Origin of the sequence: Neglectibacter sp. X4 (assembly GCF_009917365.1) — a bacterium.
Taxonomy (GTDB): domain Bacteria; phylum Bacillota; class Clostridia; order Oscillospirales; family Acutalibacteraceae; genus Acutalibacter.
The window spans coordinates 1-42,617 of the sequence record NZ_QWLE01000027.1 but is presented as its reverse complement, the minus strand read 5'-3'; the positions used below and the strand labels follow the sequence as shown (position 1 = coordinate 42,617).

Genomic DNA, 42,617 nt, shown 5'->3' with positions numbered 1-42,617 from the left:
GATTACAAGGCTTTTTCATAGGCAAAATTAAAAAGTCCTCAGCCGATTGTATCATCGACTGAGGACTTTCGTGGTGCCGGTGGCCGGACTCGAACCGGCACGGTATCGCTACCAATGGATTTTGAGTCCATCACGTCTGCCAATTCCATCACACCGGCATCTATTAAGTCCCAACCCCTGATTAAATTGCCAAAAGCCTCATAAAATCAAGGGTTTATGCTAAAGCAATAATGAAACAGAAATACTGTATTATATTGCCGCCATCAAGCAGCTTCTATTATACCTGACACACGAAAGAAAATCAAGGCCTTTTTGCAAAAATAGTTACTCTGCAAGCATTACAATAATACGCGCAGAACGCATGGTTTGCACAGCCCTAAAAGGGCATAGTGCCAGTTGCCTCTCAAGAGGTACTAAAAAGATTCGCCAGTGCAACGACTGCTATCCGTAAATGGGCCAAGCCCTGTTTCTCTATTGACTGCATCTATGTCCTGCACATGTTATCTGTCAACTCGCTTCGCTCAATGCTTTATGCTATAGTAAACACACTTTTAAATTGGTATTTACCGATTTTAAAGTCAGGCGGCTTTACCGCCTGGTTCAAAAGAGGTCACCTCTTTTGAACTGTGTTAACTATAAAGCTTTTTATCCCCCCGGCTTAGCCGATAATTCTTTGCGCTAAAGAGATAGACGAAAAGCCCGGGGCGGAAAAAATCCGCCTCAGGCTTTTTTGCATTTCCGGTGTTCTTTTGCGCTGCCTGCCGTTCTATTTCTTGTCCTTCCCGGCCTTCTCTTTCTTTTGAAAAATCCAGCGGGAAACCGGTCCGGAAACATACAGCAGGACAAGGAAAGCTGCCAGCGCCAGGGTGTACGCAAGGGATCTGTCCTGGTTTTCCACCAGTATTTCCGGCAGGGCGGCCTCCTGCCCTTCCTCTCCTTCTACAGGCACCGGCACGCTGGTGGGGTATGGGCCATCCTCACCCTCCCGGGGCGGGGACGGGGAGGGTGCCGGGCTTTGCCCAGGGGAGGGAGAAAGCTTTCCTGAAGCGCTGCTGCTTTCCCTTTCTTCCCTGTGTACAGTAACGCTATATACCTGCTTAGTTTTTCCGTCTGCCGCCGTTACGGTAAAGAGGAACTCCGTGTCACTGCCTCCGGCCCCTAAATTCTTCCGGTTTACCCGGCAGGAAGCCCCTGGGGCAGGCTGGGTCTGGAAGGTGACCGCTGTAACGGAAAAGGGCACTGTCATGGTGTAACGGAGCTTGTCAGAGGAAAAGGCCTGATCCAACTGCCCTGTTTCCGGGACAAGGGACAGCAGCAGCGCTTCCCCTGTCCCGCTTTCCAGATTGTCCTCCTTTTCCTGCCGGTAGACAGTAACCCGGTACACCTGCTTTGTTTTCCCGTCTGCCGCTGTCACCGTAATTTGAAACTCCGTTTCGCTGCCCCCAGCCCCCAGGTTTTTCCGGTTCACCCGGCAGGAAGCCCCTTCTGCCGGGGTTGCCGTAAAAGTGAGGGTTTTCACCTCATAGGGCACTGTCATGGTATAGAAGAGCCTGTCCGGGGAAAAAGCCTGTTCCAGCTTCCCTGTGTCAGGGGCAAGCTCCAAGAGGGACGCTTCCCCGCTTAAAGGCTCCTTTTCCTGCCGGTAGGCAGTAACCCGGTACACCTGCTTTGTTTTCCCGTCTGCCGCTGTCACCGTAATTTGAAACTCTGTTTCGCTGCCCCCGGCCCCCAGGTTTTTCCGGTTCACCCGGCAGGAAGCCCCTTCCGCCGGGGTTGCCGTAAAAGTGAGGGTTTTTACCTCATAGGGCACTGTCATGGTATAGGAGAGCCTGTCCGGGGAAAAGGTCTGCTCCAGCTTCCCTGTGTCAGGGGCAAGCTCCAAGAGGGACGCTTCCCCGCTTAAAGGCTCCTTTTCCTGCCGGTAGACTGTAACCCGGTACACCTGCTTTGTTTTCCCGTCTGCCGCTGTCACCGTAATTTGAAACTCTGTTTCGCTGCCCCCGGCCCCCAGGTTTTTCCGGTTCACCCGGCAGGAAGCCCCCTCCGCCGGAGTTGCCGTAAAAGTGAGGGTTTTCACCTCATAGGGCACTGTCATGGTATAAAAAAACTGTTCTGGGGAAAAGGGCTGATCCAAAGCCCCCTGGGAAGGGGCCAAATCCAACAAAGCGGCTGTGGAACTGACAGGCCCCAGGACAGCAAAGGGCAAAGCCTCCTCCCTGTCCGGGCATAGAGGCTCTCCCTGAGGGGAATAGACCTGGGCTGTCCGCAGCCGGAAATCCCCGTCCCCCTCCGGCGCGCCCTCCCGCACCTGGAAACGGCACTTCAGAACCTCTCCGGCATCCCCGTAGGCTGTGTCCGCCGTTTTCTGGGTGTAGACTGCGGCTGCCTGCCCATCCCCCACTGTATCATCAAGGGTGTAATGCCCCCGCAGCCCCTCGCCCAGGCTCACTTTCTGGCAGGCCAGACGCTGGGAATCAAAATCTACCCAAAAAACAAAAGACCCTAAAGGGCCTAAGCTTCCATCATAGTATACTGTTAGATCAACCGTACTGCCGCCCCGGCCCTCTTTTGCAGAGAGCGTCCCGCGAAAGGCACACTCCTCCTGGGCAGCGGCAGGCAGGGAAAAGAGCAACAGGAGCAAAGCCAAAAACAGGCCGGGTAACCAGCGTCTCATATAGCCGCGCCCCTTTCCCCTCAATTTGTACTGTAATAATATGATAAATTATACCATTCTTCCCGAAGGAAAGCAATTAAGTCTGCCGGAATGTGAAATTTCTTCCCAAAGATGGCCATCTGCCAGGACTGAACCTGAGAAATCCGCAGTCTCTCTTGTGGAAACCCTTTGAAAATGCTATACTTTTCTTACTTCCCGGGCACTGCGCCCTATACCCAAAATAGGATTGAGAAGGAGGCTCTTTATGCCTATCACTATCCGGTTTGCCCAGCCAAAAGATGCGCCCCAGCTTTTGCGCCTGAATGAGGCCTTCAACGGCCCTGGGGATCAGACGCCAGAGGGCATCCGGGCTGCCCTGGAGGCTCCCGGCCCTGAACAGGTTTTCGTGGCAGAAGCAGAAGAAAGCGGGGCTTTAATCGGCTTTTGCTGCTGTCTGCTCAAGCGTTCCTTCTGCTACCAGGAGCCTTCTGGGGAGATCACGGAATTTTTTGTGGATCCCGCCTGGCGCAGGCAGGGGGCAGGCCGCGCCCTGCTGGAATCCGCCGTCAAGTTCTGTGAGGGCCAACGCGCTTCCGAGCTTACCCTCCTCACCGGGGACGATAATTTCACAGCCCAGGCCTTTTATAAAAGCCTGGGCTTCAGCCCTACCGGAGAGCTGCACATGGCTTTATAAGCAGCGCGCTTTTGTTCTTACGGCCCCGCTCAAGAAGCGCCAGTCAAATCCCACGAAGAGGACGGGAGCCTTTTCCCGCCAATGATAGGGCAAGGTTTTATATATCTGCTCTCAAAAACGGTGTTCTATTGCAGAACAGAAAAGCAGAGAACACATCACTAATGAAAGCGATGTGTTCTCTGCTTTTGTCTGCACTCTGTTTATCAGCGTTGATAATAAGTTGCCGCGAATACTTCCTTATCACAGTAAAGCCATAACGTATTGCTATTTGCCGGGATTATGAAAAGATAGTTCAGAAATTTGCTCAAGGTTTTATCATACATATAACAGAGGATAGCCAAGATTTTTGCTGGATTTTTTAGAATAAAAACGTGATGGCACAGACCAAAAGGTTCAGCAGGCCCGCACCAACGCAGACAAGGGGAGCGGTACGCACTTCCTTTGCATCTCTTGTTTGCTTGGGTTCCTTTTCCCCAGCGAGGCTGGGATTGATAGAATTCTGGACAGCATTCTGATTGGGATGGCCAAAGGCAGGTACATATTTTGTGCCTTTCCCGCCCCGGGTAATCATCAGCAGGCCCAGAAGGAATAAAACCAGCCCAAGAAAGAAGCTGCTGTCCTGCAGGCTCAGTCCGATAATATGGGCAACGTCGCCTAACAGCCAGAAAATCAGTAAAAGTCCTGCGCCTCCTGCAGCGCCAATGCCTATGCGTTTTAGCCGGGGTTTCATGGCTGTGCCTCCTTGCGGGAAATCTGATTTATAATAAAATCATGATACCAAATTTTCAAAAAGATGTCAAGAACTGTGCCAGAAGGGGAATGTCCGGCGCGGTATATCATTAAGCTACCAAAGAACAGATTGGCTCTTTGGGCTGTGCCCTTTCTCGGGTTTGCATTCCAGTAGTTTTATAATTTCGGGACAAATCTTGAAATCTCTCGAATGGCAGCCAAGAACACTTGGTTGCCATCTTCCTCCTCCCACTTTGTCAGCCTTTCAGCCGGCTCATGGCCTGGAACATTTTCCGGAGATCCACCGGCTTTGCCAGGTGCTCATCCATCCCGGCGTCCTTTGCCATTGCAATATCCTCGTCGAAAGCGTTGGCGGACAGCGCTATGATGGGCACAGTTTCCGCATCGCTCCTGCCCAGGCTGCGGATCACCCGCGCCGCCTCATATCCGCTCATGACCGGCATCATCAAATCCATGAGCACGCAGTCGAAGGCCTCCGGCTCAGACCCTGCAAACGCGTCCACAGCGGCTTTTCCGTTGTTGGCAGTTACAACCTCCACGCCTGCGTCCCGGAGAATATACTCCACAATCTCACAGTTGATCTCATTGTCCTCCACCAGAAGCACACGCATCCCGGCAATATTCTCCGGCATACTCCAGTTCTCGTCTGCGGACGCTCCATTTCCCGCCTCGTCGGCCCGGACAGGAAGCGTGATCTGAACCACGCTCCCCTTGCCAACCTGGCTGTCTATCTTCACCGTCCCCTTCATCTGATCGACCAGCTTCTTTACGATAGACATGCCAAGCCCTACGCCGTTATAGTTGGTTCTCGCGCCCTGATGCTCCTGTGTGAACGGCTCAAAAATATGCTTCTTGAAATCTTCTCCAATGCCGATTCCAGTGTCCTCAATAACAAACCGGCAGTTTGCCGTCCCGTCGTGGAAGGAGGTTTCCTCAGCCCGGACGAAAACAGAGCCATAGGGCCGGTTATACCGCAGCGCATTGTCGATAACATTGGTCATAATTTGTTTCAAATGCAGCGGATTTCCGATGACCCTGCTGTGCCGCAGCCCGGAATCCTCCAGCTCCAGCCGGATTTCCCGCTCCTCTGCCAGGGGAGACAGAATCATAATGCAGTCTTCCAGCGCCTCGTGAAGGTCAAAAGGCTCTTCCACTGCCGCTGGCCTTCCGCTCTCCAGCTTGCTGACCTGCAAAACGTCGTTCACCAGGGACAGCAAATGCTCTGTTGACACGCGGATCTTCTTCCGGCATTCCTGCTGCTTTTGGGCATCGTGCTGGCTTTTTTCCAGAATAGCCAGCATGCCCAGAATCCCGTTGATAGGCGTGCGGAGATCATGGGACATGTGGGAGAGGAATTCGCTTTTTGCCGAGTTCGCCTGCCTCACCCGCTCCAGAAGCTCCATGATGGACTGCTCCTGCTTCTTCCTCGTCACCATAGTCTCCGTGATGTCCTGGTGGTATCCGTTCAGGCTGACGCCGGGCTTTTTGAAGGTTTTGTCCGGCACGCCGCCGCAGCGGACATAGATCTTCCCAAGCTTTGGATGGTTCCAGGGATAAACCACTTCAGAACGCCCGCTTTTCAGCATCTCCCGCACCGCTTCCTCCACCATCTCTACATAATCCGGATCAACGCCTTCAAACCAGTGCCGGTAGCACGCCTCCGGCTCAATTTCCTCTGGCACGCCCAGGAGAATCCGCATGGTTCTGTCCGCATACATTCTGGGCGGGCAGCCGTCTTCCAGCTCTATAGTCCAGATGCCCGTCCGTGCTCCTTCCAGAATGTCCTCCAGGCTCTGCCTTGCCTCCAGCTTGTACTTCTCCTCCTGCTCTACAAGGGCATTCACATCCCGCTGGGCGAAAATGGCGCAGTTTTCCGCCGTTGTGTCCTCAGTGGCGGAAAAATGAATCTCCAGGTGCTTCAGCCCGGAAGAACAGTCCTCTACCTGGTATCGAACCGAAAACTTTTTCTTGGCCTTAAGCCGGGCCAGCACATAGCCTTTGTCTGTCACAGCGCGAAGCCGGTCCCGATCCCGGGGAACCACATAGGTGGAAATATACCGCTCCATTGCCGCCGCATAGCCGTCCTGGAAATTAACCGCCCAATCCACTTCCAGTTGCCCGCTGTTGCGGTAAACCTCGCATTCGCCTGTGTCGAAATTCACCTTATATATGCCAAGATAGTCCATGCTAAGGGCGTGAAACACGTTATAGCTCCGCTTTTGCAGCTCCCGAACCAGATTCCGCCGTTTCAGGGAGGATACGATAAAGTATGCCGCGGTCTGGAGCATATTCGACGCATACTCCAGCGACCTTACAGGAGGGTTGTCCACGCCGTAAAAGCCAATGAGTTTTTTGCCGTCATACAGGGGAACCACCACAAGGGAATGTACGCCCTGCCTCTTCAGGTTTTCATACTGAAGCGATTCTGTCTCCCGGATATCCTCCAGGCTTCCAATGACAATGTGCTTGCCAACGCGGAACTTCCGGTACCAGCTTGCGCACACCTCCGGAGGGACGTTTTGGAGGCTGTCTTTTTCTGGCTCCACCCCCTCGGCCACCCATTCATAAGTATTATCATCGCAGCCAGACTCGTTCTGCTCGAATATATAGGTCCGTTCCCCGCTCAGCGCATTCCCCAGATGCTCCAGCAACACCTGCAGCGACTGATCCGGCGTCTCCTCCAGCAGGGCCACGCGCAGGCCCTCGTTGATAACAGCTTCCAAATTCTGAACGCTTCGCATGCCGCTGTGCTGCTCGTGAGCCTCCAAAGCCCGTTCCAACAGCTCCCCTGAATAATCCATATATGCCTGCCCTCCGTATTAAACGATTCCCAGTCCGCGCTTCCCCAGCACATTTCCAAAAATATGCCGAAACGCTTTTCCCAAAAATAAATTGCTATCTCACAATGCTGGTATCGTTTTCTGTTGTCCTCACAAATCCACCGAAAAATCTATGTTATAATACCATGTTCCGCCTGACCATGTCAATAATATGCAGCAGAAAACAGCCTTCAGCAGCTCTAATAATCCAGTATAGAGGCAGTATAAAATTCAGCTTACGGCGGACAAACGGTGCTGCTGCCAAAAGCAGGATAACAAAAAGCAAGGAGAACTGTTTTCACAAGTTTTTCTGCATAGTCACTACATGAGTCTCCTGAAAGGCAGGCGTAAAACCACACGAAGGTTCAAAACACAGCCAGGCTTATACGGGAGGGGCTTCTATACCCCAATGCCGCAGCAATAAACATACTTAGGCAAATCTTCAGCGAATGCCAGTCCAAAGCCAAGGGATAATTTTTCTTTTATCCATCCGTTCAATGCCACGGTTATGGGGTTGCCTAAAAGCCTGTGGGGCGCAGACATATCATGCTTTTGTCCGCCTGGCGTTCTCTGGACAGTGCTCCTGATAAAATGTGCTCATTCAGATACGGACTTACAACTATTCCTTACTGATTCACTATCTATACCCGTTTCCTCTGGCCCCTTTTCAATTTGGCCGCTGCATTCCCAAACGGTTGTGGGATGTTTACAATTTGCTATAGCTTATGCTATAATACACGATGCAAGAGTTTGAACAGATAAGGGGAACCGCGCTATGGTGATTTCTGAAGTTGTTAAAAATATTCGATCCCAACTGAGTTTATCCCAGGAAGGATTAGCCAGAGAATTACATATGGGATTCACTTCGGTTAATAGATGGGAGAATAATAAATCGAAACCAAATCAGATTGCAAGACACGCTTTGGTTGAACTTTGTAAAAAGAACAATTTGGATCAAGAACTGATAGAGGCATTAGAAGCAGCCAGCCAGGTGAAAGGTGTCGCAATATGAAGAATGAGAAACAAATTGAATTGAGTTTTATTGAAAAACTTAAAGAGTTAAAGTATATATATCGAGAAGATATTAAAGACAAAGCCTCTTTGGAGGAAAACTTCAGGAAGCATTTTCAGGCACTTAATAGAGTGAGATTAAGCGACGTTGAATTTGCCAGGTTAAAAGAAAATATTATTACACCTGATGTGTTTTCAGCGGCAAAAATCTTGAGAGAAACGAACACATTTAAAAGAGATGATGATACACCCTTACAGTACACCCTTGTAAATACAAATAATTGGTGCAAAAACGAGTATGAGGTGATTAATCAGCTTCGTATTAACACTGAAAATAGTTACCATAGATACGATGTTATTATTCTTATCAATGGCATTCCTGTTGTACAAGTTGAATTAAAGTCGCTGCAAATTACTCCCAAAAAGGCGATGGAACAGATTGTCGATTATAAAAATGATCCCGGGAATGGATATACAAATTCTTTGCTCTGTTTCATGCAGCTTTTTATTGTCAGCAATGAGAGCAATACCTATTATTTTGCCAACAACAACAAAGAACATTTTGCTTTTGATGCTGATGAGCGATTTTTACCGATATATCAATTTGCCGATAAGGATAATAAGAAAATTACCCATTTGCACAATTTTTCTGAGGCTGTGCTACGCAAATGTGCTTTGGGTGAACTAATTAGCAAATATATAGTCTTAGTAGCAAGTGAACAGAAAATGATAATTATGAGGCCATATCAAATTTATGCGGTTAAAGCCATTATAGACTGCATTGAGCAAAACAGAGGAAATGGCTATATTTGGCATACAACAGGAAGCGGTAAAACTCTCACATCTTTTAAAGCATCTACTTTATTAAAAGATAATCGCAACATAGCAAAATGTCTTTTTGTGGTGGACAGAAAAGATCTTGACCGACAGACCAGAGAGGAATTCAATAAGTTCCAAGAGGGATGTGTGGAAGAAAACACCAATACGGAAACTTTGGTAAAAAGGCTTGTTTCAGAGGACTATCGGGATAAGGTCATTGTAACGACTATTCAAAAGTTGGGTTTGGCGCTTGACGACGATAATAAACGAAGTAAGGGCAAAAAGAAAAAAGGTGAGCTGACATATAAAGAAAGATTAGCGCCTTTGAGAGATAGTAGGATCGTCATCATCTTTGATGAATGCCATCGTTCGCAGTTCGGAGAGAACCACAAAGCAATCAGAGACTTCTTCCCAAAGGCTCAGCTTTTTGGGTTTACTGGCACGCCTATTTTTGAAGAAAATGCAACTTACAAGCAAATTGATGGAACAATAGGCTCTTATACAACCACGAAGGATATTTTTGAAAAAGAGCTGCATGCTTATACGATTACTCATGCCATCGACGACAGAAATGTATTGCGATTCCATATTGACTACTTCAAGCCGGAAAATGACAGAGATGCTTCAAGAATCAATGAGGAACAACAAAAAAAGGCTGTGGTACAAACTATTTTGTCAAAACATGATGCTGTAACAAGCTACAGAAGATACAATGCTATTTTAGCCACATCATCCATCAATGACGCCATTGAATATTATAACTTGTTCAAAGAAGCACAACAAAATTGTATTGATGCTGCTGAAAGTAAATTTACGCCATTGAATATCGCCTGCGTATTTTCGCCACCGGCGGAAGGTAATAAGGATGTTCAGCAAATTCAAGAGGATCTTCCACAGGAAAAAGAAGATAACAAAAAAGAACCTGATAAAAAGAAGCAAGCATTGACAGGTATTATCAAAGACTATAATGAACAGTATGGAGCCAGTCATGACATTATCAATTTTGATGTGTATTATCAGGATGTACAGCAAAGAATTAAAGATCAAAAATATACCAACGCAGATTATCCCCATAAAAACAAGATTGATATCACCATTGTCGTGGACATGCTTCTGACTGGTTTTGATTCTAAGTATCTGAACACTTTGTATGTAGATAAGAACTTAAAATATCATGGGCTAATTCAGGCATTTTCCAGAACAAATCGGGTTTTAAACGATACAAAACCTTATGGTAATATTCTTGATTTCAGAAGCCAGTCAGATGAAGTAGATAAAGCAATTGCTCTGTTTTCCGGTGAAGATAATAACAATCGGGCAAAAGAAATCTGGCTTGTTGACCCAGCGCCAAAGGTTGTTGAGAAGTTGGATAAGGCAGTAAGTGAATTGGAAAAGTTTATGGAATCTCAGGGCCTGGAGTGCAGGCCTGAAGAAGTGAGCAATCTGAAAGGTGACGCCGCAAGATGTGAATTTATCAATAAATTCAAGGAAGTGCAGCGTTTAAAAACACAGTTGGAGCAGTACACGGAAATTGAAGAAAAAGACGCAGAAAAAATTGAGGAGCTGTTGCCGGAGGATACCCTGCGTGCGTTCCGTGGCGCTTATATTGATGTGGCACAAAGGCTGAAAGCGGAACAAGGAAAAGAGAACGAGGATAAAAATTCTGAAGTTGAACAGCTTGATTTCGAGTTTGTTCTGTTTTCGTCTGCCATTATTGATTATGACTATATCATGGCGTTGATTTCTAAGTATACTCAGCTCGAGTCAAAAAAGAAAAAAATGAGCAAAGAACAACTCATCGGTAAGCTTTCTGCTACCTCCAATTTGCTTGATGAAAGAGAAGACATTATTGAATATATCGACTCGCTTCAAGTTGGTGTGGCTTTGGATGAAAAGGAAATTAAAGCAGGGTATCAGAAATTCAGAGAACGGAAAAACAATCAAGAAATCACTGCCATTGCAGAAAAGCACGGAATTGAAATCCAAAGTTTGCAGGCATTCATTCAGGAAATCATCGACCGGATGATTTTTGACGGAGAAAAACTTAGCGATCTTCTGGCTCCGCTTGACTTAAGCTGGAGAGAAAGAACGCAAAAAGAACTTGATTTGATGGATGACCTGATTCCCTTGTTAAAGAAATTAGCAGAGGGCCGTAAAATTGTGGGGTTGAACGCGTATGAATAAGAAAAAAGGAATAGTGCCTAAATTATTAAGGTTTCCAGAATATACCGGGAATGGGTTGAGGATTACGAAATTGGGGAAAATATCGTCTATCATAAAAGAAAAAGCTGGAGAAAATAAATACACTCTTATGAGTGTGACATCTGGAGTTGGTTTAGTACCACAAGCAGAAAAGTTCGGGAGAGAAATAGCTGGGGACTCTTATAAAAATTATATTGTTATAAAGAAATATGATTTTGCATATAACAAAAGCGCAACAAAGCAATTCCCAGAAGGCTATATTTCTATGCTTGGAGAAAACGATATAGCTGCTGTCCCCAACAGTATTTTTACTTGCTTTAGAATTACTGATAATGGCTCATATCCTCCATTTTTTGATTATCTGTGGCACAATAACTATCACGGACATTGGCTGAGGAAATATATTGAGGTAGGCGCAAGAGCGCACGGGGCTTTAAGTGTTGATACAAAATATTTATGGAGTATGCCACTTGCGTTACCTGATTTCGATGAACAACAAAAGATTGCTGATTGTTTATCCTCCATTGATGAGCTGATTGACGCAGAAAGCAGCAAACTGAAAGCATTAGAAAAACACAAAAAAGGCTTGATGCAAAAGCTGTTCCCTGTGGAGGGAAAAGCTCTGCCTGAATGGAGATTTCCTGAGTTTAAGGGATGTGGAGAGTGGAAACATGAAGAAATAGGAAAACTTGGCGATATAGCAACTGGAAAAACTCCATCTACTTCAGATGCTGCTTTGTGGGATGGTGATATACAATTTGTTACACCAACAGATATTACAGAAAACAAGTATCAGTACCACACTCAAAGAACTGTTGTAGGAACTCCTAAAATAAAGATTTTGCCTAAGCACACTATAATGTTTACATGCATAGCATCTATCGGAAAGATGGCGTTATCCGTATATCATTGTGTTACAAACCAACAGATTAATTCTATTATCCCTAAACCTTGCTACGATAATGAATTTATTTATTACTCTTTGCTTCAAAAAAGCTTTTCTATAAAAACTAAAATTCCAAAGTCCACTTTACCTATTATTAATAAAACTGATTTTTTAAAAATAAAAATTCCGGTAGTTTCAGATAAAAATGAACAACAAAAAATTGCCAACTGCTTGTCAGAGATAGATACCATGATTACAGAGCAGTCAAACAAAGTGAAGCAGTTAAAAAAACACAAGAAAGGATTAATGCAGGGATTGTTTCCTTCTCTTGAGGAGGCAGATGTATGAGTAGTACAAAACGATTTACAAACCTAAAAAGACTAGCGCGCAATATTCGTGATACGCTGGGAACTGAAGATACACCCGACACAAAAAGCTACTATCTTCTGTTTGCCTATAATGGAACCGGAAAAACAAGGCTCTCTATTGAATTTAAAAATTTGGGAAAGAAAAAAATTCGAGGCAGTGATGAAAGAATACAAGATACTCTATATTATAATGCATTTACTGAAGATCTTTTCACTTGGAACAATGATTTGGAAGGAGATATAGACAGAAAGTTACTTTTAACACAAATTCTCACTTCTTTGATGGCTTGAGAGATCTTGAAATGGACACCCGCATACGGGGGTTTTTGCGGATTCACGCGGATTTCGACTTTACAATTTATTATGATGAAGGATATGTCAGTTTTTCACGAGACGTGCAAAGCAGAACTGGAGAGGAAACGGTAACTGGAATAAAAATTTCCCGTGGCGAAGAGAATCTGTTTATTTGGTGTTTCTTTCTTGCTATTGTTCAACTTGTAAATGACGAAGCTTTATCTTATGACTGGGTTAAATATATTTATATTGACGATCCAATTTCTTCCCTTGACGACAATAATGTTGTAGCGTTAGCATGTCAGCTTTCAGCATTGCTTAAAGATTGTAAAATTAAAACTGCTATTTCCACCCACCACACACTGTTTTTTAATGTAATGTATAATGAATTGAGAAAAGAAAGCACAGCAAGCCGCTTTTTGAGTTTTGATAAGGAGACAAGCAAATACATAGTAAAAGCCACCGGAGATACTCCGTTTTTTCACCATGTTGCTTTGTTAAAGGAACTAAAAAAAGTGGCTGATAATGGAAAGATCTATACGTATCATTTTAATGTTTTAAGAAATGTCCTTGAGAAAACAGCGGCTTTTCATGGGTTCGATAATTTTTCCGACTGCATAAAGCGGGAAGATGACGATTTAGACGATGTGCTTTTTGCCCGAATGGTAAACCTGCTAAGCCATGGAAATCATTCGATATTTAACCCTCTCGAAATGGTTGAGGATAATAAGGAAATTTTTAGAAATATACTGAATAGATTTCTGGAAAATTACAAGTTTAACGATAAGCTGTTTACAGAAAGATAGAGGTAGCAAATTATGAATGACACACAACAAAAACAGTTAGGCTCAACATTATGGGCGATTGCTGATAAACTGCGCGGCGCAATGAATGCTGATGATTTTAGAGATTATATGCTGTCTTTTCTCTTTTTGCGCTACCTGTCCGATAATTATGAAGAGGCAGTAAAAAAGGAATTGGGTAGTGATTATCAGAAAAGTGCGCTAGAAATCAAAAAGAACGAAGAGAATCTGGATGCCTATATTGGCGAGCTTAAATCCGTTATTGCCAAATACAGCAGATCTCTTTCACCAGAGAAATTAGGGTTACAAGAAGACGAAGAAGACAATCAAAAAATTGAAAAAGCAAAACAAGATTTTGTGAATGGTAATAATAAGATGCTCTATAGCCACAACGTAATCCCTCTTGCAGTCTGGTATATTCGCAATTTAGATCAAGTTGATATGTTTGAAAAACAAATGCGTCGTAAAATTCATTATGTGATAAAACCGGCATATTTGTGGAGCAATATATATGAATTGGCAAGAACACAAAACAGTCAATTGCTGAAAACTTTACAAAGTGGGTTTAAATATATTGAGAATGAGTCGTTTGAAAGCAGATTTCGTGGTTTATTCTCAGAAGTAAATCTTGACTCTGATAAATTGGGAAAGAATTATGGCGAACGAAATATTATGCTTTGTTCGATTATAACTGAAATCGCACAAGGACTTTCAAAATTCCCAAATGAAACAGATCTTCTGGGCGACGCCTACGAATATTTGATTGGTCAGTTTGCTGCTGGTTCTGGTAAAAAAGCGGGCGAATTCTATACCCCACAGCAGGTTTCAACCATCCTTTCCCAAATTGTATCCCTTGACAGTCAAGATCCCAGCACCGGGAAAAAGAGCAAACTGAAAAATGTACTTGATTTTGCTTGTGGTTCAGGTTCTTTGTTAATCAATGTGCGGAAACAATTTGGGGCGAATGGTATCGGGCAGATTTATGGGCAGGAAAAAATATTACTACTTATAACCTTGCTCGTATGAATATGCTGCTTCACGGTGTAAAGGATTCTGAATTTCAGATTCATCACGGAGATTCCTTATTAAATGATTGGAATATCTTAAACGAGATGAATCCAGCAAAAAAAATGCAGTTTGAAGCAGTTGTTGCCAATCCACCCTTTAGCTATAGGTGGCAGCCAAAAGAAGAAATGACAAAAGATTTCCGCTTCAAAAACTATGGACTTGCGCCAAAGTCAGCAGCAGATTTTGCTTTTTTATTGCACGGATTCCATTTTTTAAGCGATGATGGGACAATGGCAATTATTTTACCCCATGGAGTACTATTCCGTGGCGGCGCTGAGGAAAAAATCAGAACAAAACTTCTTGAAGACGGCAATATTGACGCTATCATTGGCTTGCCTGCAAACCTGTTTTTCTCTACGGGTATTCCAGTTTGCATTTTAGTTCTCAAAAAGTGTAAAAAATACGAGGATGTATTGATTATCAATGCAAGTGAGTATTTTAAAAAAGGAAAACGACAAAATGAACTTGATCCAGAGAATCCGGATCATATTGATAAGATTATTGAAACATATCAATATCGAAAAGAAGATGACAAAAAATATTCCCGCCGAGTTTCTATGGAAGAAATCAAGAAAAACGGATATAATCTAAATATTTCTCGCTATGTCAGCACTGCACCTGAAGAAGAAATTGTTGATATTGAAGAAGTACGGCAGGAGCTTGAAAAAATTGAGAATGATATTAAAGATGCAAAGGCCCGGCATAATGAGTTTTTGAAGGAATTGGGATTAAGATTATTGCCATGACGCTGTGGTATTCTGTAACTGATGATACGCTGTAAAGTCCTGTGAAAGCAGAATGCGGCAAAGGCAAGGCGCTGTGGATCCGCTTTCTGCTTCATGGAGGGCATCAAGGTGAGGCATCCCGAATATTACAGAAATTTATCTGCACCTAAGCAGCATACCAGCCACACAAAGGAAATCAATTCAAGCTAAAGTAAAGCCAAGAAAGGGAAAAAATTCAGGAATACATCCGGCACTAGTTAGAGGAGGGCAAGGCCGGGAAACAACTGACGATGGAAAACTTCTAGAGAACAGCCTGCTTACGGGCTGCAGATAAAGACAGTATCCAGGTGTCAGACCAGGCTAACATGACACGCAGCTTAACAGCACAGGGTCTGCCCGCATTAGAAAGACCCCCGGCAAAGCCGGGGGCCTGTTACAACAGATTTCATTGCCTGCATAGTGTCCAGCCTGTCCTCATCCAGGACACCAGCGGAAAAGCTATCCCTTCTGGGACAGCATCAGCTTTACAATTTCCCTGTCTGTTTCGCGCATGCCGACCTTGCCAATATATCCCACGCAGCTAATGGTTTCCTCGCACTCCTCTTTCAATATCCCTGTAAACGCCTCATATTCTTTGCCGTTCATGGCCAGGAAATGGGCCATCATGCCTGCGTCGATACTGGTGGCAATTTTGGCGGCACAGGAGATCTTGGCGCCATCGCAGAGGATGCCGGGGATGTTGGCAAGGGTGTTGTCGATGGTGGCCTTAATCTGCTCCACAGAGCCGTCCACCATATAGGTCACCGCCGCACATGCCGCGCAGGAAGCGGAAACCGCCCCGCAAAAGGCGGAAAGCTTGCCAATGTGGTCTTTCTGATGGATGGTCAGCAGCGCCGAGAAAACCAGGGCGCGGTACAGCCGTTCCTGGGAGATATCTTTTTCCCTGGCGTAGATGATAACAGGAACGGAAGAGGCAATGCCCTGGTTCCCGCTGCCAGAGTTGATGATAACCGGCATATCGCAGCCGCTCATACGGGCCTCCGAGGCAGCAGCGGCATAGGCTTTCATCCGGGTTACCACGCCGTCCGCATAAGACGCCCGTATGGTGCGGCCGATGGAAAGCCCGTAATCGCCGGATATGCCCTCGTAGGCAATATTCATGTTGCACCGAATCTGCCGGTCTATCAGCGGCTTTATTTTCTCCAGGGGCACTGTGTCCGCAAATTGTTTAATGCTCTCAATGTCCAGGCAGGAGCGGTCTGCTCCAGGCTTTTCCCCGGACACGCTGCCGCCCTGATAGATGCTTTCCCCGTTTTTTGCCGCAGAAACTATGTTCATATGGGAATGCTGAACCTCTACCTCCACAGTATCTGTCCCATCTGTCATTTTCACCACAAAGTGGAGGGGAATTTCCGAATTTAAGTACTCCACCCGGCAGCGGCCTTCCTGCAAAAAGGCGGCAGTTTGGGCCTGGGCTTCCGTAGTGACGGCTTCCAGCACCTCCATGCCCCGGCTGGCTGCGCCGCCGAAGGCTCCCAGGGCCACAGCGGCTTCAATGCCGATAAGCCCGCCGGAATTGGGGATGGAAACGCACCGCACGTTTTTAATCATATTGCCGCTGCAATATGCTGTGATGTCTGTAGGCGCTTTGCCCAGTTCCTTCCTGGCCCGGCTGGCTGCGTAAGCCAGGGCAATCGGCTCTGTACATCCCATGGCAGGGATCAGCTCTTCAGATAAAATAGCGAGGAAAGTTTTTTCCATTTCTTTCACGTTCATTATAACGCCTCCTGTTTTTCCCTTATCCTCCTGCCAATGCCCGCACCGGCAGCCTGCCCTTCCCACTGTCCCGCAAGGTGAGAAATGTCATTTTTCACCTTATATGACTATATCATAGCAAATTAGCGGAAAAATTTCAAGGGCATACCGCCTTGCTGGAGTGACGGCGGCTTCATCTGCCGCTGTTTGTGCATCTCTCCTGGCAGGGAGGAAAGGCACTGCACCAGCAAGACGAGGCCTTCCGGCAAATTCTCCAGGCTTTTAAAAAGAAATCCTGTTTCAGCCTGTTAAAAGGTTTCCGGGTGCTTGACTTTTTCCAGTTTGCGCCGTATGATTAAGGAGTACCAAATTTTATGATGAGGAGCGTACATAACTATGAAATATGGCTTGCAGATGTTCAGCGTCCGGGACATTACCAAGGAGGATATGGAAGGCGCCCTGCGGGAAGTGGCGGCTATGGGCTATGCCGCAGTGGAGTTTGCCGGGTTTATGGGCCATCCGGCAGAACAGATTAAGGCCTGGCTTGACCAGTATGGACTGCGTGTAAGCGGCACCCACACGGGCCTTGCCGGGCTTACGGATGACGTGCTGGAAGAAACCATTGCATACCACAAGGCAATCGGCTGCGAAAACATTATCATCCCCTTTGAGAAGCTGGAGAATAAGGCGGCGGTAGACGCCTTTATTGACCGGGTAAACGTTTTGCAGCCCCGGCTGGCAAAGGAAGGCATCACCCTCCATTACCACAACCACGACCACGAGTTCAAGCCCAACGAGGACGGCCTTATCCCTGAGGAGGAAATCCTCAGCCGCACAAGCATTAACCTGGAGGTGGATACATACTGGGTCTTTGCTGCTGATAAGGATCCCGTGGCCTTCCTCAAAGAGCACAAGGATCGCATCAGCGTCATCCATCTCAAGGACGGCATCGGCGGCCATGAAGGCAAGTCCCTGGGGCTGGGCAAAGCCCCTGTGCTCCAGGTGCGGGAAACCGCCATTGCCCTTGGCATGGAGATGGTGGTGGAAAGCGAAGGGCTGGAGCCTACCGGCCTGGAGGAGGTTAAGCGCTGCATTGACTTCCTGAAAGAGGTTGACGCGAAAATATAGTGAGCGCGGCAAAGCTGCCTGGCTTGGGAATTTTTCCCAAGCCAGGCCGTCAAAAAACCGGGAGGCCCCCAGCAAAGGGCCTCCCGGTTCCTTTATTTTTCCTGGGCCTCCAGCACAGCCCGGACAGTCTGTTCCAATACGCCCATGTCAATGGGCTTTGCCACATGGGCATTCATGCCGGCCTCCAGGGCGTCCCGGATGTCCTCGGCAAAGGCGTTTGCCGTCATGGCGATAATGGGGATGCGCACCGCCAGGGGATGGCTCATGCCCCGGATTTTCCGGGTGGCATCATAGCCGTTTAAAATCGGCATCTGTACGTCCATCAGGATTAGCTGGTACTGGCCCGGGGCAGAGGCGGCAAATGCCTCTGCCACCAATTGGCCGTTTTCGCAGATATGGCAGGAGGCCCCCGCCATATCCAGCAGCTCACTCAGTATCTCCGCGTTGATTTCATTGTCCTCCGCCACCAGGATGTGCATTCCCTCCAGGATTCCCTTCCCTTCAGGCTCTGCCGGGGCGGGTTCTGTGCCTCCTTTTCCCAGCACCCCTTCCACCTTTTGGCGAAAGCTGGTAAGGAAGAAGGGTTTGGGCAGGAAGGCGTCTATCCCGGCAGCCCGGCCTTCCTCCTCTATCTCAGGCCAGTCGGAGCTGGTAAGCAGCAGGATAGGGGGCTGCGCTGTCTCCTGGCAGATGCGCTGGGCTGTTTCCACGCCGTCCATGCCGGGCATCTTCCAGTCCAGCAGCACAATGTGGAATGGTTCTCCCGCTTCCTCCGCCTGCTTTACCTGCTCCAGGGCGCTGCGCCCGTCCAGGGCATAGGACACCGCCACGCCGGTGCCCTCCATGGTCATCTGGATATTCTGGCAGATAACCTCCTCGTCGTCTGCTGCCAGCAGCCGGGTAATGTTGTGCTTCTGCCAGAAATCCCGGTCCATGGCCTGCTCGCTGATGTGCAGTTCCAAATCTACCGTAAAGGTGGAGCCTTTCCCCTTCTGGCTTTCCACTGAAATTTTACCGCCCATCAGATCCAGCAGGTTCTTGGTGATAGCCATGCCCAGGCCTGTACCCTGGATTTTATTGGTAACGCTGTCCTCCTCCCGGGTGAAGGCGTGGAAAATTTTCTGCTGGTATTCCTCGCTCATGCCGTAGCCATTGTCTGCCACAATAAACCTGTAATGGGCCAGGTGCTTGGCAAGCTGGGGCAGCTCCTGCACAGTAAGGGTGACGTGCCCGCCGTCCGGGGTGTATTTCACCGCGTTTGACAGAAGGTTCAGAAGAATCTGGTTCAGCCGCAGCTTATCCATAACCACCCGTTCATGCTTTAACTCCCGGCTGTACACCTCAAAGGTGTGGCCCTTGGCCTTCATCTGGGGCCGGATAATGGAGTCAATATTCTCAATCAGATCCACCACGCTTTCATCTGAAAGGTTCAGGGTGGTCTTGCCGGCCTCTATCTTGCTGATGTCCAGGATATCGTTAATCAGCCCCAGCAAATGCTGGCTGGAGGCAGTGATTTTCTTGGTGTATTCCAGCACCTTTTCCGGGTTTCCCGCATCCCGGGCCAGGAGGGCGGCAAAGCCCACTATAGCGTTCATAGGCGTGCGGATATCATGGCTCATGTTGGACAGGAAAGAGCTTTTGGCCCGGTTTGCCTCCTCCGCAATCTGGAAGGCCTGCTCTGCCGACTCCTTGGCCCTTTGCAGCATGGTGTTGGATTCCTCCAGCCGCCTGTTCATTTCTTCCTGGCGGCGCAGGTTTTCCTGCTCCCGCTTAAACAGCCGGGCGCTGCTGTGCTGCCGGGCCATAGACACAGCCGCCAGCGCCAGCATAATGAACAGCACCACAATGAGGATAAGCAGCGTGCGCAGCACCATGCCCACCATTTCCACGGTCCCGGAGGCCACAAACTCTGCCGGGATTAAAAAGAGCAGCAGGGTGTCATATGCCGAAAGGGAGGTCAGGCAGTAGTAATATTCCTTGCCGTCCATCATGAAATTGGTGCTGACGGCGTCCTGCCCCTGCAGGGCAGCCCGGATATCCGGGATCTTCTGGCCCTCCATCCCCTCCAGCACAGTCAGCACATTGTAGGCCTGGATGGTGTTGCCGTCTGATACCTTGTCGTGCATCCTGGTGCCGTTGCTTTTCAGGATATATGTCTCGTTCTGGCTGCCATAGGCAGCGCTGCTATAGTATTGGGCCAGGGTGTTGACATCCTTAAGCAGGACGGCATGGGTAAAGGCCGGGCCTCCCTCCCCTGTTTCCAGGGGCGTATCCAGCTTTTCCACAAAGGCCCAGTAGCTGCCCTCATAGATGAAGCTGTCAGAGATAAAGGTATACCGTTCCTCCCCGGTGGAAATGCGGTCCAGGTCTGACCAAACCCCATGCTTGCCCTCCCGGTCATAGCAGTTGCCCTGGCTGTCCACCAGCATCAGGATGGCGCTGTAGCTCTCCGTTTCCAGCAGCTCCTCCAGCTTGCCCAGGGTTGCCACCGCCTCATCCCCCGCGGCATATTCCCCTTCTTCCAGAAGGTTTACCGCCGCAGTCAGATAAATCCAGTGGGCGTCCAGGGCGTTGTTCAGGTTTATGCGCACCTGATCCGTAATTTCATTGAGCTGGGTAGAGCGCTCCCTGAAAATCTGTTCCTGCAAATACCCGCTGAAATATCCGCCCCCTACCAGCAGGAACAGGATAAGGCCTGCCGCCAGCACAGCCGGCAATACTATATTCTGCTTTGTTTTCATCCATTTCATACCAGCCACGTTCCCTCTGTCATAGTTGTGATAAGCAGCGCAGTCCAAAGGAAACAGGGCGCCTCCTTCAAACGCGTTTGCCTGATATATAATGGGGCCGGGGCCGCACAAAAAAGCCTTTCCTGCACCCCGCGCCGCTCCTTATTTTCTGTTTTCATTCTAGAGCGTGTTCACATAAGTTGAATATGCAGATTTTCGAGGGGATTTAGTGGGGTTCAAGGCAGGAACCGCAAGAAAGGCTGTCGCCTTTCGAGGATTCCTAACACAAGAAGCCCATAAAATAACCCGAAAAGATGCGTGTGATTGCTTTGTGTGTACACGCTCTAGTAGTTGCCTTGGAAAAGCCTTATTCCAGGGTGATATAGTCTGTAGGGGCGCAAAGCTGCCTGCCTTCTGCCAGAAAGCCTGCAATGGCCAGCTTGAAGGTTGTCTCCACCTGGAGGTACTCCTCCACGCCTGCGGCCGCCAGGGCTTCCCGCTGCATCTCATTTTCATCCCCTACCAGGAAAAGCTCGTAAAGGCGCCCCTTATCGAAGGCCTGCCCTTCATCGTAATGCCCCTCCAGCTCCCTGCCCTGTATGGTAAGCTTCCGGAGGGCATAGCCTTTGCCCTCCCGCTTAACCTCCATTTCAAAGCCGCTGGAGACGTACAGGGTGGAGTCGTTGCACACAGAGCCGCGCTTGCCCGGGGTGGTAAGCAGATATTCCACATACCGGTATAGCTGCTCCCCTGTAAGCCGGCAGGAAAAAATGCCCAGGGAGGATTCCCCCATGGTCAGGTATCCCAGCTCCTCCAGGGTGTAGTCCCCAGCGGCTATGTCTCCCGCCACATTGGAGGCCTGCCCGATGAGCAGGTCGGCCCCCAGGATTTCCCGCAGGGAATTGAAAAGTGCCGAAGCCGCCGGGCTGCCCCCCTGGGGGTTAAAAGCATAGGGGTAGGCTGTTTCAATGCGGGCGGCAGGAGGTTTTTCCTCTTTTGGGGCGGACATGGCCTGGTTAAAGGCGTCAAAGGCTGACTGGGCGTCGGGGTAATCCCCCTTTATCATGCCCTGCACCACCTGTTGGGAAATGGAAAACATATCGGAAGAGGCAAGGCGGATATACAGCCGGTTCTTGTCGGCGTAGGGCTGTAAATGGGAAAGCCCTTCTGAAAGCGGCAGCTCCACCGATTTGCTGTAGGGGATCATGTTATGCCCGCCGGCAATGTGCTTTTGCCCCTCCCCGTTCAGCATAGTTTCCAGGATTTCCAGAATCAGCGCCCTGCGCTCCGGGCTTTCCTCTGCCCGGGCGCTGGCGGCAACCTGAAAGGCCGGATATGTCAGATACCAGTTATCCTCCTGGGTATCCCCGAAATAAGGCATCAAAAGAACGTCTCCGGCCTGGCTGTCCCGGATAGCCTCCTCGTTGCCTGTTCCCCGTATCATGGCCGCTTCCCCGTTCCTGAAGGCCTCCAGCACCTGCTGGTGCTCCAGCCCCACATCCGACGGGACAGCCCCGGTGTAGTCCAGGAACTCCTCCATGCGCTGGAAAACAGGAAGCCAGACCTCCTCGCTGAGCCTGCTTGTCTGCCCGCTTTCATAAAGCTGCCGCCATTCCCGCCCCTCCTGGGAGGTAAGCTGGGAAGCGGAAAGCCCCTGCAGCAGCTCCATGCAGGTAAAGTCCGCGCTGTAATTGGACAGGAAAGGCCGCACCCCTTTTTTCTCCAGCGCCCTGCACACCGCCACAAACTCCTCATAGTTTTCCGGAACGGAAAGGCCGTGCTTTTCCAGCAGGGGCTGGTTTATCACAATGCTGTCTACCTCCGCGCAGGTGGGAAGCCAGTTTACCGCCCCGTCGCTGTAAGTATAGCTGCGCAGGTAGGACTGGTGGATGGAGGCGGCAATTTCCGTCCCGCTGAGGTCCATCAGGGAATCCCGCCAGCCCTCCACGTCGCTGAGGGAAAAGCGGCGGACAGTCAGGATATCCGGCAGGCTGCCGTTTTCCTCCTTGAAGCGGTAGAAGTCTGTGGAATTTGTAGCCACGTAAAACTCGAAGTCCACTTCCGGAAAGGACTCCTGCAGATACGGCCCATATCGCTCTGTAAGCTGATCGCTCCAGAAGGCCACCGTCACTTTCTCCTTTTCCCTGTTGCCGCAGCCCGCCAGGGCCGCCAGCAGCAGGCACGCTGCCAGCATAAAAGGCAGCCATCTTTTCCCGCACATCTTCCCCACAGCTGCACACTCCTCCCGCAAAGGCGTTTATTTATAGTATAGCACCTTGGGCAAAAAATGGCAACTGGAAAGACGTTTGGGGGATGTCCTTTCAAAAAAGTTTCATCATATAACCCTGCCCAGCTTGCCGCTGTCCCGGCAGACGGGGGCTGTGCTGGAAAATAAAGCTTGACATAAACCTCACTCCAAGTATTATAATCATCCCGTACCATTACGGAGTGTGTTCGCCCCGCGCAGCTTCTGAAATCCGCCCAGCAAACCCTTGTACATATTCCCTGCCCGACCGGGCACATGGCAACATGCGCGTTTGACCGCTCCCCCCATTATCAAGAAGGAGGGACCTTTATGAAATCCATCTCAAAAAATCTTGTCTTGCCCGCCCTGTTTCTGGCGATTGGCCTGGTGCTTCCCTTTTTCACCGGGCAAATTCCCCAAATCGGCCAGATGCTCCTGCCCATGCATATCCCGGTGCTGCTCTGCGGCCTGATTTGCGGCTGGCAGCAGGGCGCTGTGGTGGGGCTTGTCCTGCCCCTGCTGCGCTCGGCGCTGTTCGGCGCGCCGGCGTTTTACCCCATGGCAACCGGCATGGCCTTTGAGCTGATGACCTACGGCTTGGTCGCGGGCCTGCTTTACAGCCTTTCCAAGTGGCACTGCCTGCTGGCGCTTTACCGCAGCCTGGTGCTGGCTATGCTGGCAGGCCGGGTAGTCTGGGGGATTGTCCAGACCATCCAAATGGGCGTGTTTGGAAACGGCTTTACCTTGCAGATGTTCCTGGCAGGGGCCTTCATCAACGCCATTCCCGGCATTCTGGCCCAGCTCATCTTAATCCCCACCATCATGCTGGCTTTGGGCCGCACCGGGCTGGTGCCTTTTAAAGCGCACAAGGACAAGACCCATGAACATACAGAAGCTTAACGCGGCTGCCGCTTCCGCTAAAGTCGCCGGGGTACCCCGGACAGGGTCTCCCTTCCTGGTGGCCATAGACGGCCGCTGCGCCGCCGGGAAAACCACCTTGGCCCAGGCGCTCCGCCAGGAGACAGGCTGGGGCGTTGTGCATATGGATCACTTCTTTCTGCGCCCAGCCCAGCGGACGGAGGCCCGACTGGCAGAACCGGGAGGCAATGTGGATAGGGAGCGCTTTTTAGAGGAAGTGCTCCTCCCCCTCCAGGCAGGCCGGGATGCGGTTTACCGCCCCTATGACTGCCACAGCCAAAGCTTTTCCCCGCCTGTCCGGATAGAGGCAGGCCCTGCCGTCATTATAGAAGGTTCCTATAGCTGCCATCCTGCCCTGTGGGACGCATACCACCTGCGGGTGTTCCTGCATGTCAGCCCCCAAAAGCAGCTTGCCCGCATTGAAGCCCGCAATGGCTCCCAGGCGCTCTCCCAGTTCCGGGACAAATGGATCCCCCTGGAGGAGCGGTATTTTGAAGCCTTTGGGATAGGGGAGCGGTGCGCGCTGTGCTTTGAGCTGGAAGGATATCGTTAATGCAGTCCAAAAGAGGCAGAATGCCTCTTTTGAACCAGGCGGTAAAGCCGCCTGGTTTGAAAATCGGTACATCCCGATTTTCAAGTGCGTTTACTATAGGGCACGCGCTTTTGGAGAGTTAAGAAAACAAAACCGCCCGGCAAAAAGGGGGGGCATAAGGGCTAAAAGCCCCGGTTACCGGCCAGCGCCTAAAGGCGCTGGCTTTTCTTACAGCCTTATAGGCCGCAAATGAAAGAGCCGCTGCAAAAGCGGCCCTTGAAGGTAATGCGCTGGTGCCCCTTTAGGGGCTGAGTCCTTAGAATGTATTCACAACCTGCAGCCATCATCTAAGCGGTCTTATGGGAGACGCTCTTTGTTAAATTTCCTTGCCCCCAAAATTCCCGCTCATCCAGCAGTTTCGATTATGAATACAGGTTCTTAGTTCTCCCTCATAGGTGGTGGAACCCTTAATCTGCGGGAGGCTTCTGCGCCTCTGCTTTCTTTAAAATCCGGTACACCGCCAGCAGCGCCGCCCCGTACAGGAAGAGGAACACCACTGTGGCGGGCACGCCCACATCCAGGGGGTACGGCGTAAGCAGCCTGAAGAAGATGTACCCCGTCGCCATGGAACAGGGCATAAACAGCCCCAAAGCCCAGTCCAGCATTTTAATGAAAAAGGGGGCCTCCTGGTGGGAGACGATTTTACCCGCGAAGTACCAAACCACCCCGGCCACCTGTATAATCATGCTGCTCCATATAACGGAATCCTCCTGGCTGTCATACCAGCCCCTAAAGGCCAGCAGCAGCCCAATAGCCATAAGCCCTGCCGATACCACATACTGCACCTGTCCGATGCTTTTCCGGTCCCAGCCGCTTTTAGGGACGGCCTTTGTTTCGCTGCCTTTTAAAAGGTAGTCCGTAGTCACGCCGAAAAACTCGCTGAGGGCCACCACCTTGCCCAGTTCCGGAACCGATTCCCCCAGCTCCCACTTGCTCACCGCCTGCCGGGACACCCCTGCCTGTTCCGCAAGCTGCTCCTGGGAAAGCCCCCGGGACTTCCGCAGGGCCTGGAGCCTTTCCCCCAGTGCCATGTTGTTTTCCATTACGTTTCTTTCCATTGCCTGTTCGCCTGCCTTTCTGCTTGGATAGCGTCCCCAGCATAGCATTTTTCCCGGTTGCGGGCCACCATGCGGGCTTGGAAATGCCGCAACCGGCAGTTGCGCGGCAAAAAACGCCGGCGCCGTCTTTTTCAAAGGCCCTGCTGGCTTCCGGGCGGCCCAAGCGCGGGGCTTCCCGGAAGCCCCGCGGCCTGCGCCTTTTCCAGGCGCGGCCCGCCTGCGCGAAGCGCATGCGGCTGGGGCCGGGCTGCTGTACCCGCCTGCCCTCTTTAGGGGAACTGCCGGAATTCCCGGAGGAACCAAGGCTCCCCCGCGGTGAACACCCTGCCGTTCAGGTAATCCAGCGCCCCGGCGGGAGTGGTAAAGCGGAACCCCAGCTTATAGGAATACAGGGCCTGATAGGGAAAGCCTGTCTTTTTGTTCACCGCGTTTTTGCCATACTTCCCGTCCCCGGCCAGGGGGTGCCCGATGGCGGCAAAGTGGGCGCGTATCTGGTGGGTGCGCCCTGTAAGCAGTTCTGCCTCCAGGAGGGAAAAGTCCCGCCTCTCCTCCAGCACCCGGTATTTCGTGCGGATAGACTTGCCCCCGGGCACAGGCTTTTTGCTGATATACACCCGGTTCTGGGATTCGTTCTTCTGGAGGTATCCTGTCAGCAGCCCCTCTTTTTCCTCCATGCGCCCGCACACCACGCACAGGTATTTCTTTTCCAGCTCCCTGTCTTTCACCTTCTGGTTCATCACCCGCAGGGCTTCCGCGTTTTTTGCCGCCATGACGATGCCCCCGGTGTTCCGGTCAATGCGGTTGATAAGGGCCGGGGCAAAAGAGTTCTCTGCCTGGGGGTCATATTCCCCCCGGTCGTAAAGCAGGTGCTGCACCCGGGCAATGAGGGAATCGAAGTGGTAGTGCTCGTCCGGATGGACGATAAGCCCCGGCTTTTTGTCCAGCAGCAGAAGGTTTTCGTCCTCATAGACAATGGACAGGGCTTTGGGGGCCTTGAGGAAATCATGGCTTTCCGGCGCCTTCTGGAAAAAATCCTCCTGCCAGTACAGGGTAAGCACATCCCCCTCCCGCAGCCGCTGGTCGGCCTGACACCGTTTGCCGTTCAGCTTCACATCCTTTGTCCGCACGCATTTATACAGCACCGCCGGAGGCAGGTTTGGATAAGCCTTTAACAGGAATTTATCCAGCCGCTGCCCTCCGTCGTTTTTTTCAATGGCAACCGTTCTTCTTGGCATGTCCATGCCCCTTTCAACCCTTTTTTCTCCTTCCCATTATTTCATATTTTTCCCCATAAATCAAGGCCGCCCTTCGGCGGGACGCGGCTTGGGCGGAAAAGTTTTCAGGCGGTTCCTCCTGCCTTATTGTGAGATTGCCTTTACAAACCGGCCCTTTTGGTTTATTATAGTCAAGGACGCAAAACCTGAAAAGGAGGGATTCCGGTGCTGTACTGCAAGCGTTGCCAGTCTGTCTGCGAGGACTATGAACACCGCTGCCCCAACTGCAAAAGCAACAAACTCCGGGAGGCTCTGGAGGAGGACTTCGTTTTTCTCCAGCGGGCAGATTTGTATACGGCGGGCCGCCTGGAAAGCCTGTTTGCGGAACACGATATAGACTGCCGCCTGGAGTCTTTTTCCAAGGGCAGGCCGGTGCCCCTGTATGACAGCGAGATTATGCCCACAGACAAAAGCGTTTTTGTGCCCTTCCGGGATCTCCCCGCCGCCCGGGAGCTTTCCGCCGCCCTGTGCCGGGAGCTGGAGGAGGACGATCCCGCGCCCCAGTGGGAGGAAATGTCCAGCAAAAAGCGGCTGGTAGTGCAGTCCCTTTCTGCCCTGGCCTTTATCCTGGTTATCATCTGCGTGGTGTTCGCGGCGGACGGCCTTGCCAACTGGCTGAAATCCCTTTGGTTCGGATAAGCCCAAACAGTTTTCAAGGGGGCGGCCCCGCCCCTTGTTATACATTTTGTATCAGGAAAGGAAGAAGAAAGATGAAAGATTTACAGAGAGACACCCTTTGCATCCACGCGGGCTATAAGCCGGGAAACGGGCAGCCCCGGGTGGTGCCCATTGTCCAGAGCACCACCTACACCTATGAAAGCTCCCAGGAAATGGGGGATCTTTTCGATTTAAAGGCAGAAGGCTTTTTTTACACACGTCTGGGCAACCCCACCAACGACTGCGTGGAGCAGAAAATCGCGGCCCTGGAGGGCGGCGTGGGGGCCATGATCACCTCCTCCGGCCAGGCGGCCTCCCTGCTGTCTGTGCTGAACATCTGCACAGCGGGCCAGCACATGGTCTGCTCCAGCGCCATCTATGGCGGCACCTTCAACCTGTTTTTCAAAACCATCAAGGAAATGGGGGTGGAGGTTACCTTTGTGCCCCCCGCCGCTTCCCTGGAAGAGCTGCGGGCCGCCATGCGGGAGAACACCCGCTGCGTCTTTGCGGAAACCCTCTCCAACCCCTCTTTGGTGGTCACAGATCTGGAGCTGTTCGCCCAGGCCGCCCATGAGCATGGCGTGCCCCTGATTGTGGACAACACCTTCCCCACCCCCATCAACTGCCGGCCTATAGAGTTTGGGGCCGACATTGTGGTACACTCCACCACCAAGTATATGGACGGCCACGCCGTACAGGTGGGGGGCGTGATTGTGGACTCCGGGAAGTTTAATTGGGATAACGGCAAATTCCCCGCCCTGACAGAGCCGGATGAATCCTACCACGGAGTGGTGTACACCAAGCAGTTTGGCCCTGCCGCCTATATCGCCAAGGCCCGCTGCCACCTGATGCGGGATCTGGGCGCCCAGGCCGCGCCCATGAACGCCTTCCTTTTGAACCTGGGCCTGGAAACCCTGGCCCTGCGCATGGAGCGCCACTGCCAGAACGCCCAGAAGGTGGCGGAATACCTCCAGTCTGATCCCCGCGTTTCCTGGGTGAACCATCCCGGCCTGCCGGGCAATCCGTATTATGCCCTTGCCCAGAAATATATGCCCCATGGATCCTGCGGCGTGGTGGCCTTTGGCATCAAGGGCGGCAGGGAAGCGGCCCAGAAATTTATGGACAGCCTGGAGCTGGCCTCTGTTGTCACCCATGTGGCAGACCTGCGCACCTGCGTGCTCCATCCCGCCAGCACCACCCACCGCCAGCTTTCCGACCAGCAGCTTCAGGAGGCCGGCGTGCCTGCCGACCTCATCCGCCTCTCCGTGGGCATCGAAAACCTGGAGGACATTTTGGCAGATTTGAAGCAGGCCATTGAAAAAGCCGGCAAGGCCTGAGGCGGCGTTTTTTCCAAGGCTTGCAGTGATGACAAATGGGTGACAATTCAGGAACAAATTCTTTCAAAACAACTGTTTTTGCCCGGGTTTTACTACGTTTAACAGTTTGTTCACAATTTGCTTTTTACCCTGTTTTTCTCCCGATAAATACAAGAAAGGGGCGGCAGAATCCCTCTGCCGCGCAAAGATCCCCATGAAGAAAAAGCAGAAAGAAGAAAGCTATTATGACGACCCCAGCCTGCCGGAGGAGCTTTTATACCTGGACGATCCGGAAAGGCTGATACGGGAGGGGGACGACACCCCGGACACCCCTAAAAAGCGCCGCCAGAACTGGATGAACCGGAACATGTCCTTTATGATGGGCGCGCTGGCGCTGATGCTGGTGCTGGGGGTGCTGCTGTATACCCTGTTTTTGCAGTCCGGGCCTGACTACATTGTAGGGCTGGTCACTTCCTACACCATGCCGGAGCCAGGGCGCAAACAGTTGGAGGAGCTGCTCGCCTCCTATGCCGATGACCGCAACGGGGACGGCAGGGTGATGGTGAAGCTGCAGACATACACCTTTGTGCCCGGCACCACAGACCAGGCCCAGCGGGAGGAATCGCTGCTGGATTTACAGGTGAGCCTGATAAGCGATGAGTGCATGATTTTCCTCCAGGACAAGGGTGCCCTGCATGAGGTTGCCGGGGAGATGGACGGGAAGCTTCAGTATACAGACGGCACAGCCATGCCCCAGGGGGCAAAGGATTTCGAGAAGGCCCTCATCCCCTGGGGGGACTGCAAGGCCCTTTCCGCCTTCCAGCCGGACGAAAGCAGGCTGAACCTGTGGGATCCTCAGATTTACCTGGAGCTGTGCCAGTCTTTGAATGTGACGCTCCGGGGGGCGGCGGGCACCATCCTGGCAGACCCGGATGTGTCTGCCTACCACGCCGCCAGCGCCGCCTTTGTGGAGCGGCTGAAAAGTGGGGAGAAGCCCTAACCTCCTCCCTTGCCGCCTGCCAGGGCCAGGGAGGGCACAGGGCCTACCACCAGGGTTTCTGCCAGCACAGTGGAGGTGGATTCCTCCACCTTGGCTTCAAAGCGGCGGGATTGGGAATAGGCATAGGCGGTTACAGTCATGGTAATCCTGTGCAGGCTCTGGTTTACCCCGGCGGTGGCGAACTCTGTGTCAAAGCGGAGGTTGGCAGAGCCTTCAAAAGCCATGCGCACCGGCACGCAGAAGCCCCTGCCGTTTAAGATCCTAATGCCTGTCAGGCTGCCCAGGGGCACCTTTATTTCCCTGCGCCCGTTCAGGCTTTGGGAAAGCCGTTCCAGCACCCTGGCTTTTAGCTGGTTCAGGGCATGTGGATTGGCGCTGGCGGCGGTAATCTGGCCTTTGCTGTCCCGTTCCACCTGTATGTAAGGGCTTTCTTCCCCGGCCATTTCCTCCTCTACCGCCTGCGTTAGGCATTCCAGCACATAGCCCCGGGCCGCTTCCTCAATAAGCTCTGGCGACAGGGCGGCAAGGCCCCGTTCCCAGCACAGTGTCCAGAGGGCGCACAGCAGCAGCGCCAGCCCTACGGCCCCAAAGGCCCTTTTGTGCCGGGCCGGGGGCCTGCGGCGTCTTTTCCATCTCATAGGCCACCTCCATAATAGCCGCACAGCTTGAAGAGATCCTTTTCCAGGCTGTGCATGTTGATTCCCGCTATTGTATGCGGATGAAAAAATTTTGTGCGGGAAAACTTTTAGGGTAAGAAGCCTGCCGGAACCGATGGATAAGCCAGCACTTCTATATTATCAATTTATCAATCAAAAAGCACAGGAGGGAACAGCCCATGGACAGGGAAGCCGCGCAGCGGGAGATCGAAAAGCTGCGGGAGGAAATACGCTATCACAGCCGGAAGTATTACACAGAGGACGACCCGGAAATAAGCGACTTTGCATACGACGGGCTGTTTAGGCGGCTGGAGGACTTGGAGGCAGCGTTTCCCGAGCTTGTGACAGAGGATTCCCCTACAAACCGCATAGGCGGGGCGGTGTACAACACTTTTGCCCCGGTGGTACACCAGGTGCCGCTGGAAAGCCTCCACGACGCCTTCTCCCAGGAGGAGCTGCTGGATTTTGACCGCCGGGTGCGGGAAACGGCAGGGCCGGTGGAATATGTGGTGGAACCGAAATTTGACGGGCTTTCCGTTGCCTTAGAATATGTGGACGGGGTGTTCACCCGGGGGTCCACCCGGGGGGACGGCGTGACAGGGGAGGACGTGACGGAAAACCTGCGCACCATCCAAAGCATCCCCAAGCGCCTCACAGAGCCTGTGCCCTTTATGGAGGTGCGGGGGGAGGTGTTCCTCTCGGACGGGGACTTTGAAAAGCTGTGCCAGCGCCAGGAGCTTTTGGGGGAAAAGCTTTTTAAAAATCCTCGCAACGCCGCCGCCGGATCCCTGCGGCAGAAGGATCCCCGGGTGACGGCCGGGCGGGGGCTGTCCATTTTCGTCTTTAATGTCCAGCAGATACAGGGGGAAACCCTTTCAGGCCATGAGCAGTCCCTCAAGCGGCTGGAGGCTTTGGGCTTTCCTGTGTGCCCCATTTTCCATAAAGCCACAGACATGGAGGACATCCTCCGGTTTATCGGGGATTTGGGGGACAGGCGGGGGGAGCTTGCCTTCCCCATAGACGGGGCGGTTATCAAGGTGGACAGCTTTGCCCAGCGGGAGGAGCTGGGCAGCACCGCCCGGTTCCCCCGGTGGGCAGAGGCCTTTAAATACCCTCCCGAGGAAAAGGAAACCACCCTGACAGACATTGAGGTGAATGTGGGCCGCACCGGGGTGCTGACCCCTACAGGCGTTTTCGAGCCTGTAACCCTGGCGGGCACCACTGTCAGCCGGGCCACCCTCCACAACCAGGATTTCATCGCGGAAAAGGATATCCGCATCGGTTCCCGGGTGATTATGCGCAAGGCCGGGGAGATTATCCCGGAGGTGGTGTCTGTGGTGGAGAATCCCCCGGAAAGCGTCCCCTTCCTGCTGCCGGACAGGTGCCCTTCCTGCGGGGAGCAGGTGTCCCGGGAAGAAGGGGAGGCGGCTGTCCGCTGCACAAACCCCCAGTGCCCGGCCCAGCTTCTGCGGAACCTCATCCACTTTGCCAGCCGGGACGCCATGGACATCGACGGACTGGGTCCTGCCCTTTTAGAGCAGCTTGTGGGGGAAGGGCTGGTGTCCTCCCCGGCGGATCTGTACACCCTGGAGGCAGGTCGGCTGGAGAAGCTGGAGCGCTTTGGGGAGAAGAGCGCGGAGAACCTGCTGGCAGCGCTGGAGAAATCGAAGCAAAACGATCTGTACAGGCTGGTGTTTGCCCTGGGCGTCCCCCATATCGGCGTGAAAAACGCACAGGTGCTCTGCGGCAGATACCCTTCCATGGAGGCCATCCTGGCGGCCCAGGAGGAAGAACTGAGCGCCATAGACGGCTTCGGGGAGGTGAAGGCCCGGGCTGTGGCGGAGTTTTTCTCCCATGAAAGCACCCGGAACCTCCTGGCCCGGCTGGAAAGCCTGGGGCTGAACCTGAAAGCCCAGGCCCAGGCCCCTGCCGGGAACGCCCTTGCCGGGCAGGCCTTTGTGCTTACAGGCACCCTGCCCACCCTTTCCCGGAAAGAAGCCTCCGCCCTGATTGAACGGGAAGGGGGCCGGGTGACAGGCTCTGTGTCGAAAAAAACCAGCTTTGTGCTGGCGGGGGAGGAAGCAGGATCCAAGCTGGAAAAGGCACTGGCTATGGGAATCCCCGTGCTCTCTGAGGAGGAATTTTTGCACATGCTTCCCTAGCAGCATGACGGCAGCGTGACGCTGCACCCAAGACGCGGGAGACTGGGATGTTTTTTCCGCCGCAAAATTTGCGGCTTGCGTGTATGGTCGCGTGCCTGGGGCAACGCCTTCTTTCGGCAGATGGATAATTTGTGAAATCGAAAGCCCGAAAGGGCATGTACTTTTAGACGTTGGACAAGCTTCGCTCCGCGCTTACTCGAATTGTCCGAGGATGAGCAAAAATTAGTAAGCGCCATTTTCTTTCGCGGCTTACCAGACGGCAGGCAGGCGGGTATACGGTATCAGTATGCAGCAGAGCGGATTGAGAAAAAGCAGCGGAAATGGACACCTTGCCGGTGGCTTTTCCGCTGCTTTTCTTACGCGAAATTCTATTAAAAACTGTTCTTTTAGACAGGCGTTTTCCCTTCCGCATCATCGGCAAAGGCCAAAGATGGGCAAAACTATACGCAAAGCATATCCGCTTTATCCAGAAAGAACAAGATTTCCTTTGAACCTTCTGCGGCTTTGCCGGGCGCGCGGTAGGAACAGTTGCAGTCCCAGCCATGGATGCCGGACAAAACCCGGCACAGCCTGCGGCTGGAGACTTCAAAGGGGCGCCCGCCCCCGTATACCTCCCGGGGAACCTTATGGGAAATGAAGTCCCTGCTTTTGTGGGGCCGCATCATCAAGGTCTGCCCGTCCCGGGCAATCAAAAAGCATATCCGCCCGGGGTTTCCCAGGCATCGGAGAGACTGGGAAAAGACATGGATGCGGCCTGCTTTTAAATAAAAAGAAATATGGATACCGCTCATTTTACCGCGTTTTTCCTTTCGACTCCCACTGCTCCGGGCTGCTGAAATCATAGAGGAGCATCACCTTGCTGTCCACTGTTACCAAGCGCCCCGGCGCCCGATAGGTAAAATCCGGATCCCAGCCCCACATTTCATAGATCCTGGAGGAAAACCGGATGGATTCCATCCGCCTGGGCACGTATTCCTTCACATTTTTCCTCCATACGATGGCGTCCCGGTCTTTGGCGGTGACCGGGACAGCCAGGAGGCACATTTTCCGGGCGTTTATCTCGACGCGTATCCGCTCGCAGTTATTCAGCGCTGTCAGCGATGCCTTGTTAAAGGTTATGCCGCCGTTCCAAATCGTGCAGGAAGGGGTGACAGAGCGGTTGAAATGGGAGAAATACTCCCCGCTGACAACCTGGAAGCCGTCCATTGAAATTGCCTCTACCTCGGTGCTGAATGGATTCATGGGCATATCAATCGCCATGCGGTACGGAATTTGCGCATAAAGGCGGGCAATATCCGCCCTTGTGCGCCTGGCACCGCTCCTCTCGTTGTATTTTTCAAAACCCTTCCCTCCTATACGCTTTCTGTTGTAATATAGCCGTCTGCCAAATCAATTTTATAGCTGTCCTCATGGCGTTCTGCCGGAACCCCGAAATAATCCCTCCATTCCCCCGGAAGGTAGGAATGCCTTTGGCTGCCGCCTGCAAATAATTCAAAATCTGTCAGCTTGAACAGGAACAGCATTTCATTCTGATAGACGGCCGGGTTCCCCATCACTTTATAGCGGTATTCCCCGTCCCAGCCCATCAGATCGAAAACCTTTGCCGCGAATATCCTGCACAGCATGTCGCGGCTTGCGCGTTCCTTCTCACTCCCTTTGGCCCATCGCAGGGAGTCCGGCGCATCCGGAAGGCAGGGGCGGATGATCAGCCTTTTTTGCCCCGGATGTATCAAAATCTGTATGTGGGTGATGCCGGGGAACCGCCGCAGGCAGGCCATATTGAACCGGATGCGGGCAGGCCAAATCGTGATGGCAGGCTCGCGGGTATGGGAAAAAAGCTCTGCCTTTGTGACCTGGTACCCAGCCAGGTCTGCTACCGTTTCCGTTCCTTCCTCAATGGGCTTTGCCTTTGAGAAAATATCCTCCAGTTGCTTATCCGCCATCGCCGGAAGCCGCCTTTCTTCTCAATGTTTCCATCATTTTCTGAAACTCCCCGCCGGTTTGCGGGACATACTGCCCAATCCCTGGAGCCAGGACGCTGGGCCTGCCCGCCTGCCAGGCCGTGCCCCGCGCCATGTAAAAGGCTTCGTTTCCCATAATGTGGTCGTAAAACTCCTCCCCAAAGCTGTCCTCCCATGGTTCCGGGAAGCACTCCGCCCGCGTTTCCCGGCCAGGGGCTTCGCGCATTTGCGGCAGGAGGACGGCAGATACGGCATGTTCCAGATTATAAATGATAATCTGCTCCTCCCCGCGCTGTATCCATGTCCCGCGCACCCTGTAAAGGAAATCCGGATCCCACTCCATAATGCGGAAGAGGGCGGCGCCAAAGTGCCGGCAGCACAAGGTTTTAGCGTACAAGGATTTTGCCGCGCCGGAACGCCAAGGGATGCTGTGCATGGCGCTTTCCTGGCAGGGCCTTATGGCCAGCTTCCGTTCCGAAGGGTGCAAAAGCAGCTGGGCATAGCCCGCGTCTGCAAATTTCCGCATGCAAAACAGGTTGAATGTGATCCGGTTGTTGGATATTGTCACCGCCGGGCCTTCATAGCGGGCCTGCGTAAACTGGTTCCGCACCACCTGGTAGCCCTTCAGGTCAAACGCGGAGAAGGAACTTTTCGCAAACCGCATCTTCCCGGCCTTCTGATCCACGCTGTTGGACGAATCATAGTAAAGCCTTGGATCTTCATTGATCCAATGGTGGTTGATAGGGACAAAGCCGCGGAATACCCCGCCGTCAATAACGTGAAGGCAGGGGAAGGCGCCCCGGATATGGTGTTTCCTGTTTTGAAGGAGCGCCTGCACCATCTCAAACTTTTCCCGGGGTATGATGGCTTCATGCTGCCCCTTATAGCAGTATTGATCCATGTCCTGCCTGTTCTTTTTGCGCCTGTGCTCGAACAAGTCTGAGGTGAAGGTTTTCCAGGTCAGGACATCCCCGCAATAGCGTTCGTTTGAAAGGATATACCCGATGGAGCTGCTGTTCCATTTCGTGCTTCCGGTTTTTGTCCGGCAGTCAATGCCTGTCAGGAAGGCCGCGATATCTGCCTGCGTCCAGCCGTATAAATACGCATCGAAAATAAAGCGGACGACCCTGGCCTCGGCTTCATTGACTATCAGGGGGGCGTATTTGATATAGCTGCCGGCAGCATCCCTTTGCCGGTCATATCCAAGCAAGGGGGGCGTCAGCAGCCTGCGGTCTTTGAAGCGCTGTGCCAGCGACCAGATCATGGCTTCCCGCTTTTTAATCGATTCTTCCTGTGCGAAAGAGGCGAGAAAGGCCAGTATGAATTCTGAGTCTTTGTCCAGCGTGTTCAGGTTGTCTGTTTCAAAAAGCACGCCAACAGGCGGTTCAAGGTTCTTGAGCTTCCGGATGAGGGAGATGCAGTCTACCAGGTTCCTGGCAAAGCGGGAAACCTGCTTTGTCACAATCAGATCATATTCCCCGTTTTCGCAGGCGGCAATCATTGCGTTGAAGGCGTCGCGGTTTTTCAGGGAAGTGCCCGAAATGCCCGCGTCTGCATAAATATGCTTTAAATCCCAGTTAGGCTTGTCCTTGGCTAGCTGCTTATAGTGCGCCTGCTGGAGCTCAAAGGAAGAAAGCTGCTCGTCGTTGCCTGTAGATACGCGGCAATAAGCACATACCCTTAATATCCTGGCTTGATCGCCCAAGCCGGCCCTCGGCCTGGCCGGGATGAATACCGTCCCGCCATCTTCCGCGCTTTGATACATCTTTCCGAATGGTTCCCTGTTATCCTGGGGCATTATATAACCTCCTTAGTGTTCCTGCATCTGATGAATCCGCTTGTTTTTTTCGGAAAGCGCGAAGGCCATCCTGCGGAGAGCCGCAATGTCTTCCCCGTCCAGGTCAAATTCATCAAAGGAAAGCTGCTTTGTCCTTCCCAGCAGATAATCTGTACTTACGCCAAATACGTCTGCGATCCGCATAAGCGTGCCTAACGGAGGCTGCCGCATATCGCTTTCGTAAGAGGAGATGGTGCTTCTGTCTACGCTTAACAAACTGGCCAGCGCTTCCTGGTGGAGATTCATGGACTGGCGAAGCTCTTTGAGCCTGGAAGGGAAAAGAAATATCATGTTCAGTACCACCTTGCTGTTTAGTAGAAATTATACCAGCAAATGCGTGACGGCGGGTCGCATGCGTGTGACAGTTTGCAACATCCGCGGCTTTTGGGCAAAAGGGGCGCAAAAAGGGCGTGTTCTTTCCAGCTTTAAGAACAGATGACAGACAGATTCTCCCGCCTGGAGAGCAATTCTCCCCTTTGGGGATTGCCTGAGCCTGCCAAGCGCGCTATACTGTAAACGCAGCCTGCAAGGAGGGAAAGACAATGGATCAGGAAAAAATAGGCCGGTTTATTGCAGAACGAAGGAGGAAGCTGGGGCTGACCCAGAAGCAGTTGGCAGAGCCGCTGCATGTGACCGACAAAACTGTATCTAAATGGGAAACAGGCGTCCGCCTGCCGGATGCCGCTATGCTCCCGGAACTCAGCTCTGTGCTGAAAACAGACATAAACGAGCTTTTGGCAGGGGAGGCGTTTTTAGCTGACGGCCTTTCTCCTGAGGAATACGCACAGAAGGCCCAGCACAACCTGGTGGATCTGGTCGGTGAGCTGAATGAAATTGACAAGCGGGGGCGAAGCCGGACTATTGGCACAGCCGCCGGCGTTTTGCTTGTTGCCGCGGCTCTGCTGTATCTATTCCTGTTTTCCCTGCGGACAGGGCGGGTTACGGATTTAATCGACCTGCCCACCCTGCTCTATCTGCTGGGGCTGAAACTTGCCATCCTGTCCATCACCGGATGGTTCCATGATTATCGGAACGCCTGGAAAATGTGCCTTCCGGGAAGAAGGCTTTCCGAAAAGGAACTGGGCCTTGCCAAGCAGGCTGTGAAATACGCCGGGGCCTTAACCCTTTCCCTGGGAAGCCTGCTGGCACTGCTGGGGTTGTTTTCGCTGCTCAATTACACAGACGGCCCAGGCATTGCAGGGCCAAGCCTGGCCCAGGTGCTGCCGGCCCTGCTGTATACCGCTGTTCTCAAAACGGCTTACGTCATCCTGTCTTTCAGGCTGGAGCGGGGGAATTTCAGAAAGGGGGAATAAAAAATGGGAACGTTATTGGAAGCGAAGGGTTTGGTGAAAAAATACCGGGAAGGTTCAGTTGAGAGCAAGGCTGTGGATCAGGTGGATCTGCTGGCAGACCAGGGGGATTTCCTTGTCATTATGGGGGCCTCCGGCTCCGGGAAAACAAGCCTGCTGCACTTAATCGCCGGCATAGACCAGGCTGACAGCGGCACCATACAGTATGCCCGGGACGGCAGGCAGGCAGAACTCAGCCGCATGGGCGAACCTGCCCGAACTGTGTTCCGGCGGGAAAATATCGGCATTGTTTTCCAGCAGCATTGCCTGGTGCCGGATCTTACGGTTTATGAAAATATTCTGCTGCCTGTGCTGCTGCGGAAGAAGCGGAAAGAGGCTGGGAAAGAGTCCATACTGGAGCTGTGCGGGCAGTTTGGGCTGCGGGATCACGTCCGCAAATACCCCTCCCAATTGTCTGGCGGCCAGCAGCAGCGGGCCGCTATCCTGCGGGCAGTGATTAACAAACCGCCGCTCCTGCTGTGTGACGAGCCTACCGGCAGCCTGAACTCGGCCCAGTCGGAGGCAGTGATGGAATTGCTGGGGAAGCTGAACGAAAACGGGCAGACCATTATCCTGGTGACCCATGATATAAAGGTGGCTGCCAAGGGGAAGCGCATCCTGTACATCCAGGACGGCCGCGCAGCAGGGGAACTGAAGCTGCCGGAAGGCAAAGGCCGGGAGGAAGCGCTGTCAGCCTTTCTCCAGCAGAGGGGGTGGTGACGTTGCGGACGATTCTCATGTGCGCGCTGGCAAAGCTGAAAAGGCGGAAGCTCCCGAACCTGCTGCTGGGGGTTTGTATCCTTCTCACAGCGGCCTTGCTGGGAAACGCGCTTACCATGGTGATGGATCTGGACGGGCTGTTCGATGAGGCCTACCGGGAAATGGACGGGCCGCAGTTGTGCTGCCTGTGGAGCCGGGAGGCTGTCCCGGTGGATAAAGTCCGGCAATATCTGGATGCCTGGCAGGAGGGCGCTTATCAAATCACAAGCAACACAAAAACAGTGGATTACCTGGAGCGGGAGGGTGTCAGGCTGAGCAACGGCATCCTGTTAGAGCTTCCCCAGGAGGCAGAGGACCATATGCTGTCCCCTAAAAGCCTGGACGGTGGAAAACTAAAATTCCCCGGCAGGGGGGAAGTCTGGGTGACAACAAAAATTGCCCATGTCCTCCATCTGGCGGCGGGGGACAGCCTGGTGCTGCAATTTGCGGACAAGGCTGTGACTGTGCGCGTGGCAGCCATTGTAACAGATCCCGTTTTTGGCGGCGGCAGCACAAATATTTACCGCATGTGGTGCGGCCCCGGGCAGTTGGCAGGGTTCCCCCTGGCTGAGAACAGCGCGGCAAGCTATCTGGAGCTTCAGTTCCAGGCGTACAGCCCCCAGGCTGAACAGGCTTTTATCCGGGACGCGGAGGCGTATTTCCAGGTGCCGCTGGGGGATGCCCTGTACACCTACGACCGCATTAAAAGCGGGTATACATGGCCTTACCAGATGATCGGGACGCTGCTATGCTTTGTAAGCGTTATCCTGGCTGGGACGGTTATTGCGCTGACGCTGTTTCTAATCCAAAGCGATATGGAAGAAGATGTGCGGAACATCGGCATTTATAAGTCGCTGGGCTTAACCGGAGGGCAGATTATAGGGATGTATGCCGCCTGCTACGGCGTCATCGGCCTGACAGGCGCCGCGCTGGGGAGCTTTTGTGGCGGCTGGCTGAGCAAAGGGGTCATCACAAAAATTTTAAGGGATGTGGGGCTATACGCTGTTTCCTTTGGGGGAACAGGCCGGTTTCCAGCCCTGGCGGGGCTTCTGGTGCTGGCTGCCGTCATGGCGGTTTGCCTTTGCTCCGTTTTTAAGGTGCAGGGGCTGAATGCATCCTCTGCGGTACGGACAGGTGCATGGCAGGCAAAAGGGCAGAACCGCAAGGAGGCGCGAAACACCCGCTATCGCGGCAGGCGCTCTTTTGCGCTGTGCTATGCCTTCAGAGGGATGCGGGAGAAAAAGCTGCGGTATGGATTTATGGCTGGCGTATCCCTGATATTGGGGTGTTTAACTGTTATCTGCCTGGGCGGTTTGTATGCGGTGCAGAACATTGACCAGGAACCAGAGGTTTGGGGCTTTATCAAGACGGACATATATGTTACATCACAGGCAGGCAGGCCGGTAAGCAGCATTGTGGAGGAATTGCGGGAGGATCCCCAGGTGGATTACACCTACGGCGCGAACAAGGTGACAGCCCAGTATAAACCCGGCAATGGGGATGCCTGGCAAAGCATTCCTGTAGAGGTTTACCAGCTTCCCTGGAAGGACGCCATAAAAGACCGCTCCCTCTATGGCAGGCGGCCTCAGGGAGAGGGCGAAGCAGGTGTTGGCCTGGCGCTGGCAAAGGCATACGGGCTGGAACCCGGCGGAAGCATAGAACTGGTGGCAGGCGGCCAGAAACGGAAACTCGTTATTACAGGGGTGTTCCAAACGCTCTCTAATTTTGGGAACATAATCCGGATGGGCACAGAAGATCTGGACGGTTTTATGGAGCATGAAGATGGCTTTGGGGATTATATGCTTGTCCTGGAAAACGGCGTGGACAAGTGGGAATATGCGGAGGAACTGGCTGAGCGGTATGGCGGGGACTTTTCCTTCATCCCCTCCAAATCCAACGGGGAGAATATCTCCGGCATACTGGCCCCGGCTGTTGGCACGGTTGTAACTGTTTTGCTGGCAGTGACAGTCTTGATAACAATCAGCCTGACTTCCCTGCTCATCCGGCGCGAGCAGCGCCTGATAGGTTCTCTAAAAGTCATCGGGATGACGCCGCGGCAGATTCTGCGTGTGTATGCAGGGCGCAACTGCCTGGCCGCTTTTGCAGGAAACGGCCTGGGGATCCTGCTGGGAGTGTGGGTTGTCCCCGGCCTGCTGTCCCCATATACCCGGCTGCTGGGGCTGGCAGATTTCCCCTTTGCAATTTCCCCGGCTGGAATAGTGTTCTGCCTTGTTTTGCTGCCGGGCTGTATGTTTTTGGGGACGTTCGCGGTTATAAAATCCATTGGCAGGGTGTCTGTCAAGGAGCTGGTGAGCGACTAGAGTCTGTTTTAAAACCAGAGGAATGCCAGGATTTTTGTTCAGGGCGGACGGTTTCAAGGCGAAAACCGCAAGAAAGGCTGTCGCCTTTCGAGGATTTTTAACACAGAAACCGTTTGTCACTGGACAAAAAGACAGTTTTCCGGAGTTTTAAGACAGACTCTGGCGTTTCTTTCCTAGCTTTGCATCACAAAATCTTTACAGAAAATTCTTTGACTTTTTCATCCCGGGGGGATTATAATGTACATATGAATTTATAAAGTGCTGAGGAGGGGTGGCATGGACGAAGCAGGGAAAAGGACGGCACGCCAGGATACATTTGTCCGGGAATTCGGCCGTGCCCTTACCTTTTTGCAGCGCAGCCGCAGCAAGTTTATGGGGGAGCGCCTGCGGGACTATGGCTTTTCCGGGGCCATGTACATGATTTTGCTTCACGTAGACCGGCATCCTGGCGCCAGCCAGGACAGCATCGCCAACCATATGTACATCAATAAATGCAATGTGGCCCGCCACACAAAAAAGCTGGAGCTTTTAGGATATCTGCGCCGGGAAACGGATCAGGCAGACCGTCGCCAGAATAACCTGTACCTCACCGAAAAAGGCAAGGCCCTGGCCCCGGAAATCCGTTCCTATCTGGGCCAGTGGGGCAAGGAAATTACTGCCGGCCTGCAGGAGGAAGAAAAAGCCACCCTGCTGGCCCTCCTCACCAAAACCACTGGGCAGACAAAATCCCGGCAGGGATAAACGCATACAAAGCACCTGGGAAGGCTTCCCGGGTGCTTTTTTTCAGCTTCTGCCTAAAGTACGAACGCAGGGAAGCTGGATTTTTCCAGCGCCGCCCCGCGCGACGCTGCCTCTAATGTGAACGCACTGCAGGCGGCGAAGATTTTGCCGTTGGATCGTACAAAATATATACGCTATAAAAGGTGGAAGTGAGATTCCACCCAATATAGTGTAGCGGATGACTCGTTTGTGGTAAAGCCCAAAATCTGTCGCTTTTAGGAATTGATACAAGTGAAGGAGGTATGCTTATAGATAATCTGAGGAATAATATTGTTACTTTATACCGGCGTATCGGCTCGACAACATACAAGGTGCGTATCCATTTCAGCGATACCGCCACAGAAACCATGAATGACAAAATACTGCGCTTGATTCAGCGAGAAACCCTGGCAGGCGGTGCCGTCCCAATGGACGTACCACAAACGAGCCAGCCGCCGGAAGGGAGTTCGCTATGAACAAAACAAAGAAGATTACGGCATTATACGAGAGATTGTCCCATGATGATGAGAAGTCAAGTTGTTTTTTCGGCATCCATATGTGGAACTATACCCACCGCCACCAATCCCTGCGCCGCTGTTTGCGGTGACCGTGCCGTCCCTTTTGTGTATTCCGGCACTTTCTTTTAGTGATAATCAGCGGTAAAATCAAACCCAAACAGCTAATGGAGGGGCAAAAGTGGAGCCGCAGGCTCCACAAATAGAAGAAACGTCCGAAGGACGGCGCTGCCCTTGCTTTCTTCACTGGGGCCGGGGCGGCCCAGCGGCGCATCTGCCGTGTGGACGGGGAACCGGCGGACTGGTTCACCCGCACCATGTATTACAGCTCCGGATGGCGGAAACACTTCGTAAAAGCCAATGGGGCACTGGGCAATTATACCAGCTCTGCCGCCGTATCCCATATTGTGCGGCCCTGCTTCATTCTCGGCCCGGAAACGCCCCTGCGGGAGGGCCGGGGGGAGGATGGGAGCTGGCGCCCTGTTTCGCCTGCCCATTGCAGGCCTGCCCTTAAACGCAGACTTGTATGCCAGA

The 42,617-nt window shown here is 52.2% G+C and carries 34 protein-coding genes, 1 tRNA gene and 1 pseudogene; 21 read left to right on the top strand and 15 right to left on the bottom strand.

Going from position 1 to position 42,617, the window contains the following annotated elements; translation table 11 throughout:
* Window positions 1–71: 71 nt before the first annotated feature.
* Window positions 72–158 (bottom strand) — tRNA-Leu (locus tag D1841_RS10260).
* Window positions 159–766: 608 nt separating this feature from the next.
* Window positions 767–2,674 (bottom strand): cadherin-like beta sandwich domain-containing protein, encoded by a 1,908-nt coding sequence (locus D1841_RS10255; RefSeq protein ID WP_161879981.1) that lies wholly within the window; start codon window positions 2,672–2,674, stop codon window positions 767–769.
* A 244-nt stretch (window positions 2,675–2,918) separates the two neighbouring features.
* On the opposite strand from D1841_RS10255, the gene D1841_RS10250 reads away from it, so the two are divergent.
* Window positions 2,919–3,347, top strand: a complete 429-nt coding sequence (locus D1841_RS10250) for a GNAT family N-acetyltransferase (RefSeq protein ID WP_160642920.1) — start codon at window positions 2,919–2,921, stop codon at window positions 3,345–3,347.
* 358 nt (window positions 3,348–3,705) lie between these two features.
* Here the strand turns inward: D1841_RS10250 and D1841_RS10245 are convergent, their stop codons facing one another.
* The gene (locus D1841_RS10245; RefSeq protein ID WP_160642919.1) at window positions 3,706–4,077 is read right to left on the bottom strand and encodes a hypothetical protein; all 372 of its coding nucleotides are present in this window, start codon (window positions 4,075–4,077) and stop codon (window positions 3,706–3,708) included.
* A gap of 256 nt (window positions 4,078–4,333) precedes the next feature.
* Window positions 4,334–6,898, bottom strand: coding sequence for a GAF domain-containing hybrid sensor histidine kinase/response regulator (locus D1841_RS10240; protein ID WP_160642918.1), 2,565 nt, complete (start codon window positions 6,896–6,898; stop codon window positions 4,334–4,336).
* Window positions 6,899–7,691: 793 nt separating this feature from the next.
* Here D1841_RS10240 and D1841_RS10235 point away from each other — a divergent pair.
* The 6 genes and pseudogenes from D1841_RS10235 (at window position 7,692) to D1841_RS19830 (ending at window position 15,113) form a co-directional block, all read left to right on the top strand.
* Window positions 7,692–7,928, top strand: coding sequence for a DNA-binding transcriptional regulator (locus D1841_RS10235; RefSeq protein WP_160642917.1), 237 nt, complete (start codon window positions 7,692–7,694; stop codon window positions 7,926–7,928).
* On the top strand, window positions 7,925–10,930 hold the full coding sequence (locus D1841_RS10230; protein ID WP_160642916.1) for a type I restriction endonuclease subunit R: 3,006 nt from the start codon (window positions 7,925–7,927) through the stop codon (window positions 10,928–10,930). The genes D1841_RS10235 and D1841_RS10230 overlap by 4 nt, the downstream gene beginning before the upstream one ends.
* On the top strand, window positions 10,923–12,182 hold the full coding sequence (locus D1841_RS10225) for a restriction endonuclease subunit S (RefSeq protein WP_160642915.1): 1,260 nt from the start codon (window positions 10,923–10,925) through the stop codon (window positions 12,180–12,182). The genes D1841_RS10230 and D1841_RS10225 overlap by 8 nt, the downstream gene beginning before the upstream one ends.
* Window positions 12,179–12,493 carry a hypothetical protein gene (locus tag D1841_RS19155; RefSeq protein ID WP_237076279.1) on the top strand — a complete coding sequence of 105 codons (315 nt, stop codon included), beginning with the start codon at window positions 12,179–12,181 and terminating at the stop codon, window positions 12,491–12,493. Before D1841_RS10225 ends, D1841_RS19155 begins: the two co-directional genes overlap by 4 nt.
* Window positions 12,494–12,504: 11 nt before the next feature.
* On the top strand, window positions 12,505–13,302 hold the full coding sequence (locus D1841_RS10220) for an AAA family ATPase (RefSeq protein WP_237076278.1): 798 nt from the start codon (window positions 12,505–12,507) through the stop codon (window positions 13,300–13,302).
* A 12-nt stretch (window positions 13,303–13,314) separates the two neighbouring features.
* A pseudogene (locus tag D1841_RS19830) lies at window positions 13,315–15,113 on the top strand (type I restriction-modification system subunit M).
* A 477-nt stretch (window positions 15,114–15,590) separates the two neighbouring features.
* Here D1841_RS19830 and D1841_RS10210 read toward each other — a convergent pair.
* Entirely contained in the window at window positions 15,591–16,868 is a 1,278-nt protein-coding gene (locus tag D1841_RS10210; protein WP_160642914.1) for a serine dehydratase subunit alpha family protein, read from the bottom strand.
* A gap of 375 nt (window positions 16,869–17,243) precedes the next feature.
* Here D1841_RS10210 and D1841_RS10205 point away from each other — a divergent pair, with 375 nt between their 5' ends.
* On the top strand, window positions 17,244–17,975 hold the full coding sequence (locus D1841_RS10205) for a sugar phosphate isomerase/epimerase (RefSeq protein WP_160642913.1): 732 nt from the start codon (window positions 17,244–17,246) through the stop codon (window positions 17,973–17,975).
* A gap of 92 nt (window positions 17,976–18,067) precedes the next feature.
* Here D1841_RS10205 and D1841_RS10200 read toward each other — a convergent pair whose 3' ends face one another.
* Window positions 18,068–20,725, bottom strand: a complete 2,658-nt coding sequence (locus D1841_RS10200; protein WP_160642912.1) for a hybrid sensor histidine kinase/response regulator — start codon at window positions 20,723–20,725, stop codon at window positions 18,068–18,070.
* A 346-nt stretch (window positions 20,726–21,071) separates the two neighbouring features.
* On the bottom strand, window positions 21,072–22,925 hold the full coding sequence (locus tag D1841_RS10195; RefSeq protein WP_237076275.1) for an ABC transporter substrate-binding protein: 1,854 nt from the start codon (window positions 22,923–22,925) through the stop codon (window positions 21,072–21,074).
* Window positions 22,926–23,279: 354 nt separating this feature from the next.
* On the opposite strand from D1841_RS10195, the gene D1841_RS10190 reads away from it, so the two are divergent.
* Complete coding sequence (locus D1841_RS10190) at window positions 23,280–23,849, top strand: ECF transporter S component (RefSeq protein WP_160642909.1); 570 nt, start codon at window positions 23,280–23,282, stop codon at window positions 23,847–23,849.
* Entirely contained in the window at window positions 23,830–24,420 is a 591-nt protein-coding gene (locus D1841_RS10185) for a uridine kinase (RefSeq protein ID WP_160642908.1), read from the top strand. The genes D1841_RS10190 and D1841_RS10185 overlap by 20 nt, the downstream gene beginning before the upstream one ends.
* Before the next feature lie 446 nt (window positions 24,421–24,866).
* Here the strand turns inward: D1841_RS10185 and D1841_RS10180 are convergent, their stop codons facing one another.
* The gene (locus D1841_RS10180) at window positions 24,867–25,517 is read right to left on the bottom strand and encodes a helix-turn-helix domain-containing protein (protein WP_160642907.1); all 651 of its coding nucleotides are present in this window, start codon (window positions 25,515–25,517) and stop codon (window positions 24,867–24,869) included.
* A gap of 269 nt (window positions 25,518–25,786) precedes the next feature.
* Window positions 25,787–26,752 (bottom strand): RluA family pseudouridine synthase, encoded by a 966-nt coding sequence (locus tag D1841_RS10175; RefSeq protein WP_160642906.1) that lies wholly within the window; start codon window positions 26,750–26,752, stop codon window positions 25,787–25,789.
* 204 nt (window positions 26,753–26,956) lie between these two features.
* On the opposite strand from D1841_RS10175, the gene D1841_RS10170 reads away from it, so the two are divergent.
* The 3 genes from D1841_RS10170 (at window position 26,957) to D1841_RS10160 (ending at window position 29,764) form a co-directional block, all read left to right on the top strand.
* Window positions 26,957–27,430: a hypothetical protein gene (locus D1841_RS10170; protein WP_160642905.1), complete on the top strand. Its 474-nt coding sequence runs from the start codon at window positions 26,957–26,959 to the stop codon at window positions 27,428–27,430.
* A gap of 71 nt (window positions 27,431–27,501) precedes the next feature.
* Entirely contained in the window at window positions 27,502–28,785 is a 1,284-nt protein-coding gene (locus D1841_RS10165) for an O-acetylhomoserine aminocarboxypropyltransferase/cysteine synthase family protein (protein WP_160642904.1), read from the top strand.
* A 193-nt stretch (window positions 28,786–28,978) separates the two neighbouring features.
* Window positions 28,979–29,764: a hypothetical protein gene (locus D1841_RS10160; protein WP_160642903.1), complete on the top strand. Its 786-nt coding sequence runs from the start codon at window positions 28,979–28,981 to the stop codon at window positions 29,762–29,764.
* Here the strand turns inward: D1841_RS10160 and D1841_RS10155 are convergent.
* Entirely contained in the window at window positions 29,761–30,402 is a 642-nt protein-coding gene (locus D1841_RS10155; protein ID WP_160642902.1) for a sporulation protein YunB, read from the bottom strand. The two genes, D1841_RS10160 and D1841_RS10155, sit on opposite strands and share 4 nt — an antisense overlap.
* Before the next feature lie 197 nt (window positions 30,403–30,599).
* Between D1841_RS10155 and ligA the strand changes: the two genes are divergently transcribed.
* A complete protein-coding gene (ligA, locus tag D1841_RS10150) occupies window positions 30,600–32,582 on the top strand; it encodes an NAD-dependent DNA ligase LigA (protein ID WP_160642901.1) in 1,983 nt (660 codons plus the stop codon).
* A gap of 440 nt (window positions 32,583–33,022) precedes the next feature.
* Here ligA and D1841_RS10145 read toward each other — a convergent pair whose 3' ends face one another.
* The 5 genes from D1841_RS10145 to D1841_RS10125 form a co-directional block, all read right to left on the bottom strand.
* A complete protein-coding gene (locus tag D1841_RS10145) occupies window positions 33,023–33,373 on the bottom strand; it encodes a hypothetical protein (protein WP_160642900.1) in 351 nt (116 codons plus the stop codon).
* Window position 33,374: 1 nt separating this feature from the next.
* The gene (locus D1841_RS10140) at window positions 33,375–33,824 is read right to left on the bottom strand and encodes a hypothetical protein (protein ID WP_166554257.1); all 450 of its coding nucleotides are present in this window, start codon (window positions 33,822–33,824) and stop codon (window positions 33,375–33,377) included.
* Window positions 33,825–33,934: 110 nt separating this feature from the next.
* Window positions 33,935–34,525 carry a hypothetical protein gene (locus D1841_RS10135; RefSeq protein WP_160642898.1) on the bottom strand — a complete coding sequence of 197 codons (591 nt, stop codon included), beginning with the start codon at window positions 34,523–34,525 and terminating at the stop codon, window positions 33,935–33,937.
* On the bottom strand, window positions 34,515–36,341 hold the full coding sequence (locus tag D1841_RS10130; protein WP_160642897.1) for a recombinase family protein: 1,827 nt from the start codon (window positions 36,339–36,341) through the stop codon (window positions 34,515–34,517). Before D1841_RS10130 ends, D1841_RS10135 begins: the two co-directional genes overlap by 11 nt.
* Before the next feature lie 12 nt (window positions 36,342–36,353).
* On the bottom strand, window positions 36,354–36,671 hold the full coding sequence (locus tag D1841_RS10125) for a helix-turn-helix domain-containing protein (RefSeq protein WP_160642896.1): 318 nt from the start codon (window positions 36,669–36,671) through the stop codon (window positions 36,354–36,356).
* Between the two features lie 251 nt (window positions 36,672–36,922).
* Here D1841_RS10125 and D1841_RS10120 point away from each other — a divergent pair, with 251 nt between their 5' ends.
* The 7 genes from D1841_RS10120 to D1841_RS10095 all read left to right on the top strand — a co-directional run.
* Window positions 36,923–37,693, top strand: coding sequence for a helix-turn-helix domain-containing protein (locus D1841_RS10120; protein WP_160642895.1), 771 nt, complete (start codon window positions 36,923–36,925; stop codon window positions 37,691–37,693).
* A 3-nt stretch (window positions 37,694–37,696) separates the two neighbouring features.
* Window positions 37,697–38,449, top strand: coding sequence for an ABC transporter ATP-binding protein (locus tag D1841_RS10115; RefSeq protein ID WP_160642894.1), 753 nt, complete (start codon window positions 37,697–37,699; stop codon window positions 38,447–38,449).
* On the top strand, window positions 38,446–40,809 hold the full coding sequence (locus D1841_RS10110) for an FtsX-like permease family protein (protein WP_347563976.1): 2,364 nt from the start codon (window positions 38,446–38,448) through the stop codon (window positions 40,807–40,809). The genes D1841_RS10115 and D1841_RS10110 overlap by 4 nt, the downstream gene beginning before the upstream one ends.
* A gap of 276 nt (window positions 40,810–41,085) precedes the next feature.
* Window positions 41,086–41,550: a MarR family winged helix-turn-helix transcriptional regulator gene (locus D1841_RS10105; RefSeq protein ID WP_160642893.1), complete on the top strand. Its 465-nt coding sequence runs from the start codon at window positions 41,086–41,088 to the stop codon at window positions 41,548–41,550.
* 281 nt (window positions 41,551–41,831) lie between these two features.
* A complete protein-coding gene (locus D1841_RS10100) occupies window positions 41,832–42,044 on the top strand; it encodes a transposon-encoded TnpW family protein (RefSeq protein ID WP_160642892.1) in 213 nt (70 codons plus the stop codon).
* Complete coding sequence (locus tag D1841_RS19500; RefSeq protein WP_256376676.1) at window positions 42,041–42,175, top strand: hypothetical protein; 135 nt, start codon at window positions 42,041–42,043, stop codon at window positions 42,173–42,175. The genes D1841_RS10100 and D1841_RS19500 overlap by 4 nt, the downstream gene beginning before the upstream one ends.
* A gap of 189 nt (window positions 42,176–42,364) precedes the next feature.
* On the top strand, window positions 42,365–42,617 hold a 253-nt coding region (locus D1841_RS10095), incomplete at its 3' end, for a hypothetical protein (protein ID WP_166554256.1).

What these genes read in the sequence shown, in the direction of transcription:
- D1841_RS10255 (WP_161879981.1), bottom strand. Translation starts at nt 2,674, where the DNA reads ATGAGACGCTGGTTACCCGGCCTGTTTTTGGCTTTGCTCCTGTTGCTC.
- D1841_RS10250 (WP_160642920.1), top strand. Translation starts at nt 2,919, where the DNA reads ATGCCTATCACTATCCGGTTTGCCCAGCCAAAAGATGCGCCCCAGCTT.
- D1841_RS10245 (WP_160642919.1), bottom strand. Translation starts at nt 4,077, where the DNA reads ATGAAACCCCGGCTAAAACGCATAGGCATTGGCGCTGCAGGAGGCGCA.
- D1841_RS10240 (WP_160642918.1), bottom strand. Translation starts at nt 6,898, where the DNA reads ATGGATTATTCAGGGGAGCTGTTGGAACGGGCTTTGGAGGCTCACGAG.
- D1841_RS10235 (WP_160642917.1), top strand. Translation starts at nt 7,692, where the DNA reads ATGGTGATTTCTGAAGTTGTTAAAAATATTCGATCCCAACTGAGTTTA.
- D1841_RS10230 (WP_160642916.1), top strand. Translation starts at nt 7,925, where the DNA reads ATGAAGAATGAGAAACAAATTGAATTGAGTTTTATTGAAAAACTTAAA.
- D1841_RS10225 (WP_160642915.1), top strand. Translation starts at nt 10,923, where the DNA reads ATGAATAAGAAAAAAGGAATAGTGCCTAAATTATTAAGGTTTCCAGAA.
- D1841_RS19155 (WP_237076279.1), top strand. Translation starts at nt 12,179, where the DNA reads ATGAGTAGTACAAAACGATTTACAAACCTAAAAAGACTAGCGCGCAAT.
- D1841_RS10220 (WP_237076278.1), top strand. Translation starts at nt 12,505, where the DNA reads ATGGACACCCGCATACGGGGGTTTTTGCGGATTCACGCGGATTTCGAC.
- D1841_RS10210 (WP_160642914.1), bottom strand. Translation starts at nt 16,868, where the DNA reads ATGAACGTGAAAGAAATGGAAAAAACTTTCCTCGCTATTTTATCTGAA.
- D1841_RS10205 (WP_160642913.1), top strand. Translation starts at nt 17,244, where the DNA reads ATGAAATATGGCTTGCAGATGTTCAGCGTCCGGGACATTACCAAGGAG.
- D1841_RS10200 (WP_160642912.1), bottom strand. Translation starts at nt 20,725, where the DNA reads ATGAAATGGATGAAAACAAAGCAGAATATAGTATTGCCGGCTGTGCTG.
- D1841_RS10195 (WP_237076275.1), bottom strand. Translation starts at nt 22,925, where the DNA reads ATGTGCGGGAAAAGATGGCTGCCTTTTATGCTGGCAGCGTGCCTGCTG.
- D1841_RS10190 (WP_160642909.1), top strand. Translation starts at nt 23,280, where the DNA reads ATGAAATCCATCTCAAAAAATCTTGTCTTGCCCGCCCTGTTTCTGGCG.
- D1841_RS10185 (WP_160642908.1), top strand. Translation starts at nt 23,830, where the DNA reads ATGAACATACAGAAGCTTAACGCGGCTGCCGCTTCCGCTAAAGTCGCC.
- D1841_RS10180 (WP_160642907.1), bottom strand. Translation starts at nt 25,517, where the DNA reads ATGGAAAGAAACGTAATGGAAAACAACATGGCACTGGGGGAAAGGCTC.
- D1841_RS10175 (WP_160642906.1), bottom strand. Translation starts at nt 26,752, where the DNA reads ATGCCAAGAAGAACGGTTGCCATTGAAAAAAACGACGGAGGGCAGCGG.
- D1841_RS10165 (WP_160642904.1), top strand. Translation starts at nt 27,502, where the DNA reads ATGAAAGATTTACAGAGAGACACCCTTTGCATCCACGCGGGCTATAAG.
- D1841_RS10160 (WP_160642903.1), top strand. Translation starts at nt 28,979, where the DNA reads ATGAAGAAAAAGCAGAAAGAAGAAAGCTATTATGACGACCCCAGCCTG.
- D1841_RS10155 (WP_160642902.1), bottom strand. Translation starts at nt 30,402, where the DNA reads ATGAGATGGAAAAGACGCCGCAGGCCCCCGGCCCGGCACAAAAGGGCC.
- ligA (WP_160642901.1), top strand. Translation starts at nt 30,600, where the DNA reads ATGGACAGGGAAGCCGCGCAGCGGGAGATCGAAAAGCTGCGGGAGGAA.
- D1841_RS10145 (WP_160642900.1), bottom strand. Translation starts at nt 33,373, where the DNA reads ATGAGCGGTATCCATATTTCTTTTTATTTAAAAGCAGGCCGCATCCAT.
- D1841_RS10140 (WP_166554257.1), bottom strand. Translation starts at nt 33,824, where the DNA reads ATGAATCCATTCAGCACCGAGGTAGAGGCAATTTCAATGGACGGCTTC.
- D1841_RS10135 (WP_160642898.1), bottom strand. Translation starts at nt 34,525, where the DNA reads ATGGCGGATAAGCAACTGGAGGATATTTTCTCAAAGGCAAAGCCCATT.
- D1841_RS10130 (WP_160642897.1), bottom strand. Translation starts at nt 36,341, where the DNA reads ATGCCCCAGGATAACAGGGAACCATTCGGAAAGATGTATCAAAGCGCG.
- D1841_RS10125 (WP_160642896.1), bottom strand. Translation starts at nt 36,671, where the DNA reads ATGATATTTCTTTTCCCTTCCAGGCTCAAAGAGCTTCGCCAGTCCATG.
- D1841_RS10120 (WP_160642895.1), top strand. Translation starts at nt 36,923, where the DNA reads ATGGATCAGGAAAAAATAGGCCGGTTTATTGCAGAACGAAGGAGGAAG.
- D1841_RS10115 (WP_160642894.1), top strand. Translation starts at nt 37,697, where the DNA reads ATGGGAACGTTATTGGAAGCGAAGGGTTTGGTGAAAAAATACCGGGAA.
- D1841_RS10105 (WP_160642893.1), top strand. Translation starts at nt 41,086, where the DNA reads ATGGACGAAGCAGGGAAAAGGACGGCACGCCAGGATACATTTGTCCGG.
- D1841_RS10100 (WP_160642892.1), top strand. Translation starts at nt 41,832, where the DNA reads ATGCTTATAGATAATCTGAGGAATAATATTGTTACTTTATACCGGCGT.
- D1841_RS19500 (WP_256376676.1), top strand. Translation starts at nt 42,041, where the DNA reads ATGAACAAAACAAAGAAGATTACGGCATTATACGAGAGATTGTCCCAT.